Source organism: Thermodesulfobacteriota bacterium (assembly GCA_026415035.1).
GTDB lineage: Bacteria > Desulfobacterota > BSN033 > BSN033 > UBA1163 > RBG-16-49-23.
This window is the reverse complement of the sequence record JAOAHX010000001.1, coordinates 1-57671: the sequence shown is the minus strand read 5'-3', so window position 1 is coordinate 57671 and position 57671 is coordinate 1. Positions and strand designations below refer to the sequence as shown.

The window sequence follows — 57671 nt, the reverse complement described above, 5'->3', positions numbered from 1 at the left end:
CGGCGATCCGTATGTGGAGAGGGAGTTCGGGACCGGGTGCCTCAAGATCACCCCTGCCCATGACTTCAACGATTTCGAGATCGGGTTGAAACATGGACTGGAGCAGATCAAGGTGATCGATGAGACCGGCAGGATGACCGAGCAGGCGGGCCCCTACCGAGGGCTGGAGCGGTTCGAATGTCGGGAAAAGATCTTGGAGGATCTGGCCCGGGAGGGCATCCTCCTCAAGACCGAGGATTACAGGCACAAGGTTGGCCACTGTTACCGGTGCAAGACCATCGTTGAGCCCAACCTCTCCCTCCAGTGGTTCGTCCGCACCAAGCCCTTGGCCCAGCCTGCCATCGAGGCCGTCAGGAGTGGGCGGACCCGGATCATCCCCGATCTCTGGGAGAAGACCTACTACGAATGGATGGAGAATATCAAAGACTGGTGCATCTCCCGACAGATCTGGTGGGGCCACCGAATTCCCGCTTGGTACTGCGAGGAGTGCGGGGAGGTGATGGTGGCCAAGACCGCCCCCCCGGCCTGCTCCAAGTGTCGATCTTCTCGGCTCAGGCAGGAGACCGATGTCCTCGATACCTGGTTCAGCTCCGCCCTCTGGCCCTTCTCGACGATGGGATGGCCCGAAGAGACGAAGGAGCTGAAAGTCTTCTATCCCACCTCGGTGCTGGTCACGGGGTTCGATATCCTCTTCTTCTGGGTGGCCCGGATGATGATGATGGGCCTCAAGTTCATGTCCGACGTCCCCTTTCGGGACGTCTATATCCACGGCCTGGTCAGGGACGAAAAAGGGGAGAAGTATTCGAAGACCCGGGGAAACGTCGTCGATCCTCTCGAGTTGATCGATCGATACGGCGCCGATGCCCTCCGCTTTACCCTGGCCGCCTTGACCATGCCCGGAAGCGATTTGAAGCTTTCGGAATCGCGGACCGAAGGGTACCGCCATTTCGCCAACAAGATCTGGAACGCCTCGAGGTTCGTTTTAATGAATCTCGAGCCCCACGGCCCGGATGGGGCGGTCGAACCCGCCCCTGTGGAGCACTACAGCCTGCCCGATCGGTGGATCCGGCGGCGGTTGAACGAAACGATCCGTTCGGTCAGGGAGAGTCTGGAGGAATACAAATTCCACGAGGCCTGTCATCTCCTCTACCAATTCGTCTGGCACGAGTTCTGCGACTGGTATCTCGAGATGAGCAAGATCTACCTTTACCGGGAGGTCGAACCCAACCGGCAGGCCCTCACGAGGCAGACCCTCCTGGAGGTCCTCGAAACTCTCCTGCGGCTCCTTCACCCCTTCATGCCCTTCCTCACCGAGGAGATCTGGCAGCAGCTGCCATTGCGAAGGGAGCAGGATTCAATCATGATCTCTCCCTATCCTCAAGCCGACCCCCGTTTCGACGATCCCGGCGCCGAGGAGATCGACCTCGTGATCGAGGCCGTGAGCAGCCTACGAAGGATCCGGGGAGAGATGAACCTCTTTCCTTCCGAGCAGATCACCGTTCTGGTCCGGACGAAAGACGAAGCCTCCGGGGAGCGGTGGCGAGAGCTGGAGCCCTTCCTCCGCTTCCTCGCGCTGGTCAAGGAGTTGAAGGTCGGTCCCCAGGTAGAGAAACCCCTTTACAGCGCGTATGCCCTCGTCCAGGGGGCAGAACTTTTCGTCCCGATGGATCGGGATCGCATGGAAGAGGAGGCCAGAAGGCTGCAAAAAGAGATCGGAAAGATCGAGAAGGAGAGCGCCTTTATTCTGAAGAAGCTTTCGAACGAACAGTTTCTCTCGAAGGCCCCTCCAGAAGTGGTTCAGGAGGTCCGGTTGAAGGCGGAGTCCTTTCGCACTCAGCGAGAAAAACTGGAGGAGAGCCTTCGACGCATTCAAACCCTCCTCGGGTGAGAAGGCGAGGGGAGATCGGATGAAGATCGATATCGAGAAGGTGGCGAGGTTGGCCCGGCTGGAGTTGACCGAGGAAGAGAGGGAGAGGTTCGGCCAACAATTAGACCAGATCCTCGTCTACATGGATCAGCTCAACCGCCTCGATACCTCTGGCGTTGAGCCGACCTCCCATGCCATCCCCCTGGTCAACGTCTTCCGGGAAGATGAGGTCTCGGGGTCATTTCCGGGGCAGGAGATATTGAGCAATGCCCCGGACCAGGAGGAGGGCTATTTCAAGGTCCCCCGGATCATCGAGTAGGGCGACGATGGAACTTCATCGGCTTACGATCCACGAGCTTCATGACCTTTTGGTGAAGAAGGAGGTGACCTCGAGGGAGATCACCGAGGACCTCTACCGGCGGATCGAAAAGGTGGAGGAGAAAATCCAGGCCTATCTCCGGTTGACGAAGGAGGAGGCCTTCGAGCAAGCTGACGAGGCGGACCGGGCGATTCGAAGGGGGGAGCCGGTCGGGGAGCTTGCCGGGATCCCGATCGGGCTGAAGGACATCCTCTGTACCAAAGGGGTCCCGACCACCTGCGCCTCGAAAATTTTACAACATTACATCCCTTTTTATGACGGCACCGTCATCCAGAGGCTGAGGGAGAGGCATGCGGTCTTTCTCGGAAAGTTGAACATGGATGAATTTGCCATGGGATCCTCCACGGAGAATTCGGGGTTCCAGATCACCCGCAACCCTTGGGACCTGAGTCGGATTCCGGGGGGGTCGAGCGGTGGTTCAGCGGCAGCGGTGGCCGCCGATGAGTGTATCGCTGCACTCGGAACGGACACGGGAGGGTCGATCCGCCAACCCGCCTCCTGTTGCGGAATCGTAGGCCTGAAACCGACCTATGGCCGGGTTTCGCGATACGGCCTCGTCGCCTTCGCCTCCTCGCTCGATCAGATCGGTCCGATGACGAAGGACGTCGAAGATTGTGCCATCCTGCTCGGCGCGATCAGCGGATACGATCCCCGCGACTCCACCTCGGTCAACGTGGAAGTGCCGGATTATCGCACCTTCTTGGTGAAGGAGGTGAGGGGCCTTCGAATCGGAATCCCCGAGGAGTATTTCGTCGAGGGGATGGATCCGGATGTGGAGCGGGCGGTCCGCGAGGCGATCGATCTCTTTCGACGGATGGGGGCCGAGGTGAAGGGGATCTCGCTTCCCCATACGCCTTACGCTGTGGCCATCTATTATATCCTCTGTACGGCGGAGGCCAGTTCCAATCTGGCCCGCTACGATGGGGTCAAGTACGGATTTCGTTCGAGCCGCTTCAGCGACCTCCTCGAGATGTATGAGCGGACGAGGGCCGAGGGGTTTGGCAGTGAAGTGAAACGGAGGATCATCCTCGGGACCTATGTCCTCTCTGCGGGATATTACGACGCCTACTACCGGAAGGCCTCACAGGCCAGGACCTTGATCCGGAGGGATTTTGAAAAAGCCTTTGAAGAAGTGGAAGTGTTGGTGGCCCCGACGGCTCCTACACCCGCCTTTAAGATCGGAGAGAAGGTCGGAGATCCCCTTCAGATGTACCTTTCAGACATCCTGACCATCCCGGTCAACCTCGCCGGGATTCCCGCCATCACCATTCCATGCGGTTTCAGCCGAGAGGGACTTCCGATCGGTCTTCAGATCATGGGAAGACATTTCGACGAGGGAACCCTCCTGAGGGTGGCCTACACCTTCGAGCAGAATACTGACTATCATTTGAAGAAACCTTCCCTCCCTTAGCCCCCCTCTTGCCCTGGCTCCGTCATGTCCGCAAGCCAATTCAAATAAGACGGGTTTCCCTCGGTGAGGGAAAGGCCGATGATCTCCGGCACGGAGTAAGAATGGAGGGATTTCACCTTCGATTCCACCTCGGCAAACCTCTTTCTCTGGGTTTTCATCAGGAGGAGCCATTCCCTCTCATCCCAAACCCTTCCCTCCCATCGGTAGATGGACCGAACAGGGGCGAGGAGGTTGACGCAGGCGACCAACCGATCTTCCACCAAAGCGCGGGCGATCTTGAGGGCTTCCTCCTCTGAACCGCACGTGACGAAGATGAGGATGGGTTCCATTGCTCTCTTCCGAACTTTCGAACGAATGGGGTTCAGACCCTTTCAGGAGCAGACCTTCCTGAAGGCCCGAAGGGCCGTCTCGATGTCTTCTGAAGTCACATCGAGATGGGTCACGAGGCGGATCTGCGTCTTTCCCAGGACATGGATGAGGACGCCCAGGTCTCTCATCTCCCCGGCGATCTGGTGGGCTGTCTTGCCCGTTCCGGCCACATCAAAGATCACCATGTTCGTCTCCACCTGGTCTGGGTCGAGGCCGATCCCGGCGATCTCCCTCAGACCCAGGGCCAGCTGTTTCGCATGTTGATGATCCTCGCTGAGCCGTTCGAAATGGTGATCCAGGGCGTAAAGGCCTGCCGCGGCAATGATGCCGACCTGGCGCATCCCTCCTCCGAACATCTTCCGGAAGCGGTGGACGCGGTCGATGAACCCTTTGGAGCCCGCCACCAGCGATCCAATAGGGGCGCCCAATCCCTTCGAGAGACATACCGAGACGGAGTCGGCGTACTGGGCATACGCTTTGGGGGGGATCCCCGTGGCCACCGAGGCATTCCACAGGCGGGCCCCGTCGAGATGGACAGAAAGGCCTCTCGATTTGGCAAGGCGATGGATCTCGGCCATCTTTTCGATGGGGTAGATAGACCCCCCTCCCCGATTGTGGGTGTTTTCGAGGCAGATGAGCCGGGTCACGGGGTAGTGAGCATCTGCGGGCCGGATGGCCTCTTCAATCTGCTCCGCTTCGAGGATTCCTCGAATCCCTTTGAGGCAATGGAACTGGATGCCCGAAAGGGCTGCCCCGGCCCCGCCTTCAAAATTGTATGGATGGGAGGTTGCCTCAAGGATCACCTCGTCGCCCGGCTGGGTATGGGATTTGATCGCCAGTTGATTGGCCATCGTCCCGGACGGGTCGAAGAGGGCGGCCTCTTTGCCGAGGATTCGGGCCACCTTCTCCTGCAGCGCATTCACCGTGGGGTCTTCGCCGTATACGTCGTCGCCCACCTCGGCTTCGGCCATGGCCCGTCTCATGGCGGGTGTCGGCCGTGTCACGGTGTCGCTTCGAAGATCGATCCATCTCCTCATCCTGATCCTCCCGTGGGTTAGAAATTACAACGTCCCCAACGCCGTGTCAAGGTTCGCTTTTGAAGGCGATCCTCCCTTGCGTTTATGGGGGCGATGAGATATCTTATGACCCAGAGGTTCCAAAAGAGGCGATGATCAAAGGTTTAATCCTCTGCCTTGTTTCTCTCCTCTCTCTATGGGGATGTTCTGCAAAAGGGGCCCTTCAGCCTTCCCAAAACCCACCTTCGGTTGAACGTCCCCAATCCCCCGATTCACCTCTTTCTATGAGGTTTGAACTGGAGAAGGGAGGGGCGGCGGATGAGCAGGAAGGGAAACTCCGGAGGGAGGGTGAGGAGACGTCCCTTCCAATGGATGGTCCGAAGGAGGATCAGGCTCGGAAGGAGGAAGAAAAGGGAGAAGAGGGAAAACTTCAGGAGGGGGAGCGTGACCTCCGTCTTCTTACCCTTTCAACCACAGCGCCTGCTACGAAGGAGTCCTCTCTTCCAGACCTCGCCCTAACGGAGATCTTCCTAAAGAAGAAGAGAAGGTTGTTTGCCACCCTCGTGAATGTTGGAAATGCCCCCTTTCCGATGGATCAGGGAGGCCTGAGTCTCTTTTTGGATGGCCGGTTGGAAGGCCGTTATGCCTTGAAGAGCTTGACCGACCATCTCTGGCTTCAACCCAATGGGAAGCTCACCCTCCCCATTCCCATTTCAATCTTTGGCCGCAAGGAAGTGGAGGTGAGGGTCGAAACCTCAACGGAGCAGGGGGAGAAGAACCCGGAAAACAATGCATTGAGAAAGGTCCTCGAAGGGGCTCCAAAAGGCCCGGATCTCATCGTCCAGGATTTCGATCTCAACGAGGACCTGGAGTTGATGATCTACCTTTCCAATTCAGGGGAACTGGACCTTCGGAGGGGAGGGACCTTTAAGGTCAGAATCTATTTGAATGACCGGAAGATCTCGGAGTTCGAACATTTCGTTTCCGATGAGTTGAAAGCCAATTCGAGGAATCCCTATCTCCTCATGCCCCCCTTCCGCGTCCCCATCCGTGGGGTGGCCAGGGTAAAGGTTTCGGTCAGCCCGAAGTCCCGGATGGACGATGTCCGCCACGAGAATAACGTGTTGGAGCGGAGGTTCATCATCTTTCCTTTTCAAATCGAGGGAAAAGAGAGGGAACAGTTCTCCTTCTTCATCCCTCAGGCCTCCTCCAAAGAGGACGACGATGGAGGCAAGATCAAAGTGGAGGTGCGATGGGAGGGGCCCCCAACTCCTTTAAAGGTCTCTCTTGAAAATTTAGAAAGGGGTGGGGTTCGTTTCGATCTTTCAGGGACGAGCCCGGTCAAGATCGAATGGCCCATCCCTTCTGGTCCGGGGGGGAGCGAGAGCCGGTGGCGGGCCTCCCTCCACAATCTCCACGAGGGAAGGGTGGAGGGATATTTCATCGTGCAGCATCCCTGAACCCCTCTCGAGGGAGGATGAGGACATGGAGGGGATTTACCTGTTGATCGGCGCGATCGTGACCCTCGCCATCCTCCTCTTTACCTTTTTCCTCATGGAGCAGCGGTTGAGGAAGTTGGTCGAAGGCGTAAAAGCGGAGGTCTCCTCTCAAGCGGTGTGGTCCCTGATCCAGCAACAGATCGACCACCTGAGAGAACAGATCAACGAAGGTCTTTCGAGGAATATCGCCCAGCTCACCCAGCAGCAAGAGGTCATCAATGCTCAGCTGCGTGGGATCACAGAGCAGGTGAACCGTCAGCTCCAGTCGTCGAGTGGAGAGATCAACCGCCGCCTGGACAATGCGGCCAGGGTGATCGGAGACGTCCAGAGAAATATCGGCGAATTGTCCGAGGCGAGCCGACGCATCTTCGAGGTGGGAAAGGATATCGCCACCCTTCAGGAGATCCTCCAGCCTCCCAAGCTGAGGGGGGGCTTGGGAGAACTCTTCCTGGGAGAGTTGTTATCCCAGATCCTTCCGGCCGAATTCTTCACCCTCCAGCACTCCTTCTCGACCGGGGAGCGGGTGGACGCGGTCATCCGGTTGGGGGAGAGGCTCGTTCCCATCGATTCGAAGTTCCCCCTGGACAATTTCAGGCGGATGATCGAATCCAAAACCGAGGAAGAGAGGAAGGGGGCCCAGAAGATGTTCGTCCGGGACGTGAAGAAACATATCGATGACGTCGCCAGCAAGTACATCCTCCCCCAAGAGGGCACTTATGATTTTGCCCTGCTCTATATCCCCGCGGAGAACGTCTATTATGAGACCATTACCAAAGACGAAACCTTTGGCGAGGATAGGGGGATCTTGAGTTACGCCCTGAAGAAGAGGGTCATCCCGGTCTCTCCGAATTCCTTCTTCGCCTATCTCCAGGTGATCGTCCTGGGGCTTCGGGGGTTGAAGATCGAGAAAGACGCCCACCGAATCCTGAAGTCCCTTTCGGGGTTGAACAGGGAATTGAATGCCTTTCAAGGAGAGTTTCAGCTGCTGGGAAAGCATCTCGCCAATGCTGCGAATAAATACGAGGAGGCACGGAGGCGGCTGGAGAGATTTGGCCTCAAACTCGAACAGATCGAAACCGGGCCCGCGCCTCCGGTCACGCAGGGGAAGCATGAACCGAATCAAGATGGATGATCATCCCGTGCTCGCCGCCATCCGTCATCGGCGATCCGTCCGCCACTTCACCCAGGAACCGATATCGGACGAGGTGGTCGACCAGATCCTCGAAGCGGGGAGATGGGCCCCATCGGGAAAGAATAACCAACCCTGGAGGTTTGCCGTCATCCGGGAGCCATCGGTGAGGGCCTCCCTCGCCTCGCTCACCCATTATGGTTCTGTCCTGCGGGCGGCGCCGATCTTGATCGCCGTCTTTCTGGATCATGGGCAGGTTTATGACCGGACCAAAGACGTTCTGGCCGTCGGCGCGTGCATCCAGAACATGCTATTGGCCATTCATGCCCTCGGCCTGGGAGGGGTCTGGCTCGGCGAGATCCTGAAAAATAAAGAGCGGGTCGGGGAGGTCCTCGGGGCGTGCAACGATTGGGAACTGATGGCCGTCATCGCCCTGGGACACCCTTCGAGCAAGAAGGGAGGGAAAGGAGAAAGGGCACCCCTTCAGGAGAAGGTCTTTTGGAGGAGATAGGATGATCCCGACCAGAGAGGACTGCCTGAGATTAATGGTCGAGAGGGGGATGCTGGGAAACATCTTCGATCACAGCCTTGTCGTGGCCCGGGTCGCCCTTTTCCTTTCCGTCCGGCTGAATCGCAAGGGGCAGAGGCTCGACCTCTCCTTGGTGGAGGCCGCGGCCCTGCTCCATGACCTCACCAAGACGGAGTGTCTTCGGACGAAAGAGGATCATGCCCTGACGGGTTCAAGGGTCCTGAAGGAGATGGGATACCATCGGTTGGGGGAGGTGGTGGCCGCGCACATCCACCTCTCCAAACCCATGGATCCCTACCGGGTCTCGGAGGAGGAGGTGGTCAATTATGCCGACAAAAGGGTCCGGCACGATCAGATCGTCTCCCTTGAAGAGAGGTTCGAGGATCTGAAGGGTCGCTATGGGATGAACGAAAGGGCCATTGAGCTCCTGGATGCCCTGAAAGAGGCCACCTTTGCGGTCGAGCGAAAGATCTTCTCCTTTCTGGAGATGGACCCGGATCGCCTCGAAGCCTATCTCTGCGAGGAGCAATGACCCAGGGAAGTCGGGGCAGTTCGCTTGACTTTTTGAAAAGAGATGGTTTATGTTGAGGGCGTTTTGGTTGAAACCAGAGCCCTACCATTTTAAGAGGAGGAGGTGATCGAGTTGACCAAGGCAGATTTCATCGCTGCAGTCGGGAAAGAGGCAAACGTTTCGAAGGCAACCGCTGAAAAGGTGATCAACGCCTCGACCGCGGTCCTGACCAAACTTCTCAAAAAAGGAGACCGGCTTTCCCTGCCCGGATTCGGGACCTTTTCAGTGACCAAAAGGAAGGCGAGACTGGGGAGGAACCCACAGACCGGGAAGGAGATCAAAATCCCCGCGGTAAAGGTTCCAAAGTTTAAACCCGGAAACATCCTTAGAAAAGCGGTCAAATGATGAGTTGGAGCGCTCGGGAAATATGAAAGGGGAGTCTCACCTCCCCTTTTTTATTGACATGGACGGGAATGGGACCCAAAGGTTTTTAACATGTTATTAACATTGGGAAAAGGAGGTGGGGAGCCGTTTTGCCCATGGTCCATAAAACCTCTTCGGGGACAGGGTAATTTATAACTTATTGAAAATTAAAGCAATATAATTAGACCCCAAACTTTATCCCATTTTTACCCTTAAAAAATCGGGAGAAAATTTTGCCATGGGCCAAACTTATCCACAGGAATTAAACAATTTAAAGGGCCTCCTCTCCGAGGCTTGATTTTACTGGTCGAGCTAAGGGGACCGACTCCGGTGCCCAGATTTTCAAGCGGTCGAACGCCCCTCGCCTCAGAAAGGCTCTCTTTACCGTGATGAAATGGAACCCTCCCCTTGAGATGCTAAAAAGACCGAGGCCCTATTATGATGTTTAAGGGGGTGGGATCGGCAGGGTCGAAGAAGACCAGGGTTGAAAGACGGATGGAGTTTTTGTTATCGTGACAAGAGGGGTGAGACCGTATCGAGAAGATCATGAAGCACGTCATCCTCGGAACGGCAGGACACATAGACCATGGTAAGACCTCGCTGGTGAAGGCCCTCACCGGTGTGGATACCGACCGGCTGAAGGAAGAAAAGGAGAGGGGGATCACCATTGAATTGGGGTTCACCTTCCTCGACCTGCCCAGCGGGATTCGTCTCGGGATCATCGATGTCCCTGGGCACGAGCGATTCGTCAAGCATATGGTGGCAGGGGCCTGGGGAATCGATCTGGTGGCGTTGGTCATCGCCGCAGACGAAGGGGTGATGCCCCAGACCCGAGAACACCTCGACATCTGTCGGCTCTTAAGGGTTAAAAAGGGCCTGATCGTTCTCTCGAAGATCGATCTGGTCGACCCTGAGTTGATGGAGATCGTGAGGGAGGAGATTTCGGATGTGGTAAAAGGGACCTTCCTGGAAGGCGCGCCCATCCTTCCCGTATCCTCCGTCACAGGGGAGGGGCTTCCCCTCCTCATCTCCGTTCTCGATGAGCTGGCCAAGGGGGTTGAAGAACGGCCCGCGGATGGACTTTTTAGGCTGCCGGTCGATCGGGTCTTCGTCATGAAGGGGTTCGGGACCGTTGTCACAGGCACCGTCGTATCAGGCAATATTCTCCTTGGGGAGACGGTCGAAATCCTCCCTTTGGGCAAGGAGGCCAAGGTCAGGACGATCCAGGTCCATAACCAACCCACCGAGAAAGCAGAAGCGGGGCAGAGGGCGGCCATCAATCTCCAAGGGCTTGAGGCTTCCGAGATCAACCGCGGAGACGTCCTGGTGAGGCCCAAAACCCTCGATACCACCCGGACGGTTGATGTCTACTTGGAGCACCTCCCGAACGCCACCAAACCTTTGAAGCACCGGACCACCCTGCGATTCCATATCGGCACGAATTTGGCGACCGCTACGATCTACCTGATGGACCGGGAGGAACTGCCCCCGGGCGAGGCGACCTTCGCCCAGTTGAGGTTGGACCGGCCGATCGTGGCCCTCCCTCAGGACCGGTTTGTCATACGGGGCTCCTCTGCCATTCAGACCTGCGGAGGAGGGGTCATCCTCGACAACCATCCCGAAAAGCACAAACGTTTTTCTGGAAGCGTGATCGCCGATTTCACCCTCCTCAAGGATGGCCAGCCGGAAGAGGTCCTCCGATTCTACCTCGAACGGGCGGGCGAAGGGGGGATTGCTCTGGAGGACCTTCAGAAGCGGGTCTCCCTACCTCCAAGAAAGGTTCAGGAGCTCCTGAAGACCCTGGTGGACAGGGGAGAACTCCTGCTGATCGATCCCGAGAAGTTCAAGGTCATCGATCTTCGACACTATCAGGGGCTTCAGAAGATGGTTTTGGATCAGTTGAAGGACTTTCACCAGCGATTTCCGATGAAGATCGGATTGGCGAAGGAAGAGTTGAGGACGAAACTTCCGCCGACCGTGGATGTCAGGCTCTTCCAGATCCTTCTGAATGAACTGATCCGGACCCAAAGGATCACCCTCGAAAAGGATAAGATTCGACTGGCCGGGCATCGGGTCTCTGCTGTAGACGACCGAGGGCTGGTCCAGAGGGTGGAGGGAGCGGTTCTGAAAGGGGGGCTACAGCCCCCATCGCCCAGGGAATTGGCCGAGCTTTGGTCCTTGGAGGAGAAGGAGGTCCTCGAGGTCTTCGAGCGCCTCTCTCATGAAGGGACCCTGGTCAAGATCAGGAGTGGGATCTACTTTCACCGCCAGCCCTTCGAAAATTTGAAAGAGAACCTGGTCCAATTTCTAAAAGAGCATAAGGAGATTACGACCCCCCAATTTAAAGAGATGGCGGGCGCCTCGAGGAAGTTCGTGATCCCCCTCATCGAATATTTCGATCAGACCAAATTGACGCTCCGCCTGGGGGATAAGAGGGTGTTGAGGGCGTCCAGAGAGCCTTAGAAGGAATCGAGGAGTATGCGATGAAGGTGAAAAAGAGGATCGTCAAGAAGAAATTGAAAGAACCCGATGAGCTCAGGACGTTTGCAACGGACGTTTATCTCTTTTTGAATCAGCACCTCAAGAAGCTGCTTCTCAGCGGAGGCGTCCTTCTCTTGATAATCCTCATGGTTGTTTTTTACCGTATCTGGCAGGAGAGGAAGGAGGACGAGGCGAATCAGAAATATCATGTAGCCCTCGATTCTTACCAAACGGCGAGTCTCTCCTACGGTGAGGAGAACCCGGAAGATTATAAAAAACCCCTTTCCCTTTTCGACGATTTGGTCCGGTCCTATCCCGGGACTACGGCAGGAAGGTACTCCCTGCTCTATAAGGGCACGATCCACCTCCGAATGGGGGATTATGATCAGGCCATTTCAGCCTATCAGAATTTCCTAAAAAAGGCTAAAAAAGATAAAATTTATCGTATGTTAGCCTTAGAGGGGATAGGGTACGCCTACGAAGGCAAGAAGGATTACGAGAAGGCCGTAAATGCCTACTCAGAGATTGTCAAATCAGGAGAAACCCCCCTTTGGTCAACTGCCCACCTCCATCTCGCAAGGTGTTATGAAAAGATGGGTAAAAAGCAGGAATCTATAGAAAGTTATAAAGCTTTTTTAGGAGCCCTCCCCAAATCTCAAGCCGCCAATTTAGCCCTCAAAAAGGTTTCGATGGCCGGGCAATAAAACTTTGTTAATTTTTTCACTAAATCCTTGACAAAGAATCCTTGATTCGTTAATTTGAGAAAAGAATCACATTTAAGGAGGGGGTCATGGAAAAAGTTTTACAGGGTAACCATGCCATTGCAAGGGGAGCATGGGAGGCAGGGGTTAAGGTAGCTTGTGCTTATCCTGGCACACCGAGCAGCGAAATCATCTTCGTGATCGGAACCCAATATAAGGACGACATCCGGGCAGAGTGGTCGGTCAACGAGAAGGTCTCCCTCGAAGTGGCAAGTGGGGCATCTATTGCCGGCGCGAGGGCCATGGCCTCCATGAAGCATGTGGGTTTGAACGTGGCTTCAGACCCCCTCATGACCCTCTCCTATACGGGGGTCAAGGGCGGGTTGCTCGTCGTCGTCGCCGACGATCCCTACTCTCACAGCTCCCAAAACGAGCAGGATAGCCGCCACTGGGCAAGATTTGGGAAGATGCCCATGCTCGAGCCGGCCGATTCTCAGGAATGCAAAGACTTTACGAAACTTGCCTTCGACCTAAGCGAGCAGTTCGACACGCCGGTTCTGTTGCGAAGCGAGACAAGGGTCTCCCACTCCTTCTCGATCGTCAAGCTGGGAGACCGCAAGGAATCGACCATCCCGATTGAGCTGAACAAGAAGGATGCGCCCAAGTATACGATGGTGCCCATCTATGTTCGGCAGAGAAGGCCGCTCGTCGAGGAACGGATGAAGAAGCTCGAGGCCTTTGCCGACACCTTCCCCTATAATGTGATGGAGATCAACGATCCGAAGATCGGGGTGATCACGAGCGGGGTCTGCTACAATTACACCAAAGAAGTCTTTCCGGAGTATTCCTATTTGAAATTGGGCATGGTTTGGCCCCTCCCTAAGAAGCTGATCGCTGATTTCTTCAAAAAGGTGAAGAAGGTGATCATTGTGGAGGAGCTCGACCCCTTCCTCGAAACGGAGATCCGGGCCATGGGGTTCAAAATCTTCCACGGCAAGGATGTGATCCCGAGCATCTTTGAGCTCTCCCCGGATATCATCGAAAGGGCCTTGAAGGGGAAGCGGTATAAAGCCCCCAAAGAGCGCATCAAGGTCGAGGAGCTTCCTGGACGGCCCCCGAATCTATGCTCGGGCTGCTCCCATCGCCCCCTCTTCTATGCCTTAAAGAAACTCGACCTCTTCGTCTTCGGGGATATCGGGTGCTATACCCTCGCGGCTGCACCCCCCCTCAACGCGATTCACACGACCATCTGCATGGGGGCCGGGGTCGGAGAGGCCTTCGGCGCAGGAAAGGTCTTGGGGAAAGAGGGTCTCGGGAAGGCCGTTGCGGTATTGGGCGATTCCACGTTTTTGCATGCGGGCATCACGCCCTTATTGGATATCGTTTATAATAAAGGCAATTCGACGACCATCATCCTCGATAACCGGGCCACCGGCATGACGGGGCTTCAGGAACACCCGGGCACGGGCTATACGATCACAGGAGAGCCCGCCCCAATGGTCGACTATGAAGCCCTCTGCAGGGCCCTCGGGGTCGAACACGTCAGAAAGGTCGATCCTTATAACATCAAAGAGACCATGGAGATCATCAAAGAGGAGGTCGAAAGGGATGCCCCCTCGGTGATCATTACGGTCAATGGGCCCTGCATGCTCCATCGTAGGGAGAAGAGGACCTTTGAACATCCCTTCTATACCATCGATGTGGAGAAGTGCAGGGGATGCAAGATGTGCCTTGAGATCGGCTGCCCCGCCATCAGCTGGCACGAGGTCTCGGAGGAGCAGGCGTTCACGAAGGATGGTCATAAACGGAAGGGGATTGTCCAAATCAACAGGCTTCAGTGTCCAGGCTGCGGGGTCTGCCATCAGATCTGCAAATTCGAAGCGATCGTTCCGGGGCAGGCATAGGAGGGGAGTATGGAAGGGAAAGTGACGAACGTTTTGCTGTCGGGTGTGGGAGGGCAGGGGACCATCCTGGCCAGCGATATCCTCTGCGCGGTCTTTCAAGAAGCGGGCTACGATGTGAAGAAGGCCGAGGTCCATGGAATGGCTCAGAGGGGGGGAGATGTCACGACCCATTTCCGTTTCGGGAAGAAGGTCTACTCGCCCCTGATCAAGTATGGGGATGTGGACTTCCTGGTCGCCTTCGAACTTCTCGAGGGCCTGCGGTATATCAACTGGCTTAAGGACGAGGGCAAGGTCTTGCTCAACAACCAAGAGACCTATCCACCGGCCGTCACCCGGGGGACGATGAAGTATCCCGAGGATGTGGTCGGGACCTTTCGAAAATTCTTCGACGGAAATGTCTTCGTCGTCGACGGTCTGAGCTTAGCCATCCAGTGCGGGGATTCGAGGGCCGTCAATATCGTCACCCTCGGAGCCTTCTCGACCTTTTTCGACATTCCCTTGGAGGTATGGGAAAAGAAGCTTCTCGAACATCTTCCCCCGAAAGTTCACGGGCTCAACCTCAAAGCCTTCCAGGAGGGGAGAAAGGCCCTGGGGGGTTGAGAGGAGATAAGACCATTTCACCCGAAAAGGGCGATGCGCGGGGCGCTTCGCCCTTTTCTTTTCCAATTTGACTCGTTTATAATTTTGGAGAGGTGGGATTTCCATGAGGCCCAAACGTTTTCTCCTTTCCGTTGCGATCACGGTTTTCGTCCTCCTTCAACTTCTCCCTGCGGTCCACGCCCAGGAGCTACCCCGCCAGTTCTTTCTTGAAAATGGGCTGAAGGTGATCCTTCAAGAGAACCGGACCGTCCCAGTCGTCTCCCTTCAACTCTGGGTGAGGGTGGGCAGTGCCGATGAGCGGGAGGAAGAGGCGGGCATGTGCCACTTCATCGAGCACATGATCTTCAAGGGCACGAAACGCCGGGGGGTCGGAGAGATGGCGAGGGAGATCGAATCTCTGGGCGGCTCGATCAATGCCTATACCTCCTATGACCACACGGTCTATTACATCACCATCGCTAGTCGCTATGCCGGGACCGCCCTCGATGTGTTAGCCGATGCGATTCAGCATTCCGTCTTCGATCCCTCGGAACTCGAAAAAGAGAGGGAGGTTATCCTCGAGGAGATTCGGATGGGAGAAGACGACCCCGGCAGGCGGCTCTTCCGACAGACGATGGCCCTTGTCTTCGAACATCACCCCTATGGAAGGCCGATCATCGGATACGAAAAGACCATCAGGGCGATCACCCGGGAACAGATGGTAGCCTTTTTCAACCGATTTTATACCCCCGACCGGATCTTTCTGGTCGCGGTGGGCGATTTCGACCCTGCCGAGATGGAACGGTGGGTCCGGAAGGCCTTCGGGACCTTCCGCCGCCCCTCGGCCCCCCTCCCATCCAGATCGAGGGAGCCTGAGCAGAAGGCGGTCCGGGTGAAGCTGACGCACGGTAGATTTCAGGAGGTCTATCTCCAGATGGCCGTGCCCATCCCCTCCTTCACCCACGAGGATATGGCTGGATTGGAGCTGATCGAACAGCTCCTCGGAGGCGGGGAGACCTCCCGGTTGGTCCAGAAGGTGAAGCTTGAATTGGGACTGGTCCACTCCATTTCGGCCTCGGCCTATGCCCCTAAGGATCCTGGCCTCTTTCTCATCGGGGCGACCCTTCAGGCCGAGAAGGTGGAGAAGGCGGTCGATGCGATCCTGAAGGAGATCGAGCGATTCCTCCAAGAAGGGGCGACGGCTGAAGAGCTCTACCGGATAAAAGTCAACTTGGAGAGCGGCCTCATCTACGATCGCCAGACCGTCCAGGGCCAGGCGAGGAAATTGGGCTATTACGAGGCCCACACCGGCAATCTCGCCTTCGAAAGGGAGTACCTGAGCCGCCTCCGTTTTCTCCAGAGCGAAGACCTTCAGAGGATCGCGAAGAGATATTTCGTCCCCTCGCGATGGAGCCTCAGTCTCTTGGTGCCGGAAGAAAAGGCCGAGGCCTTGAAGGGGGTGGACCTCCCCGGCCTGGTCGAAAGAAGAAAAGAACCTTTGGCCTCGATCCAGGAGAAGAAACCCGGCCAGCCGACCAAGGTCGTCCTCCAAAACGGGATCCGCCTCGTCCTCATGGAGAACCGACATCTTCCGATCGTCTCGGTTTACCTGACGTTTCTGGCCGGCGTCCGGTTCGAGGAAGAGTCGAACAACGGGATAAACCACTTTCTCTCGGTGATGCTCACCAAGGGGACGGAGAGACGGGGAAGCCTCGAAATCGCAAAGACGGTCGAGAGGATGGCGGGGAGCCTGAGCGGATTCTCCGGGTATAACAGTTTTGGGCTCCAGTTCACCTTTTTAAGTCAACATCTCGAGGAGGCCCTTTCCCTCCTCGGAGAGGTGATCCGCCAGCCAAGCTTCGACGCCGGCGAGATGGAGAAGAGAAGGCGCTCCCTCCTCGCCTCCATCCGCATGGAGGAGGACGATCTCGATCGGATGGCCTTTAAGCTCTTCCGAAAGGTCCTCTACCAGAAACATCCTTATCGCCTGGACAAGATGGGGACGATCGAATCGGTTCAGAGGATCACCCGGGATGATATGATGGCCTATTACCGGAGGATGGCCCTCCCCGGGAATATGGTCATCACCGTGGTGGGCGATATCGATGTCGACCGGACCGTGGCCCTTCTTGAGAGGGAGTTTGGGGGGCTTGCGAAGATCCCCTTTGTGCCCCCTGAGGTGCCCCAGGAACCCCCGCTCGTCGGGGTCAGGAGGTCCGAGATGGTGAGGGAATCGAAACAGGCCCATCTGATCCTCGGCTTTCACGGCGGCACCCTCCTGGGCAAGGAACGTTATGCCCTCGACGTCTTGGATGCAGCGCTTTCGGGGATGGGGGGGAGGCTCTTTTACCAGCTGAGGGATAAGGAGAGCCTCGCTTACTCCTTATCGTTTGTCAGCCATGTCAACCTCGACCCTGGTTATCTCTGCGTCTATCTGGGAACCCATCCCGATAAGGTCGAGACGGCCATCTCCAGCATCCTCCGGGAGTTGAGGAAGATCAAAGAGGAGGGCCTGAGCGAAGAGGAAGTGGAGCGGGCCAAGCGATACCTCATCGGCAATTTTGAGATCGGGCTCCAGACCAATGGCGCCTTTGCAAGCCGGATGGGTCTCGATGAACTCTTAGGCCTTGGGTACGAACATCACCTGCGCTATCCTGCGGAGATCCAGAGAGTGACCCGGGATGAGGTCCACCGGGTCGCCCAAAAGTACTTCAATCTCGATGCCTATGCCCTCGCTCTCATCCGGCCTCCCCATTCAAGACGGCCATGACCTCAAGGCTCAGGGTCGAGGATTTTTCCCTGAAAGATAGCCTGGAGTGCGGCCAATTCTTCCGTTTTGTCAAGAACGGGGAGGCCTACTTGATCCAGGCTTCGGACCAGATCTTTTCGATCCGGCAGAAGGGGGATCTCCTTTATTACGAGGGCGTCGAGGAGTCCTTTCTCGTCCATTTTTTTAGGCTTGATGAAGACCGGCCATCCCTTCTGAAAGAGATCGACGTAGATCCCCTGATCCGTGGGGCGATCAAAAGATATCCAGGGTTGAGGCTGATCCGGCAGGACCCTTGGGAATGTCTGGTCTCTTTCCTACTCTCTTCGGCAAAACGGATCGGCCACATCCGTTGCCTGATCGAGTCCCTGTGCAGGGCCTGCGGAGAGAAAGGCTCCTATGGGTCCTTCGTCGGGTATGGGTTTCCAGACCCCGAGAGGCTCCGGGCCTCCCTCTCCCTTGATGAGGTCAGGGCCGGGTTCCGCAAGGCCTATCTCTTTAAGATCGGTCAAACCGTTGAACGGGCCGATCTCTTTCGACTGAAAGGGCTTCCCTACGAGGAGGCGAGGCAGAGGCTTCTGGGCCTCGCCGGGGTGGGAAAGAAGATCGCCGACTGCGTCCTCCTCTACTCCCTCGACTTCCTCCAAGCCTTTCCCATCGATACGTGGATCAGAAAAGGTCTTCAGAGGTTCTATTTTAAGGGGAGGGAGGTCGGCCCGAGGGAGCTGGAGGTCTTCGTCCGGGAACATTTCGGTCCCTATGCGGGTTACGCCCAGCTCTTTCTCTATTACGATTGGCGAAGCCGGTTCAGGTCCGATTAGGCCTTGACGATCTTGTGCTGCCACCGTTTGAAACCTCCGGTGACGTTTCGGGTATCGATCGTCAGAGGCGCGTGGGCGACGACCCACTCATAGTCGATCGAGGTGTGATCCGTGATGACGACGACCGCATCGACGCGCTGGAGAAGGGAGCGGGTCAGCGGGGCCGAACGGAGGTTGAAGGAATACCTCCGGAAGGGGGGCAAGACAGGGATGTAGGGATCGTGGTAGAGGAGCGATGCCCCCTTTTTCCTCAGAAGATCCATGATGGCCAGCGCGGGCGACTCCCTGGCATCGTCGACGTCCCTCTTGTAGGCCACCCCGAGGATGAGGATCTTGGACCCCTTCAGACTCTTCTTCCGCTGGTTGAGGGCATCCTGGATCTTATTGACGACGAAATAGGGCACGCTGACGTTGACCTCTCCCGCCAGCAGGATAAATCGAGTGGCGAAATCGTACTCCTGGGCCTTCCAGGAGAGATAGAAAGGATCGATCGGGATGCAATGGCCTCCCATCCCAGGTCCGGGGTAGAAGGGGGTGAACCCGAAGGGTTTGGTGCTGGCGGCCTCGATCACCTCCCAAATGTCGATGCCCATCCGGTCGGTGAGCATCTTCAGCTCGTTCACCAAAGCAATGTTCACGCTTCGGTAGATATTTTCGAGGAGCTTGGTCAATTCCGCTACACGGGGGGAGGAGACCGGAACGATCTTCTCGATGACCTGACCATATAAAGTTTCCACCGCCTTTCTGCAGGAGGGGGTGACCCCCGAGACGACTTTAGGGATCTTGGAGGTGGTGAAGCTTTTGTTCCCGGGATCTTCTCTCTCCGGGGAGTATCCGAGGAAGTAGTCATTTCCGACCCTGAGCCCGGTCGACTCCAGCCTCGGAAGGAGCAGCTCTTCGGTCGTCCCGGGATAGGTGGTGCTCTCCAGGACGATAAGCTGCCCTTTTCGCAGACAGGCTCGAATGGCCTCCGTGGTCTTTTCGATGTATTGAAGGTCGGGTTCCCGCTTCTCCGTGAGGGGGGTCGGGACGCAGATCAGGAGACAATCGGGATCCGAAAGGCGGCCGAAATCTCCGGTGGCGTTGAACAGGCCCTCCTTCCGGTAGGAGGCGATCTGGGTCGATGGGACCGATCGGATATAGCTCTGCCCCTTTTTTAAGGCCGAGACCTTTTGGGGGTCGGTGTCGAACCCCATGACATGGAACCCCACCTCACAGAACTCGACGGCCAGCGGCAGGCCCACGTAGCCGAGGCCGATGACACCGACGAGCGCTCTTTTTTCGAGGATCTTCTCGATGAGGCCTTCCAAGTTGGCATCGGAGCGTCTTCTCATCCCGTCCACATCCCCTTCTTCCTGTAGAAAGTGACGATTCCCTCCACCACCCTCTCCTGCTGCGCCTCGGTGAGTTCCGGAAAGATGGGGAGGGCCAACGTCTCTTCGGAGGCCCTCTCCGAGACAGGAAAGTCTCCCTTTCGATGGTTTAAAGAAGCATAACATTCTTGGAGATGGAGCGGAAGGGGATAGTAGATGTCCGTTCCGATCCCCTGCTCCCAAAGGAACTTTTTGAGCTCATCCCTCAAGGGGGCTCGAATCACATATTGGTGAAAGATGTGCCGGTTCTTAAATTGAATGGCGGGTAGCCTAAACCCCTCCACGCGGGAGGCCACCTCCTGAAGCCCGGCTCGATAACGTTCCGCCCTCTTCTGACGCTCTTCGGTCCATTGTTCAAGGTAATGGAACTTCACCAGTAGAATGGCGGCTTGGATCGTGTCGAGACGACTGTTGATTCCGATCCACCGATGATAATATTTGGGGTGGCTTCCATGAACCCTCAGGATTTTCACCTTCTCCGCCAGACCTGGATCGTCCGTGACGACCATCCCGGCATCGCCGAAGGCCCCGAGGTTCTTCGTGGGGTAGAAGGAGAAACAGCCCAGATGTCCCATGGAACCCGCCCTTCGGGGAGGGAGATCGGGCCTGGGGAGATATTCCGCGCCGAGGGCCTGGGCCGCGTCTTCGATCACAAAGAGACCCTTCTTCCGGGCCAGTTCGAGGATCGGGTCCATATCCGCACACTGGCCGTAGAGATGGACCGGAAGGATGGCCTTGGTCCTCGGGGTGATCTTTTCGGAGATCTTCGATGGGTCGATGTTGAAGGTCTCTGGATCGATGTCGACGAAGACCGGGGTGGCCCCGAGCCGGGAGACCGAACCTGCGGTGGCAAAGAAGGTGTAGGGAGGAAGGATCACCTCGTCCCCCGGCCCAACGCCCACCGCCATGAGCGAGAGCAGAAGGGCATCCGACCCGGAGGCCACGCCCACTGCATATGGGACGTGACAGTAGCTTGCGATCGCCTTTTCGAAGGCCTCGACCTGGGGGCCCAGGATGAATTGCTGCGTTTTGAAGAGTTCGTCAAGGACCGATCGAATCTCCTTTTCGATCTTCGGGTACTGTCGGGTCAAATCGAAAAAGGGAACCTCCATGGATCGAAAGCCCTCTCTTCAATGAGATGAAGATCAGGGCTTGAAATTAAGATAAAAAAGGGGGATAGTCAAGACCATCCGGACCCTCGGGTGTTGAAGGATGGGGCAGCGAATCGTGCTTGACCAAATCACCCTCGTCCTGGTGAGGCCAAGATTTCCTGAGAACATCGGCTCCGTGGCCAGGGCGATGAAGAATATGGGGCTCAGCCGGCTGGCCATTGTCAACGGGGCCTCCCCCCTCCATCGGAATGCCTTTAAATTGGCCTCGGGTGCCGAGGAGATCTTAGAGAGGGCCGAGGAATTTCCCGACTTGGGGGAGGCGATCTCAGGGATGGCTTGTGTGGTGGGGACCACCTGCCGGGAGGGGAAAGAGAGGACGCCCCTTTTAAGTCCCGGACAGCTGGCCAAGCGTCTGGCTCCGCTTTCCCAGAGGAACTTGATCGGAATTGTATTCGGCTCTGAACGGGAGGGGCTGACCAACGAAGAGCTCTCCCTCTGCCATCTCTTCGCCAGGATCCCTTCCTCTGAATCGTTTCCCTCCCTCAACCTCTCCCATGCCGTGGCGATCTTTTGTTACGAACTCTTTCAATGGTCGGGGACGTTTCGGAGACCCCCTCCCTCTCTGGCCACCTCGGAGCAATTGGAACGACTCTTTTCCCACATGGAGCACACCCTGATTCGGATCGGCTTCTTGGATCCGAAGCATCCAAAACGGATGATGAGGACCCTGAGACGCCTCTTCGGCAGGAGCAAGCTGGACGAACGGGAGGTCCGGATCCTCCACGGGATCTGGAGCAAGGTGGACTGGGCATTGGAAAATAGAAGAGGCGGGGGCGATCCTTGAATCGCCCCCCTTTCTACTTCTTTTCAAGGAAGGGTTTCAGAAGGTCAATGGGGACCGGAAAGATGGTGGTGGAGTTTTTCTCGGTGGCCACCTCGGTCAGGGTCTGGAGAAACCTCAATTGGAGCGCGGCGGGGTTGGCGCCGATCACATTGGCTGCCTGGGCCAATTTTTCAGCGGCTTGGTACTCGCCATCGGCATGGATGATCTTCGCCCTTCTCTCCCTCTCCGCCTCCGCCTGACGGGCAATGGCCCTTCGCATCTCCTCGGGGAGGTCTACCCCCTTGGTTTCCACCAAGGAGACCTTGATGCCCCAGGGATCGGTATGGGAATCCAGGATCTCCTGAAGTTGGATGTTGATCTTGTCCCGTCGCGAGAGGAGGTCGTCCAGTTCGAACTGTCCCACGATGCTCCTAAGTGTGGTCTGGGCCAGCTGGGAGGTGGCATAGAGGTAGTTTTCGACCTCGGTGACCGCCCGGTTGGGATCGATCACCCGGAAGTAGACCACGGCATTGACCTTGATGGAGATGTTGTCCCGGGTGATGACGTCCTGAGGTGGGATGTCGAGCGTCACCGTTCGGAGGCTTACCTTGATCATTTTATCGATCCCGGGAATGATGAAGATCAACCCCGGCCCCTTGGCGCCGATCAGCCGACCGAGACGGAAGACGACGCCCCGTTCATACTCCCTGAGGATCTTGATGGCCGAGGCCGCTAAGATCACCAGAAAGACGATGAGAAAGAACAATCCCGACGGCAATCCTGGCACGCTCCCCATGGACTCTCCTCCTTTTAGAGTTTTTTGACCTTCAGCACGAGATTGTCGATGCCGACGACCTGAACCTTTTCACCCGCCTCGATGGGCTCCTCCGATTCGGCCTTCCAGAACTCCCCGTGGATGGCCACTTTTCCCTCAGGGGTGAGAGGGGTGACCGTAACCCCTGTCTCCCCGATGATCCCTTCTTTCCCCGTGGTCGGTTTGGTCAGGCGGGCTTTGATCGCTTTGGTGACGGCGAAGATGAAAAACCCTCCGCTGACCGCCACGGCAGGGATGATGACGCTCAGCGAGATCCTCATGTAATCGGTGGGCGATTCGATCAACATCAGGGAGCCCAGAAAGAGCGAGATGATCCCCGCTACCGACAACAGGCCGTGGCTCACCACTTTGATCTCCGCGATGAAAAGGATGATGGCGAAGAGGATGAGGGCCAGGCCCGCATAGCTGATCGGCAGCATCTGGAGGGCATAGAAGGCCAGGATGAGAAAGATGCCCCCGACCACCCCCGGAAGGATCGATCCGGGGTTGGACAGTTCGAAGAAGATGCCATAGATCCCGAGCATCAGAAGGATGTAGGCGATGGAAGGGTTGGAGATGATATCGAGGAATCGATACCGCCAGCTCATCTGGAGAGGTCTGGGTCTGATCCCCTTGGTCATGAGGGTCCGGGTCACGCCATCGAATCGGATGACCTTTCCGTCGATCTTGGCCAGGAGGTCTTGGAGATCGGGGCTGATGAGGTCGATCACATTCAGCTTGAGGGCCTCCTCCTCGGTGATGGAGACGCTTTTTCGGACCGCCTTTTCCCCCCAATCCGCATTCCTGTTCCTGGTCTTGGCGATCGTCTTGATATAGGAAACCGTATCGTTGACGATCTTTTCGCTCATGGCCTTGCTCTCCTTCCCTTCCCCTAACGAGACGGGATGGGCGGCCCCGATGTGGGTGCCGGGGGCCATGACCGCGATATGGGCAGCCATCGTGATGAAGACGCCTGCGGAGGCCGCCCTCCCTCCGCTCGGCGAGACGTAGACGATGACCGGGATGGGCGAGGTCATGATCTTTTTGACGATGAGGCGCATCGACTCCATCAGTCCGCCCGGGGTATCGAGCTGGATGATGAGGCATTGTCCCCCTTTTTCGACGGCCTGGTCGATCGACTCGACAATGAACTTGGACGTCGCGGGGTTGATGATCCCGTCGACCTCGATGACAAAGACAGGGGCCTTCTCCTGAGCCTCGACCCCGAGGTCCTTGAAGGCCCCGAAGAGGAGCAATAAAACGGGAATCATCACCCGAAGAAGTCGTTTCAATCTCATCACGCCCTCTGTTGAGAGAATACCTTAAACCCCCTTGCCTTGTCAAATGGTTGGTCAATCCCTACAGGGTGAACCTCTGGAGGTCTTCCGCAAGAAAGACCTCGCCCGGAAATTCCCTTCGGCATGGGGTCAAGATATCGTGCTGGTCGCAGATGGGATAGAGATGGGTGAGGAGGAGCCGCCTGGAGCCGGACTCCCTGGCGATCCTGCCAGCGAGGGAGGGGGTGAGGTGGCCGTTGACCTTCTTCTCGTCGGGGAAGGAACATTCGAGGACGAGCAGATCGGCCTTCGAGGCCAGGCGGATGAGGCTTTCGCAGTAGTCCGTGTCGCCGGAGATGACGAGCGCCTTTCCATCGTCCCATTCGAATCGATAGCCGAGGCTCCCCGGAAGATGGGCCATGGGCGCCGAAAGGATCTTCATCCCTCCGATGGAAAAGGGTTGGGAGGAGGCCTCTTTGATCTTCAGACGGTAGGTCTGAGGAGAGATCCAAGGATGGTAGAGCTCCTCTAATTTCTCGAAGAACGTCTTGAGGCCTGGACCGCCGAAGAGGGTCAAGTCTTTCACACGGGGGGACTCCCCGTATTTGCAGGCGAAGAGGATCGGAACCAGGTCGGCTGTGTGATCGGGATGGAGGTGGGTGTAAAGGAGGAGGTCGATGTCCTGGTAGGTGACCCCAACCTCGAGCAACCGCCTGAGCGAGCCCGGGCCGGTGTCGATCAGGATCCTGAGCGTTTTTGAGAGCAAGAGGAGGCAAGGCGAGGCCCTCCTCAAGGAAGGGATTCCCGTACCCGAGCCTACGATGACCAATTCCGCCATGTCTCTTCTCCGTCAGGGCAGGAAGACGTGGGATGAAATTTTATTAACACAAAATTTGAAATTTGGGAAAAGGTCTTTAAAATGTTTTCGGACGGGAGGGGAAGCCTGTCCTAACCATTGCAGTGGGGGAAAGCGATGCGTCCTGAGGGGATGGTCGAGATCGATGGCGCATATGGGGAAGGGGGAGGTCAGATCCTGAGAACGGCCCTGGCCTGTTCTGCGATCTTGAACCGACCGGTGACCGTTTTCAGGATTCGAGCCGGCCGGAAGAACCCGGGTCTTCAAGCCCAACACCTCAAGGGCATCGAGGCCTTGGCGGAGATCACCCGCGGAAAGACCGAAGGGGTCAAGATCGGCTCCGACCGGATCGTTTTCATCCCCGGCGAGATCACCCCGGGCCATTATCAGTTCGATATCGGGACAGCGGGATCGGTGACCCTTCTGCTCCAATCGCTCCTCCTTCCCCTCTGCCTTTGCCAAGGAGATTCCTTCTTAAAGCTAAGGGGCGGGACGCATGTTGCCTGGAGCCCTCCCTTTCACTATCTGACGGAGATCCTTTTCCCCCTGCTCAGGAAGATGGGGATCGGGGTTGATGCGAGGATCGAACGTTGGGGCTGGTATCCAAAAGGGGGAGGAGAGGTCGATGTGAAGGTCCATCCGGCCTCCTCCTTAACCCCCCTCTCTTTGACGGATCGGGGTTCGCTGAGGAGGATTTATGGGCTTTCAGCCTCCTCCCACCTACCCGCCCATGTGGCTGAACGCCAAAGAGGAAGGGCCCTTGCCCGGTTAGCGGAAGAATTGGGTTTTAAGGCCGAAATCGAGGTCCGATCGGACGTGCCGTCCCCTGGCCAGGGCTCTTTTCTGTTTCTCGTTTGCGAATTCGAGGGGATCAAGGCCGGCTTTTCGGGTCTTGGAAGAAAGGGGAAGAGGGCAGAGGAGGTGGCCGACGAGGCGGTCGGGGAGTTGAAAGATTATTTAGGCTCCGAGGGAACCGCCGATCCCCACCTGGCCGATCAGATCGTCCCTTTTATGGCCTTCTGTTCCGAAAGATCGACCCTGATTACCACCCGGGTGACCGATCACCTGAGGACGAACCTCTGGGTTCTTGAACAGTTCCTCGACCTCTCTGTGTCGATCACCGAGGTGGGAGGCGGTGGGGGAAAGATTGACTTGATTCCGAAGGCATATTAAAATTGGAAACGGAGGAAGCGCCTATTCCCAAGGTCTTCGGGAACACGGTCGGTTTAAAACCCAGCCAGATCCGAAGGATCGAACATATCTACCGGAGAAGGATCCCGCCGCAAAGGGTCGTGACCCTTGAAACGGCCCGCCTCCTGCTCGACCTCTCGAACGAAATCCGACGACAGATCGGCATTCTCGTAAGCCGAAAGGGGATCGTCGAGATGGTGATGATCGGAGACCATCGAGGCATCACCATCCCAGACCTTTCGCGATATCGCATCGGAATCCCGAGGTTGAGGGGCTTGAGGCTCATCCATACCCATCTGCAAGGGGAGCCTCTCAGCGAGGAGGATTTCACCGACCTGGCCCTTCTCAGGCTCGATATGATGGTCGCCCTTTCAACCGATCTCCGAAAGGGGGAGGAGAGGGTTCATTTGGCCCATCTGCTTCCGGACAATCCCGAGAAGAAGGCCTTCGAGGTTCCCCCCCCTTCTCCCCTAAGGCAGCTGGATCTCGACTTCCTGAAATGGATTCAGTCTCTCGAGGATCAATTTCAGAAGGGCCAGAGGGCCTTTTCGACCCGGGAGACGAAGGACAAGGCCATTCTCGTTTCGGTGAGCCGAGCCAGAAGGGAAGCGATCGAACAGTCCCTGGAGGAGTTAAAGGCCCTTGCTGAATCGAGTGGCCTTCAGGTGATCGATGCGATCATCCAGAGGCCCCAGACGTTTTCGACCTCCACGCTGATGGGCGAGGGCAAGCTGAGGGAGCTTGTCCTGAAATGCATGCAAACCGGTGTCGATTTGATCATCTTCGACCAGAACCTCACCCCCGGCCAGATGGTTACGATCTCGGACCTGACGGAGCTGAGGGTGATCGACCGCACCCAGCTCATCCTCGATATCTTTGCCCAAAGGGCCAAGACCCGGGAGGGAAAGACGCAGGTGGAGCTGGCCCAGCTCAAATACCTCCTCCCCAGGCTCGGCCGAAAGACCTTGGCCCTTTCGCGATTGACCGGAGGGATCGGCGGCCGAGGCCCTGGAGAGACCAAGCTCGAGATCGACCGGCGGAGGGCAAGGGATCGGATCCATCTCCTGGAGAAGGAGCTGGAGGCCCTGAGCCGGCAGCGTGCCCAGAGGCGGGCGCTTCGAAGGCGTAGCGGCGTTCCCATCTTCTCCATCGTGGGATATACCAATGTAGGCAAATCGACCCTTTTCAATCTCCTCACCGAAAGCCAGTTCGACATGGAGGATAAACTCTTCGCCACCCTCGACACGGCAACGAGAAGGATTCGAAGGAAGAAAGCCGTTCTGTTCGAGGACGGAGAGACCGAGGTGGTGATCACGGATACGGTCGGCTTCATCAAGGACCTGCCGAAGGACCTGATGGGTGCCTTCCGACCCACCTTCGATGAGCTTCGGGAGTCGGATCTTTTGATCCACCTGGCCGATATCAGCAGCCCGAGGCTCGAAGAGCAGATCGAGGCGGTCGAGAGGATCCTCGAAGACCTGGGGCTGGGTGGGATTCCAAGGCTCCTCGTGTTGAACAAAGAGGACAAACTCGACCCGGAAGAGGTGAAGGCCCTCTGCAGGCGCTACGACGCCGTCTCGATCTCGGCGTTGAAGCCGGAGAGCCTCGAACCGTTTTATCGGGCCCTCTCTAACAAATTAAGGGAGATCCGATCCTCCTGGTGGAGCGACCCCCTCGCAAAGCCAACCTCCTCTTGCTCATGGGAAGATGAAGGAGGAGTCCCTGCGCCCCCATTTTCGGATCGGTGGCCTCTGGTTGACAAAGCGGATGGCGTCTGATATATGAGAGTACGTCTTCGAAAAGGAGAAGAGCGCAGATGGAACCCCATCGGAAGGAATTTCCGGAGTACCTCACGTTCGACGACGTCCTTCTGGTTCCCAACTATTCCGAGGTCCTGCCCAAAGATGTGGATGTGAGCACCCAATTGACGAGGGAGATCCGACTCAACATCCCCCTTGTGAGCGCGGCCATGGATACGGTGACCGAGGCCAGGACGGCCATCGCCATGGCCCAGGAGGGCGGCATCGGGATCATCCACCGGAATCTCTCCATCGCCGATCAGGCCAGAGAGGTCGACAAGGTGAAGAAGTCGGAGAGCGGGATGATCCTCAACCCCATCACCATGCATCCCGATCAAAAGATCTACGAGGCCCTCGAGGTGATGAAGACCTACCGGATCTCGGGCGTTCCCATCACCAAGGAGGGAAAGCTCGTGGGGATTCTGACCAACCGCGACCTCCGGTTCGAAAAGAGGCTGGACGAGAAGATCTCCACGGTGATGACCCGTGACCGGCTCATCACCGCACCCGTGGGGACGACGCTCGAACAGGCCAAGGAGATCCTCCACAAGAACAGGATCGAGAAGCTTCTGGTGGTGGACGAGCATAATAATCTGAGGGGCCTCATCACCATCAAGGACATCGAAAAGATGCGAAAATACCCCAACTCCTGTAAAGATGCCCATGGTCGGCTACGGGTCGGGGCCGCCATCGGCACGGGAAAGGATCGAGAGAAGAGGACGGAGGCCCTTCTCCAGGCAGGGCTCGACGTCCTGGTCATCGATACGGCCCACGGCCACACGAAAGATGTCCTGGAGGCCATCCGGGACACGAAGAAGAACTTCCCCCGTTGCCAGCTGATCGGCGGCAATATCGCGACCAAAGAGGCCATGATCGACCTGATCAAGGCGGGCGTGGACGGGGTGAAGGTGGGGGTCGGACCCGGGTCGATCTGCACCACTCGGATCGTGGCTGGTGTGGGGGTCCCGCAGCTTTCGGCCATCCTGGAGGTGAGCGAGATTTCCAAAAAGTATGGCGTTCCGATCATCGCCGATGGAGGGATCAAATATTCCGGGGATATCACGAAGGCCCTGGCCGCCGGCGCTCATTCGGTGATGATCGGGAACCTCTTCGCCGGGACTGATGAAAGCCCCGGAGAGATCGTGCTCTATCAAGGGCGAAGTTACAAGGTCTACCGGGGCATGGGATCGCTGGAGGCGATGAAGGAGGGGAGCAAGGATCGGTACATGCAGGAGGAAGTGGAGAGCGAGACCAAGCTGGTCCCGGAAGGGATCGAGGGCCGGGTGCCCTATCGCGGGGCCCTCTCCTTCTGCATCCATCAACTCGTCGGAGGGCTCAAGGCGGGCATGGGATATCTCGGGGCGAGGAACATCGAGGAGCTTCAGCAGAAGGGCAGATTCATCCGGATCACGTCTTCGGGGTTGAGAGAGAGTCACGTCCATGATGTCATCATCACCAAAGAGGCCCCGAATTATCGGCTGGAATAGCTCTGGGGAGATGATCGGGTTGAGGAAGGAAAGGACAGGAGATTGAAAAGGATCCTTCTGCTTCTCTTCATCCTATTGGCCACGCTCTTCTATGCCCTCGGCCCTTTTTTCAAAGAAGAGACCATCCCCTTGTCCCGAGCCTTCTTTGCGGCCGAGAGTTCCACATCGGCCGAGCCCATCCTCAATCTGAAAGAGATGGGATGGGGGCCTTCGAAGACAGGGGCCTCGAAAGGCGGCTCCCTGGGCAAAAGGGAGTTGGACCAGGTTTATCAATGGAAACTGGATCGAGGGGTTCGAAATCTGACGACGTTTTCCCTCTACCTCACGAGGCTGGCCGGCCAGGAGCGAAGGCAGGGCAATCTGTCCAAGGCGGTCGAATTGGCCACTTATGCCAGCAAACTCTCACCGGACCTCCCCCAACCTTATTTCGAGCTGGCCCGGGCCCGGTTTAAACACCGGCCCTTTGCTATCCACGAGGCCCTTCTGGAAGCCTGGAGGGGCCTCCGGGCAAAGACGAGGAATTTCCCGGCCTCCTTCCAGTTCGCCTATCATGCCTTCTCCCTCATCGCCCATGCCATCCTCATGGCCTTCCTCCTCTTCGGCATCGTCCTCCTCTGGAAGTATTTCCCTCTCTATGCCGCCGATATCCGGAGGAACCTTTCCCAAGAGCTTTCCAATCTCGTCCTCAACGGCCTGAAGATCATCGTCCTCTTCATCCCCTTCTTTCTCAGGATGGAAGTGAGCTGGGCCCTCCTCTACTGGTCGATCCTTCTGTGGGGATATCTTTCCGCGCGAGAAAGGCCCTTTCTCGTCCTTTTCCTCATCTTTCTCGTCTACCTCCCTTTCTTCCTCCGCACCTCCTCTTCCTATCTGAACGGGCCGGCCATGGACCTCCTCTTGGAGGTCAACGAGGGAAACCATGAAAACTGGGATCGGGGGACCGAAGAGAAGTTGAGGGCCTGGCAGTCCTCCAACTCCGAAGACCCAAAGGTCCTCTTTACCCTCGGCCTGATCGAGAAGAGGATGGGAAGGTACCCGCAGGCGGAACAATTCTACCGGAGGGCCATCGAACGGGACCCTGAAATGAGCGAGGCCCATTCCAACCTCGGCAATGTCTACCTGGCCCAGAAGCAAGTTCAGCAAGCGATCGCGGCCTACCAGCGGGCCATCGAACTCGATCCCAAAAAGGGGTCCTATTACTACAATCTTTATCGGGCTTACTCGATGGAGACGTTTCTCTCCGGGAGATCGGATAAGGCCTTCCAGAAGGCCAGACAATTGGATCCCGACTTGGTCCAGTTTTATTCTACCATAGAACCCACGAATATGAATCGGTTCGTGGTCGACGAGGTCCTCGGCCCTTCCCATTTATGGGCCAAGTTCTGGGAAGAGTATGTGGGGAAAGAGGGTTTTCTCTACCGTCTCTTCAAGGCATGGTTCGAGAAGGTCCCTTCCGTCCTCCCCTTTCTGGCCCCCATCCTTTTTCTGGCCTTTCTCATCGCCATGACGAGGTACACCCGGGCGAAGCGTTTTCTCACCCGGTGTCCAATGTGCGGGGTTGCCACCCATCGATTCTACCTGGGAAACTGGGAGAGCAAAGAGCAGTCCTTCGTCTGCTTCAACTGCTATCGCCTCTTCGTCCAGAAGGAGAAGCTTCACCCCAAAATGATGGAGAAGAAGAGGCTCCAGGCCATGGCCTTCCAAAAACAGAATCGATTGGCCGCGAGGGTTCTCTCTTTCGTCTTTGTCGGGTTCGGTGACCTCTGGAGGGGTTATCCCCTGCCGGCCCTCCTCCTGCTCTCCCTCCATTTTATCTTCCTCTTAAAATTTCTCCAGTGGATCGGGTTGGTTCCGGGGGTTGGCCTTGGGTCGCCGCTCTCCTGGAGCGGCCTCCTCTGGGGAGGACTCTTCGTGATCTTCTATCTGCTCTCCTACCGGCGGGAGGCCAGGCAACAACCGGAATTCGAGATCCCCGAATCGTAGGAGGGAGGCCCTCATGGCCCTTCAAGGAACGCTAAAAGATTTCAGCATCACCGAAGTCATCCAGCTGATCGGTCAACAGTTGAAGACGGGCGTTCTCAAGATCCGCCGGGGGAACAACCTGGTGGAGATTTCCTTCGTCGACGGGATGATCGTCCATGTCTATTCGAACTACCGGGGAAAGAAGGACCTCATCGGAGAGATCCTGGTCAAGGCCCAGCTGATCACGGAGGAGCAGTTGGAGAGGGTCCTGAGAATTCAGAAGGAGACCCTCAAATATCTCGGGGAGATCCTGGTGGAGCTCGGCCTCCTGTCCAAGGAGGATATCCTGAAGGTGATCACCACGCAAATTTACGAGACGATCTATGACCTCTTCTGGTGGGAGGACGGGACGTTCAACTTTGATCTCAAATTGGTCGAAAGTTACAAGAAGATCCCCTTTGCCCTGAGCACGGAGCAGGTTCTCCTGAACATCCTCCGGATGGTGGACGAATGGTCGGAAATCGAAAAGAAGATCTACTCGCCCTATCTCGTCTTCCGGAAAGTTCCGAGGGCGGAGGAGAAGATGATGGAGGTCCTCCCTCCTCAAGGCTTGATGAAACAGAAACTGACCTCGGAGCAGGAGTTGATCCTCAATCTGGTGGACGGCCAGAGGACGGTCCAGGAGATCATCGACCGCTCCCTTTTGGGGCGGTTTAATGCCAGCGAGATTCTGGTTGGGCTCAAGGAGATGGGATTTATCGAAGAGGTGGGGGTCCGAGCGCCGAGCCTCCTCAAAAAGGTGGGACAGATCCCCTTCCGGCAGGCCCTGGCCTTCGTCTATTATGGCGTCTTCTTCGGATCGGTCTTCTTGGTCCTATTCTATTTTAAACCCGATTTTCTGGACTTCCTATGGCATTCCAAGATCGAGCGGCTGAACTTCGGAGCCCCGGCCCTCTATGTCCATCGAGCCCAGGTCGAACGGATCAAGATGGCCCTGGAGATCTTTTACCTGGAAAAGGGCTCGTACCCTCAGAAACTGGAAGAGCTGGTGGCGGCCGATCTCCTTCGACCCGGCGATCTCTTCTACCGAAAGGGAGTGGCCTACCAGTACGAGGTGAAGGAGGGAAGATATCAGCTGAAACCCTGATCTTGTTCGATGGGGGGATCTTTTTCCGAGAGGGACGTTCCGAGGGGGAAGTCCCTTTCGGCATTTCAATGCCTCTGAAGGGCCTCCAAAGGGCCAATCAGAGATGCCTTTGAGGGAGCGATCTTCGAGATGGATTCCATTCTCATCCTCGACTTCGGTTCTCAATATACCCAGCTGATCGCCAGACGCGTGCGAGAATGTCGAATCTATTGCGAGGTTCACCCTTACCATCTCCCTCTGATAAAAATCAAGCAGCTCTCTCCCAAAGGCATCGTTCTTTCGGGTGGCCCCTCCAGCGTCTACGAGCCCGGGGCACCCGTCTGTTCCCCTGACCTTTTCCAATTGGGCATCCCGGTCCTCGGGATCTGCTATGGGATGCAGTTGATCGCTCAGCTCTTCGGGGGAGAGGTCGAACCCTCGGAAAAAAGAGAGTATGGAAACGTGAGGGTGGTCATCGATCAACCCGGAAGCCTCTTGAAAGGGGTGGGAAAGAAGGGGGATATCCTCCAGGTCTGGATGAGCCACGGAGACCAGATCCGAAAGCTTCCTCCAGGCTTCCATGCCCTTGCCCATTCTCGCAACACCCCTTTCGTGGCCATCGAAGATCCCCGCCGGGGGATCTACGGCATCCAATTCCACCCGGAGGTGGTCCATACCCGAAGGGGCATGGAGGTGCTCCGCCATTTCTTCTTCGATATCTGCCGTTGCCAGCCCCTCTGGGACATGCGTTCATTCCTGGAACGCACCACGGAGACCTTGAAGAAGAGGCTCCGCTCCGGAAAGGTGATCTGTGCCGTCAGCGGTGGGGTCGATTCGACGGTGGTGGCCGTCCTCCTCCACCGGGTGATCGGAGACCGGTTGAAATGTATCTTCATCAACAACGGGCTCCTCCGGCGAAATGAACCGGAGGAGATTCTCCATCTCTTCCACCACCGGCTCCAGATCCCCCTCCAATACGTCGATGCGGAGGGGCGATTTCTGAGGCAGCTCCGGGGGGTCACCGACCCGGAAGAGAAGCGGAAGAGGATCGGAAGGGAGTTCATCGCCCTCTTCGAGAAAGAGGCCCGGAAGATCGGGGGAGTGCGATACCTGGCCCAGGGCACCCTCTATCCGGATGTGATCGAAAGCCTTTCGTGGAAGGGACCCTCCGCGACCATCAAAAGCCACCACAATGTCGGGGGGCTTCCGGAGAGGATGAGCCTGAGGCTGGTGGAGCCCTTGCGAGAATTGTTCAAGGATGAGGTCCGGGCCCTCGGGAAGGAGTTGGGTCTGCCCGAAACGGTGATTCGAAGACAGCCCTTTCCCGGGCCGGGCCTGGCCATTCGGGTCATTGGCGAGGTGAACAAGGAGAGGTTGGAGACCTTGAGGGATGCCGACGAGATCGTGATGGAGGAGATGGGCCGAAGCCATTGGTTGAATCGGGTCTGGCAGTGCTTTGCGGTCCTCCTTCCGGTCAAGACGGTGGGCGTCATGGGCGATTTCCGGACTTATGACCATGTGATCGCCCTGAGGATCGTCGACAGTCAGGACGGGATGACCGCCGACTGGGTGAGGCTTCCCCATCGCCTCTTGGGCCTGATGGCCAACCGGATCATCAATGAGGTCAAAGGGGTCAATCGGGTGGTCTACGATATCAGCTCGAAACCACCGAGCACCATCGAATGGGAATGAGCCTCGGCCCTTCGCGAGCCCTTCGAGGGATAGTGTTTAGGTTCGATGTCCACCGCCGATTTTATCCATCTCCATCTTCATAGCCAGTACAGTCTGCTGGACGGAGCGATCCGATTCGAGGAGGTCTTCGAACTGGCCAGGGCCTATGGGATGGATGCCCTGGCCCTCACCGATCATGGGAACCTCTTCGGGGCGATCGAGTTCTACCAGATGGCGTTGAGGTACGGAATCAAGCCGATCATCGGGTGCGAGGTCTACGTCGCCCCTGGAAGTCGATTTGAAAAGAAGAGCGGGGTCAATGGAGGAGAGAGCGCCTATCATCTGACCCTCCTGGTCAAGAACCGAACCGGCTACTTTAACCTCATCCGCCTGGTCAGCCTCGCCCATCTCGAAGGGTTCTATTACAAACCCAGGGTAGACAAAGAGCTTCTGCGTCGGTATCAGGAGGGGTTGATCTGCCTCAGCGGATGCCTCAAAGGGGAGATCCCCCTCCTCTTGAAACGAGGCGAGATGGACCGGGCCCTCCAGGTCGCGGAAGAGTACCGGACGATCTTCGAGGGCCGCCGCTTCTTCCTCGAGATCATGAGAAACGGCGTGGAGGGTCAGGCCAAGGTCAACGAACGGCTCCTCGAGGTCGGACGGGAGCTCTTCATTCCGGTCGTCGCCACCAACGATTGTCACTACCTCCGGCGCGAAGACGCCCGGGCCCACGAGGTCCTGCTCTGCATCCAGACCGGCAAGACCTTGGACGACCGGGACCGGATGCGGTTCGCCTCGGATGAGTTCTATTTCCGTTCGGGCCAAGAGATGACGGAGCTTTTCAGGGATATTCCGGAGGCGATCGCCCATACCTTGGAGATCGCCGAGGCCTGCAACCTCGAGTTAAAATTCGAGGAGAGGCACATCCCGCAAATCTCGATCCCCAGTGGTGAATCGCCCGACCAACACCTCGAGAGGATGGCCCGGGAAGGCCTGGAGAGACGTCTTCAAGGCTTCCGCCACTTAGAGAATTTCGACCAACGGGCCGCACGATACCGGAGTCGTCTGGAGGAGGAGCTGAAGATCATCCAATCCATGGGATATACGGGATACTTCTTGATCGTGGCCGATTTCATCCATTATGCCAAACAGAGGGGCATACCGGTCGGGCCGGGCCGGGGCTCGGTGGCCGGAAGCCTGGTGGCCTACGCCCTTCAGATCACCGACCTGGATCCACTCGAGTATGACCTCATCTTCGAAAGGTTCCTGAACCCGGGTCGTAAGACGAGCATGCCCGACGTGGATGTCGATTTCTGCATGGAACGAAGGGACGAGGTGATCCGCTACGTCGCGGAAAAATATGGGAAGGAGAATGTCGCTCAGATCATCACCTTCGGGAAGATGCAGGCCAGGGCGGTGATCCGGGATGTGGGCCGGGTCCTGGGAATCCCCTATGCGGAGGTGGATCGGATCGCCAAACTGATTCCGCCGGGGCCGAATATCACCCTTGAGGAGGCCCTTCAGAGGGAACCCCAATTGAACGAGCTGATGGAGCAAGATCCCCGGATCTCCAACCTGTTTCAGATCGCCCGATCCCTCGAAGGGTTGACCCGCCATGCCTCTACCCATGCCGCGGGCGTGGTCATCGCCAACCGGCCGTTAATGGAGTACCTCCCCCTCTATCGAGACCAGGACGGTGAGGTCGTCACCCAATATGCGATGAAGGAGGTGGAGGCCATCGGCCTGGTCAAATTCGATTTCTTGGGGCTCAAGACCTTGACGATGCTCCACCATACCCTCGAACTCATCCGGGCCAACCGGGGGATCACGATCGACCTCTCCCAGATCCCCCTCGACGACCCGGACGTCTACGCTGCGTTGAGCTCGGGGTCCAATCTCGGGATCTTCCAACTCGAAAGCTCGGGGATGAGAGATTTGTTGATGAAGCTGAAACCCGAAAGTTTCAAAGACATCATCGCCCTGTTGGCCCTTTACCGGCCGGGCCCCCTCGACAGCGGCATGGTCGAGGAGTTCGTCAAGCGGAAACAGGGCAAGGTGGGGATCACCTATGAGGTCCCCGAGCTCGAAGGGATTCTTAAAGAGACCTATGGCGTCATCGTCTATCAGGAACAGGTGATGCGCATCGCCAGCCGGCTGGCCAACTATTCCCTGGACGATGCGGACGATCTCAGACGGGCCATGGCCAAGAAGGATCCGGCCGAGATGGAAAGGCAGAGGAAGAAATTCCTGGAAGGGGCCAAAAAGAACCGGATCTCCCAGAAGAAGGCCGAGAAGATCTTCGAGCAGATGGAGACCTTCGGTCGCTATGGCTTCAACAAATCGCACAGCGCGGCCTACGCCCTGATCGCCTATCAGACGGCCTATCTGAAGACCCACTTTCCGATCGAATTTATGGCCGCCCTGCTGACCAGCGAGGCCCAGAACACCGACAAGATTGTCCGCTACATCGCCGAATGCCGGGAGATGTCCATCCCGGTCCTCCCCCCGGATATCAACGAGAGCCAGAAACACTTCTCGGTAGTGGGGAACCAGATCCGGTTCGGTCTGGCCGCGGTGAAAAATGTCGGAGAAGCCGCCATCGAGGTCATCCTGCGGGAGAGAGCGGAGAGGGGAAGGTTCCAGTCCCTCCAGGACTTCTGTGAAAGGGTAGACCTGAGGAAGGTCAATCGCCGGGTGATCGAGAGCCTGATCAAATGCGGGGCCTTCGATTTTTCGAAGGCCTATCGCTCCCAGATGTTGAGCGTCCTCGATGCCTTGTTGGAACGGGTCCAAGGATTTCAAAAGCGTTCGGAAACCCATCAGTTGAGCATGTGGGATGTCTCCCGTCCGAAAGGGGACTTCTCCTATCCCGACATCGACGAGTTTCCTCCCTCCCAACTCATCCTCTTTGAAAAAGAGACGATCGGTTTTTACGTCACCCGCCATCCCCTCGAAAGCTATCAGGAGGAGATCAGGCGGTGGAGCGGGGAGGACACCTCTACCCTGCCACGGCTTCAAAATGGCCAGGAGGTGAAGCTCTGTGGGTTGGTCAGCGCCGTCAAAGAGATCATGACCCGAAAGGGAGATCGCATGGCCTTTCTGACCCTTGAGGACATGAAGGGGACGGTCGAAGTCATCCTTTTTCCCGAGACTTATAAAACGGCGTTGAGCTCTATCAAAGGGGGGGAGCCCATCATGGTCCGGGGGACGCTCGATCTTGCCGAGGAAAGGATCAAGATCAAGGCCCTCGAAATCTTTCCTCTCCAACAGGGGATGGCCTTTCCGAAGTCGGTCCACGTAAAGGTCCCTTATCCCTCCCTCTCGCCCCAACGGTTGACCCAGCTCAAGGAGACCCTTCTGATCCATCGAGGGCCTGCCCGTTTCTTTCTTCACGTGGTCGATGGGGACGAGCAGGAGACGGTGATCGAATTTTCGGAAGAATACGGGGTAAACCCTTCGACCCCGTTCCAAGACCGTATGGGAGAGATTTTCCCCTCCTGTACTGTCTCGCTTGAGGGAAATTGAACGATGGTGAGGCATTACCTCGACTTTGAAAAACCCCTCCTCGATCTCGAAAACGAGATCGAACAGCTGAAGCGGGTCGCCAGGGGAAAACATCTCAACCTCGAAGGTCAGATCCGGGCCCTCGAGGAGAAACTCCAGCGCCTGAGGAAGGAGACTTTCTCCAATTTAACGGGCTGGCAGATCACCCAGCTGGCCAGACACATCGATCGTCCCAAGGCCTCTTATTATATTGAAACCCTGTTCAAGGACTTCATCGAATTGCATGGGGATCGCGTTTTCGGCGATGATCCGGCCATCGTTGGGGGATTGGCGGAATTTCAGGGGAGGCCGGTCGTGGTGATCGCCCATCAAAAAGGAAAAGACGTCAAAGAAATGGCAAGTCGGAACTTCGGAATGCCCCATCCCGAAGGGTATCGAAAGGCCTTGAGGTTGATGAAGATGGCAGAGACCTTTAAAAAACCGTTGATCACCATGATCGACACCCCCGGGGCCTTTCCAGGGGTAGGGGCTGAAGAGCGGGGCCAGGCAGAGGCCATCGCCCGAAATCTCAAGGCCATGGCCACGCTTCGAACTCCCATCCTGACCCTAGTCATCGGAGAGGGCGGCAGTGGCGGGGCCCTCGCCATTGGCGTGGGAGATCGGATCTTGATGCTGGAGTATGCCATTTATTCCGTCATCTCTCCGGAGGGGTGTGCGGCCATTCTCTATAAAGATGGGGAGAGGGGGAAAGCCGCCGCCGCAGAATCCCTCAAGATGACTGCCCGAGACCTCTTTCAGTTCGGCGTGGTAGACGAGGTGATCGAGGAGCCCTTGGGAGGGGCACACCGGGATCCTCAGACGATGGCCGGAAGGATCCGGGAGGCCTTGGCCAGACACCTGAAGGAACTGGAGGGGCAACCGATCGAACATCTTCTCGAGGCCCGATATGAGAAGTTCAGGAGGATCGGGGCCTTCGTCGAGTTAGGGGAAGGTTAGAGGGGGAGGGGCAGGGCCTCCAATGGGAACGGCCAAGATTCGAATACTGCCGGACCCTGTGGCTCAGAAGATCGCGGCCGGAGAGGTCGTTGAAAGGCCGGCCTCGGTGGTCAAAGAGCTGATCGAGAACGCGATCGATGCGGGAGCCTCGGAGATCGTCGTCGAACTCCAGGGGGGTGGGCTTCAACGGATTCGCGTATGTGACGACGGGGAAGGGATGGTTCCTGAGGATGTCCCCTTGGCCCTCCAGCGGTTCGCCACGAGCAAGATTCAGAATGCCGAGGATCTCTCTTCCATCCAGACCCTTGGATTCAGGGGAGAGGCCTTGCCGAGCATCGCCTCGGTCTCCAAGATGATCATCCGAAGCCGGCCCCCTGGCTTGCTCTATGGGACCCAGGCGATCTCTGAAGGGGGGGAGCTTCAGGGCCTCTCGGAGGTCGGCTGCCCCGTGGGGACGGAGGTGGAGGTCCTCGACCTTTTTTACAATCTTCCGGCCCGGAGAAAGTTTCTGAGGTCGATCCGCACAGAACTGCGCTATATCCTGAACCAGTTTCACCGGATCGGCCTGGCCTTTCCCTCCATCACCTTCAAGCTGATCCACGAAGGCCGTCTGCTCGAAGAGCTGATCAGGACGGACTCCCTTCTGGTTCGGGCCGAAGCCGTTCTCGGAAGGGAGGTGATCGACCACCTCTGCCCCTTCGATTATGAAGAGGGAGGCGTGGAGGTGAGGGGATTGACAAGCCTTCCCCCCTTTTCTAAGGTGAATCGGGAGGGCTTTTTTACTTACGTTCAGCGCCGGTGGGTGAGAGACCGGATCCTGAACCGGGCGATCCTCAACGCCTATCAGACCTATCTCCCTTCGGACCGATATCCCGTCACGATTTTGATGCTCGATCTTCCTCCCTCCTGGGTCGATGTCAATGTCCACCCGGCCAAAGCGGAGGTAAGATTTCGAGACCCCGAGAGGATTTATCAGACGGTATGGGCCTCCCTCCGGGGCCTCTTGGAAGAAAGGTCCCTCGGGAAAAGTTCGGTGGGCAAGCCAAAGCTAAAAGAAGAAGAGGCCAGCCCCCCATCGTCCTCCCATCCCCTTCCCCTTGGCGATCCCCAAGGCGAGAGGGGGCTTTATGAGAACATAAGGGTAGGGGAACCTCACTCCTCCTGGGAAAGAAGGGGGTCCTTTCGGGTCGTGGGTCAACTTTGGGGGACCTATATCCTCATCGAAACGGACAGGAGGCTTATCTTTGTGGATCAACACGCGGCCCACGAAAGGATCCTCTATGAGAGGCTCAAGAGGGAGACCGAGGAGGAGGGCCTTGCGCCCGAGCCGTTGCTTCTTCCTCTCTTGATCGAGGTCTCCCTTGAAGAGTCGCTTCTGATCGATTCGTTCCAGGATGAGTTGAAAGCAGGGGGATTCGAAATCGAGGCCGTAGGAGAAAGGCTCTATGCGGTCCGCTCGATCCCATCCCTTCTCCAAATCGAGAGGGCCGAGGAGACCCTCCGGTTGGTTTTGAAAGACCTTGCCGCCTTCCAGAGGGGAGGAACTCCCGATCTTCAGGCCTTCCTTACGTCCCTGGCCTGTCACGCTTCGGTCCGGGCCAATTACAGCCTAAACCCGCAGGAGATCGAAAAACTCCTTGAGCCCCTCTATCCTTTCCCTCCCTCCCTGACCTGCCCCCATGGCCGGCCCATCTTCTATGTGGTCACCCTCGAGGAGATGAACCGGCAATTTAAACGGGAGTAGGCCGATCAGCGTTGCTCTGTGTTGTTGAGCCCATACTTCTCGAGGCGGTAGCGCATGGAGCGGAAGTTGATCCGGAGGAGCTCGGCCGCTTTCTTTTTGATCCCCTTGGTCCGGTCGAGGGCCTTGATCAGGAGGGTCCGCTCCACCTCCTCGACGATCTTTTCGAGATCGATCCCCTCGTTCGGGATCTCGAGATCGAAGAGGTTCTTCTTGAAGAGCATCTGGCCCTGCATATAGGAGTTGAGGTTTTCGGGGGTCAACTCGGAGGCGGTTTCGAGGGCCACCGCCCGCTCGATGATGTTCTGGAGTTCTCTGACGTTTCCGGGGTAGTCGTATTGCATCAGGAGGCGGAGCGCTTCGGGCGAGATTCGGGTGATCTCCTTTCCCAGCTCCTCCGAATATTTTTTCAAAAAATGGGCGGCCAGAAGGGGGATGTCTTCCTTCCGTTCCCGGAGGGGAGGGAGCTTGATCTGGATCACGTTGAGACGGTAGAAGAGGTCCTCCCGAAACCGTTTTTCCCGGACCGCCTCCTCGAGGTCCTTGTTGGTGGCCGAGATGATGCGGACATCCACCCGAATGTCCTCGGTCCCCCCGACCCGTTTGAACTCCCTGTCCTGAAGCACCCGCAGCAGCTTCACCTGCATCATCAGGGGGAGTTCGCTGATCTCGTCGAGAAAGAGCGTGCCCTCGTCGGCGACTTCGAACAGCCCCTTCTTGGTCGTGATGGCATCGGTAAAGGCCCCTTTCATATGGCCGAAGAGCTCGCTTTCGATGAGGGTTTCAGGGATGGCGCCGCAGTTCAAGGTCACGAAGGGCTTCTCTTTCCGGGGGCTGTTGTAGTGGATCGCCTTGGCCACCAGTTCCTTCCCCGTCCCGCTTTCTCCGGTGATCAGGATATTGGTCTTGGTTGGGGCCACTTTGGCCAAGAGATCGTAGAGTTCGAGCATCTTCGGGCTCTGGCCGATGATCTTTTCGAAGTGGTAGCGTTCTTTCACCACCTCTTTAAGGAGCCGGTTCTCTTTCTGGAGGTGTTTCTTCTCGAGGGCGTTTTGGATGACGAGCTTGATCTCTTCGATCTTGAAGGGTTTCGTGATATAGTCGTAGGCTCCCTCCTTCATGGCCCGGATGGCCGTGTCCGCCGACGCATAGGCGGTGATCATGATCACCTCGGTCTCGGGGGAGACCATCTTGATCTGTTTCAGGGCGGCAAGCCCGTCCTGCTTGGGCATGCGGATATCGAGGAGGGCCAAGTCGTAAATATCCTTCTCGAGCAGCCGCATCACCTCTTCTCCATTGGAGGCGAGGGTGACCTGGTAGCCCTCTTTTTTTAACATCATCTCGAGGAGGGTCCTCATGCTTTTCTCGTCATCGGCCACTAAGATCTTCTCTTTCAGCATTCTCTCCTTTCTCCTGGAGGGAGGGATGGGGTTCCCTCGACATTTGCCGGGAGATAGAGGATCACGGCGGTCCCCCTGCCCGGCTCGCTCTCAACCCGGATGATCCCTTGATGGTTTTCGATGATTTTGTGGACGATCGAGAGGCCCAGACCCGTTCCCCCCTCTTTCGTGGTGTAGAAGGGATCGAAGATCTTTTCCTTTTCCTGGGGTGAGATCCCGACCCCCGTATCCGCGATGGTGATTTTAACCCATTCATCGGCTCGATCGACGGGAAAGGCATAGCCGACCCGAGGGGCTCCGCAGAGCTTCTCGATCCCGATTCGGATCGTGCCTTGCTCGGGGATCGCCTGGGCTGCATTGATCAGGAGGTTCCAGAAGACCTGACGGATTTGGCCAGGGTCGATCATGGCCTCGATCTCCTCCCCCTCGCCATTGGCCCTGGTCAGTTGGATTCCTGGGTGGAAGTAGGGAGAATGTCTGAATAATTCGATGGTTTCGTCGAGGATCGGGGCGATCCTCCAAGGAGATGGCTGTAGCTGCGGCGGGTGGGCAAAGAGGAGGAAGTCGTTGATCAAGGCATTGAGCCTCTCAGTCTCCCGCAGGGTGATGTCCATCAGGTATTCTTTAGGGGCGTCGAGCTCCAGCTCGGATTTCAGCATCTGGATCGCCCCGCTCAAGGAGGCCAAAGGATTCCGGATCTCATGGGCCATCCCCGCGGCCAGGGCGCCAATGGCGGCCATCCGATCGCACCGTTTCATCTGTTCTTCCATCTCCTTGAACCGGGTGATGTCCTGAAAAATGAGGATATGGCCGATCACCGCCCCTTCAGGATCGGTCAGGGGGGAGATGGAGAAACCGAGATGGGTTCTTCGCCCATCCGGCTCGTCGAGGAGGGTCTCGTATCGTTGATAGTCCAGGAGAGGGTTCGAGGAGGGTTTGAAATTCCTCAGGACCTTGGCGATTTCCGGAAAGAGTTCTCCGATCGGACGAGACTTCAACGCCTCGGCCTTCCGGTTTAGGATCTTTTCGGCGGTCCGGTTGAGGAAGTTGATCCGGCCTTCCAGATCGATGGTGAGCAGGCCGCTGTCCAGGCTTTGCACAATATTCCGGTTGAAGGCCTCCAGTTGCTCGTAGTCGACCTGCTTCTGAATCAGTTCCCGCTTCTTCTTTTTCAGCTCCTCCGCCACCAGACTGCTCAAGAAGGCGATGATGTAGAAGGCCGCCAGATAGGTGATGAGAGGATAGAAGACCTGGCTGGCCTCGGGAGGGGCCGTCTGGTGGGGGAGCCGGATCCAACCGTAATGTTGGAGCAAAAGGGTGAGGCCGTAGAGCAGAGTGGCGAAGGAGGCGGAGTAGAAGGCCCCCTTCTTAAAGAAGAGGATGCTGCTTCCGAGGATGGTGAAGAAATAGGCGATGGGGAAATAGCTTTCGTTTCCTCCAGTGAAGAGGATCAATCCGGCGATGAAGAGATGGTCGAGGAAGAGTTGGACCAGGGCAAATGTCCCCAAATCCTTGAGCCGTTTGAGGAGGAAGGCATAGATCGCGGTGGTCAGGTAAAAGAGGCTGATAAAGTAGTAGAAGGGAGGGGTCATGGGGATGAAGAAGTACTTCTTCTCGTAGATCTGGAAGAGGTAGGCGATCCCCAGGAGGAGGGTGAGGATGAGGACCCGACAGAGCATCAGCCCTTTGATGCTCTTTTCCATCTTCGGATCGCTGAAGGATGGGGTCGGATGGGATTCCATCGTTCGGTTCTTTTGCCACCTCCATAGGACCTTTAATGTAAGGCAGAGGCCATCTGGAAGATGGGGAGGTACATCGAGATGACCACCCCTCCGATGACCACGCCGAGAAAGACCATGAGGAAGGGCTCGAGCAAGGAGGTCAGGTTGCTGACCGCCACGTCGACCTCATCGTCATAGAAATCGGCGATCTTGGCCAACATCGCATCGAGGGCCCCTGTCGATTCCCCGACGGAGATCATCTGGATGACCATGGGAGGGAAGATGCCGCTTCGGCCCAAGGGTTCGGCGATGGTTTCGCCCTCTCGGATGCTGGCCCTGGCATTCAGGATGGCGGTTTCGATCGTTCGGTTCCCGGCGGTCCTCGAAACGATCTGAAGGCCATCGAGGATTGGCACCCCGCTGCTCACCAAGGTGCCGAGGGTCCGGGCAAATCGGGCCACGGCCACCTTTTTGAGGAGCATCCCGAAGACCGGGACTTTCAGGGTGAGCCGGTCCACCAAGGTCCGGCCGGCTTCGGTCCGGTAAAACTTCCTGAACAGAAAGACGAGCAGGATGAGAAAGGGGATGAAGACCAAGATGTACTTTTTAATAAATTTGCTGATGGCGAGGACGACGAGGGTGGGGAGGGGTAAGGATTGCCCTGCGGATTTGAACATGGTCTCAAAGACAGGGATGACGAAGATCATCAAGATGATGACGACCAGGACGGCCACCGTGACGATGATGGCGGGGTAGATCATCGCCGATTTCACCTTCTTCTTCAGGGCCTCGGCCTTTTCGATATAGTTGGAGAGTCGGGTCAGGATATTGTCAAGGATCCCCCCCTCCTCACCAGCCACGACCAGGTTGGTGTAGAGCTCATCGAAGACCGAGGGATGCTTCTTCAGGGCCCCGGCGAAGGTCGATCCTCCCTCCACATCCTCCCGGATCTCCCGGATGATGTTCTTGAAGGTCTTGTTCTCCTGTTGGGAGGCGAGGATGTCCAGCGATTGGACAAGGGGCAGTCCGGCATCGATCATCGTGGCCAGCTGGCGGGTGAAGATGGCGATGCTTCGCCTGGGGACCTTCTTCCCCACGGGGAACGAGAGCTTGATCTCCTTCCCCTTGGGCACGATCTTGGTTGGGATGATGTTCTGCTGGCGAAGGTGGATCCGAATGGCCGCCTCGCTCGGGGCTTCGAGCTCTCCCTTCTTGATCGTCCCTTTCAGTGTCTTTCCTTCCCATTTGTAGATTGGCATCGTTGATCCTCTCGGAGAACCTCGTTTGATTTCCCATTCGACGAAGAATGGAAGGGGCCCCCTCTCTTAGGTGGATTTCATCTGCCTCTCCCTCCTGCCTCCCAACACGCCCGCGTTGGATAACATCTGCCGGAACTCGTCGAGGTTGTGGCTCCGTTCCATGGCATCCTCCACGGAGATGAGGTGACGTTCGACAAGGGAGAGGAGGGCTTGGTTCATCGTCTGCATCCCGAAACGGGCCTGTCCCACCTGCATCAAGGAGTAGATTTGCTGGATCTTGTCTTCCCGGATGAGGTTTCGAATCGCCGGATTGGGGATCAGCACCTCCATGGCCAGGACCCGACCCTTGCCCCCCAATTTGGGGATGAGTTGCTGGGCGAGGATCCCTTCCAGGACGAAGGAGAGCTGGGTCCGGACCTGTTGTTGCTGATGGGGCGGAAAGACATCGATGATCCGGTTGATCGTCTCCACGCAGGAGTTCGTATGAAGGGTGGCAAAGGTGAGGTGTCCGGTTTCGGCGGTGAGCAGGGCGGCCTGAATCGTCTCGAGATCCCTCATCTCACCGATCAGGATGATGTCCGGGTCCTGGCGGAGGACATGGCGGAGGGCATTGGCGAACCCTTTGGTGTCGGAGTTGACCTCTCTTTGGTTGACAATGCAGTTTTTGTGGCGATGGAGGTATTCAATGGGGTCTTCGATGGTGATGATGTGGGCGTTCCGTTCCGTATTGATCTTGTCGATCATCGCGGCGAGGGTGGTCGATTTCCCTGTGCCGGTGGGGCCGGTGACCAGGACCAGGCCCTTGGGTTTCTTGATGAGCTCATTGACGATGGGCGGGATCCCCAGTTCCGAGAAGTTGAGGATGTCAAAGGAGATGGCCCGGAAGGCGCCCGCCACCGCTCCCCGTTGCATGAAGATGTTGCCCCGGAATCGGCTCAGCCCTTTGATGCCAAAGGAGAAATCGAGTTCCCATTCCTCTTCAAACTTATGGCGCTGGGCGTCGGTGAGCACGCTATAACAGAGTCGTTTGGTGTCCTGGGCGGTCAGGACCGTCGAATCGATGCTCACCAGCCTCCCATCGATGCGGCACTGGGGTGGGCTTCCCGTCGTGATGTGAAGGTCGGAAGCCCCCTTTTCGATCATGACTTCAAGCAATTTTTGTAATTCGACCATGTGGACTCCTTCCCTTGATTCGGAGGCGCCTCAGCGATCGTCCATCGTAGAACGGAGCACCTCCTCGATCGTGGTCAAACCTTCTCGAATCTTAATGATCCCGCTCTGACGGAGGGTCTTCATGCCCAAGCGGATGGCCTCTTTTTTGATTTCCGAAGAGGAGGCCCTGGCAAGGATCAGCTCCTTGATCTCATCCTTGATGGGCATGACTTCATAGAGACCGATCCTCCCCTTATAACCTGTCTGGTTGCAGATGGGACACCCTCTCCCTTTAAAGACGGGAAACGTCTTGACCTCGTCGGGCGAGACCCCGAGATCGATTAACAATTGGGGATGGACCTTGATGGGCTCTCGACATTCGACACAGATCTTACGGACCAGCCTCTGGGCCAGAATCAGGATGACGGAGGAGGCGATCAGGAAGGGTTCGATCCCCATGTCGATCAAACGGGTGATGGTCCCAGGGGCGTCGTTGGTGTGCAGCGTGCTCAGGACGAGGTGCCCCGTCAGGGCGGCCTGGACCGCTATCTGGGCGGTTTCAAAATCCCTGATCTCCCCGACCATGATGATGTCAGGGTCCTGACGGAGGAACGACCGAAGGGCCGACGCAAAGGTGAGGCCGATCTCCTCGTGCATCTGAACTTGGTTGATCCCCATGAAATTGTATTCCACGGGGTCTTCGGCGGTCATGATGTTTTCCGTCTCCTTGTTCAGTTCTGAGAGGGCCGAATAGAGGGTCGTCGTCTTTCCGCTTCCCGTGGGACCCGTCACCAGGATCATCCCGACGGGTTTTTTCAGGGCATTTTTAAAGTCCTCGAGAGAGGACTCCTCGAACCCCAGTTTGGTCATATCCAGTTGGAGGGCCGATTTATCGAGGAGCCGGAGGACCACTTTCTCTCCGAAAAGGACGGGGACGGTGGAGACCCTGAAGTCCATCTCCCTCCCTTTCCCGAGGCGCAACTTGATCCGGCCATCCTGGGGAAGCCTTCTTTCGGCGATATCCAGCTTCGCCATGATCTTGAGACGGGAAACGATGGCGTTCTTGATCTGGATGGGGAGGGTCATTTCTCGCCTCATGACCCCATCCACACGGTACCGAACCCGGAAGCTCCTTTCATAAGGTTCAAAATGGATATCGCTGGCGCCCACCTTGATGGCCTTGATGAGGATCCCGTTGACGATCTTGATGATGGGCCCCCCGATCTCCTCTGTCTCCTCAGCGGTCTGGTTCTCGACCACCTCCACCGAATCGACGGCACCATGGACCAGCTTGTCAAATTCGTCCACATCCACGAGGTCATGGTCGAGGAGGTCCAGATCGGCATTGGAGGATTTTTCCTCTTCCAAGGTATAGTCGAGGGGCTGGAAGCTGTTCGAACCCGATCCCGAGATGCTTCCCCCCCCACCATAATACTTCTTGATGGCATCCACGATCTCCGTTTCCGAGGCTACGACCGGTTCGACGTTGAATCCGGTCATAAACTTGATCTCGTCGATGACGACGATGTTGCTCGGATCGGCCATCGCAAGGGTCAATTTCGGCCCCACACGGTTGATCGGGATGATGAAATATTTCTTGGAGATGCTGGGGGGGATCAATTTGGTGACGTTGGGATTGATCTCGATCTTCGATAATTTTACCGACGGGACACGGTACTGGGCACTCAAGAAGGCCAGCAGCTCGTCCTCCTTAAGATAGCCCAATTTCACCAGGATGGATTCTAACCTTCCCCCCTTTAACTTCTGTTCTTCTTGGGCTTTTTTGAGCTGTTCGGGGGTGATGAAGTTTCTCTTGACCAGCAGCTCTCCGAGACGCTCAGACAAATTTAACTCCTTATCCCTTTTTAAACCAGATTATTTTTTGGTGGCTTTTTATTTTTGTGCAAGGTTGGTGCCAAAATTTGACCATTTTGTAATTCTTTGGAATCTTTCAATGAATTTAATTCTACCGCAAGCCCCACACACTAATAGTTAATGAAAACGTGCCAATTGGTCAATATTTGTCCACGGAGGGCCCGGGCGAGAGGAGTGGGAGCCTGACGATGAAGGTGCTTCCTTTGCCCAGTTCGCTTTGGACCGAGATTTCTCCCTGGTGGGCTTCGACGATCCATTTACAGATGCTGAGGCCCAACCCGCTTCCCCCCTGTTCCCTTGAACGGGCCTTATCCACCCGATAAAATCGGTTGAAAATCTTCTTCTGGTCTTCCTGGGATATGCCGATCCCGGTATCCGTGATGGTAATTTTTGCAAAGTTAACTTTCGGTTGAGGGTCATGGGGGTTGGAAGGGAGAACGTCGTTCTTCTCTTTGGTGAGGGAGATCGAAACGGTTCCACCGGGTTCAGTATACTTTATGCCGTTATCGATGAGGTTTATAAAAAGTTCCCTCATCCGGAGCGGATCGCCCAGGATATGAACCTCCTCTGCTCCGTTCGGTTCTTCCGAGACCATTCTAATTTCAATATTCTTAGGCCGGGCCAGGATCTTCATCTGCTCGGTCAATTCACAGAGGAGCTGCTTGAGATGGATCTCCTCTCGGCTCAGTCGAATCTCTCCGATATCGGCCTTGGAGAGCAACAGGAGATCTTCAACGATTTTGGACATACGATCGATCTCCTCGAGGTTGCTTTGAAGGATCTGTTCGTATTCGTAAGGCTCGCGCCTCTTCCGGAGGGCGACCTCCACCTCTCCCTTGAGAATCGTCAGAGGCGTCTTGAGCTCGTGGGAGGCGTCGGTGGTGAATTGTTTGATCTGGCGGAAGGAGTGATCGAGGCGGGAGATCATCTCGTTGAAGGTGTCGATCAGCCTCGATATCTCATCTTTCACCTTGGAGGTTTGGATCCTCTGGTTCAGGTTTTGAGAGGTGATCATCCGGGCGGTCTGGGTGATTTGGTCAACGGGCTTCAAGGCCTTGTTGGCAAGAAATAGCCCCCCGAGGCTTGCGATAAGGAGAATCGAGGGGACGGTCACACATAGGATGAGCAGAAGGGTATCCAGGGCTTCTTCGACGTCCTCCAAAGAAGAAGCCACCTGGATCATCTTGGTGACCTGGTTCTGTTCCATGACGGGATAGGTGATGATCCTCAAGGGGGTATTGTGGATCGATCGATTCGTTTCGTAAGTGATCAGCCCTTTGGCCCCATTCCTCAAGGCTTTTAAGGTGATGGGAAGCTGGGTGTTTTTCAGGTTTTCGGAAGTTCTTCCGATCCTTCCCGATTCGTCGAGGACCTGGATGAACTTTCCGATGGGCCTGAGATTCATGGAGGCCTCAAGGGCCTGATCGATCGTTCCGAAAGTAAATTTCGACAGGGGGGAGGTCGACTCCGAAGCGATCGCCTCGGCGAGGATCCTCAATTTCCGGTCGACTTCCTGATAGAGGCTCCGGGAGAGGGTAAGGTATAAAAGGGCGCTGAAGGAGATGAGGAGGATGCCCAAAATGAGGACATACCAAAGGGTGAGTTTGAATCGCAGGCTTCGGAAATCCATCGCTCCTTTTCAATACCCCTCGACCCCGGGAAGATCCCTGGGGTTGTCCTTTTAGCCCTTGTCTGGCGAGAGGATGTAACCCACACCCCGGATGGTATGAATCAATTTGGGTTCGAACCCCTTGTCGATCTTTTTCCTCAGATAATTGACGTAGACATCGATCACATTCGTCATCGAATCAAAATGGTAATCCCAGACATGTTCCGAAATCATGGTCCGCGTCAACACCTTGTTCGGATTCCTCATGAAATATTCTAAAAGGGCATACTCTTTGGCTGTGAGTTCGATCTCTTTGTCTCCCCTTTTCACCTTGTGGGTGACTGGCGAGAGGGTTAGGTCAGCGACCTTGAGAACCGGTTCCACCTCCGCTCGGTCACGACGCAGGAGGGCCCGGATTCTGGCCAAGAAGACTTTAAATTCAAAGGGCTTTGTCAAATAATCGTCACATCCCGAATCCAAGCCCCTGACAATATCTTCGGCCGTGTCCTTCGCGGTAACAACCAGTATAGGAACCCTATTTTTACGATTCCGTATCCTTCTTAAGACCTCCAGGCCGTCGATTTTCGGAATCATCAAATCGAGGACGATCAGGTCGTAATCGTTGACCTCGGAGAGGTGGAGACCGGCCTCTCCATCCAGAGCGACATCCACGGCGTAACGTTCCTCTTCGAGGCCCTTCTTAATAAAATTGGCCACCTTGACTTCGTCTTCGATGACGAGAATCCTCATGAGAAATTTTGGTCCTTCAATCTCGTCCCCTTTTTATCGGGGCATGCAAAAGGGGCGGTTGAGAAAGCCCCGCCTTTCAGGCGGGGACCCGGCCCTGTCTATTCCATTTAAGTCCTCTACCTCGAAGCCCGGACCAGTGTAAGGCGAGCTTCCTGATTCAATGGGAGAGGTGTTTTCAAGGTCATGGCCAGAACATCTAGACCTTCAAACATTATAAATTCCTTACAAAAAAATGCAATAAAGATTTAGGGAGCCTTCCGTCCTCATTTTACGGGAGAAGAGCGCCCCTTCTTCCGCCTTTTTTACTTTCCGCAGGGTTGACACTCTCCCTCTCACTCTGTTAGCATTTTGGAAATTTCGGATTGGGGGCAGGAGGTCTTGATTAAACTCGCGGGGATTCAGTTTTCCTGTTCCGAAGAGAAGGAGGCCAACATCGCTAAGGCCATCCGGTTTGCAGAGATTGCCATTGAACGGGGGGCCCAAATCCTCTGCTTCCCGGAATTGTTTAGCACTCACTGGTTTCCCAAGGAGATGGCTTCCGACCATTTCGCCCTGGCTGAGACAGCGGACGGTCCGATGGTCCAGCAGATGCAGGCTCTGGCCAAAAGGAATGGCGTGGTCCTGGTCTGTCCTTTTTTCGAGAAGGAGGGGCAGTCGTATTTCAATTCCGCCGTTGTGATCGACGCGGATGGGAGTCTCTCCGGGATCTATCGGAAGATCCATGTCCCCCAGATTCCCCTCTGGGAGGAACGATACTACTTTTCCACCGGAAATCTGGGATTTCCGATATTTCGAACCCGATTTGCAATCCTCGGCGTCCAAATCTGCTGGGATAATTTCTTTCCGGAGGGGTCGAGGATCTTGGCGTTGAAAGGAGCCCAGATCATCTTCGCCCCAACGGCAGCGGCCTTTGCCTCTCAGGAGAAGTGGCGGACGGTGATCGCCAGCAATGCGATGACCAACGGCGTATTTATCTTTCGGGTGAACCGGGTAGGAAGCGAGGAGAAGCAGGACTTTTACGGAAAGTCCTTCTGCGTCTCCCCCGAAGGGGAACTGATGGACAAACCGAGCGGGATGAAGGAGGGCATTGCCTTCATCGAGATCGATCTCAGGCAGATCGACCAGGTGAGGAGGGAGTGGCCTTTTCTGAAAGACCGAAAATCCCAGCTCTATAAAGAGTTGATCGAATAACCGAAATAACCTATGACCTTCCGAAAGATTCTCAAAGAGTATGTCGAGCCGATCGCCATCGCGGTCTTGATCGCCCTCTTCATCCGGACCTTTATCGTTCAGGCCTTCAAAATCCCTTCGAGTTCCATGGAGCCCACCCTCCAGGTCGGTGACCATATCCTGGTGAGCAAATTCATCTATGGGGTGAAGATCCCTTTTACCCAGAAGAAGCTCTTCCAGTATCAGAGGCCGCAACGAGGAGACGTGATCGTCTTTGTCTTCCCGAAGGACCGATCGAAGGATTTCATCAAACGGGTGATCGGGGTGGAGGGAGACCGGATCGATATTGAAGGCGACCAGGTCTTTATCAACGGGAAACGGATGGAAGACCCGTGGGGATATTACCAAACCCGAAATTCGTTGAGGAAGTCGCTCGGCCCTATCGGTCCTTTCGAGCATGTCGTCGTCCCGAAAGACCATCTCTTCGTCCTTGGAGACAACCGGGATAACAGCCAGGACAGTCGGGTCTGGGGGTTTGTCCACCTTAACGAGGTCAAGGGCAAGGCCTTTCTCATCTATTTTTCGGGGCCGAGTTTTCTCCACATCCTGTTTCCCTGGATCTGGGACGAAATCAAATGGGAGAGGTTCGGGAGATTGATCCATTGATCCCGAACACATTTCGTTCGGCCCATGCGATGTCGTTTTTGATCTGCGTGATTAAGGCTTCGGTCGAAGGAAAGCGGATTTCGTCTCGGATCCGCTCTACAAAAGAAACCTGCAGTTCCTCGCCGTAGAGATCTCCTTGGAAATTTAAAAGGTGGATTTCGAGACTCAGGGCATTGGCCTCGAAGGTCGGATTGAAACCCATGTTGGCCACCCCTTTGAACTCTTTGCCCTGCCAGGCCACCCGGACGGCATAGACTCCCGGCTTGGGATAGAGTTCTTCTCCCATCTCGAGATTTGCGGTGGGGAAACCGAGGAGGTGTCCCCGTTTCGCCCCCTCGATCACTCGTCCGAAGACAGGATAGGGCCTGCCGAGGAGGCTTGCAGCCCTTTTGACATCCCCTTCTTTGATGAGCTCTCGGATTTTGGAACTGCTGACGACGATTTCCCCCACGGTGAGGGCCTCCACCACCTCTACTTCAACCCCGAATTGACCGCATATCTCTTTGAGGGCGGTTGCATCCCCGGCCTTCCCTTTTCCGAAACGGTAATTATATCCGATATAGACCTTTTGAGCCCCGACCTGGTCCACCAGAATATTTTTGACAAATTCGAAGGGAGAGAGTTCGGAAAAGGCCTGGGTGAAATGGATACAGAGGACCTTCTCCACCCCTGTTTTTTCGAGAAGCCACATCTTTTTCCGGAAGGGGGTGAGAAGGGGAGGGCACTGGTTAGGTGAGAGGATTTTTAAGGGATGGGGCTCGAAAGTGATCACCATCGATTCCCCACCCACCCTTCGGGCTTCGGCTTTGACTTTTTCAAAAATCCTCTGGTGACCGAGATGGACACCATCGAAATTCCCCAGGGTGACCACAGGGTTTTTCAAAGGTTTTCGTAAGTTATCGATCCCTCGTATGATTTCCATAAGGCGCTTTGGAATTGGGATGGTGGGCGGTCTTTTTTTTTACCCTTTTTTCCCTTTTTAGGTCGCCTTGACAATATTTTAAAAAAATATAAAATAGAATTTGGGCTGTTTTCAATTTACACCGGGCCGAAGTGGCGGAATTGGTAGACGCGCTAGATTCAGGGTCTAGTGGACAATCGGGTCCGTGGGGGTTCAAATCCCCCCTTCGGCACCAAAGTTACCCTCCTTACCCCATCCCGCCTTCCCTCATTTTTTAGATCCAGAGTGGTTCAGGTCTAATTTGAAGAAATCGATGGATGGCCTCAAGGAGACTTGAATATCTTTTTTATAGGGTCCGGTCCCTTCTCTGAAGCATTCTAAAATCGCTTCCTTCCGCTGGCTTATCTGACCGGATTTGGGATCGATCTTCATGAATTCGATGCCATCCGGTCTCGAAAAGTTCCTGACCTCTTTATTTTTAAGAATTCTTGACATAAAGTCGACCCAGATGGGAGAGGCTGCCCTTGCTCCGGTCTCTCCTTCGCCCAGAGATCTGTCCTCGTCAAACCCCACCCAAACGCCCGTGACAAACTCGGGAGTATATCCGATAAACCAGGCATCGAAAAATTGGTCAGTTGTCCCTGTTTTGGCGGCGACAGGCCTTCCCAGGGCCTTGGCCCTCCAACCCGTTCCTTGCTGGACCACGCTTTCGAGAAGATTCGTCATGAGAAAGGCAGTCTGCGGACTGATGAGTTGGACAGAAGGGGTAAAGTCTTCCGGGTAGTTTAATGGGTGATTCTCCTCGAGGAGATTTCCGTGTCGGTCCAGAATTTTCTTAATGAAGATCGGGGTAAACCTCTTCCCTTGATTTCCGAAAACGGCATAGGCCTTGGTCAATTCAAAGAGGGAGAGGCTCGATGACCCAAGGGCCATGGCAAGATGGTCATGAAGCGGGGAGGTGATGCCGAGGGTCCTGGCGTAGTCTCGGATATAATCGATTCCGATGTCGCGAGCGATCTTGACCGTTACCACGTTGATCGAACGGGAGAGGGCATTTCTCAGAGTGGTGGGTCCAGAAAACTTCTCATCATAATTTTTGGGTGTCCAGCGTTGGCCCCCGAATTCAAAAACAATCGGAGAATCCACAACGATGGAGGCAGGGGTATAGCCCCTGTCGAGAGCTGAGGCGAAGACGATCGGTTTGAAAGCCGACCCAGTCTGCCGTAAGGCTTGGGTCGCTCTGTTAAACTGGCTTTTTTTATAATTTCTTCCGCCCACCATGGCCTTCACATAACCTGTGTCGAGTTCAAAACAGATCAAGGCCCCTTCTACATTTAGACCCTCCCTGCCGGAAGGGTATTTTTGCCTTTTTTCGATCTCTCTCAAACCCGATTCGACCGCCTCTTGGGCAGCCCTTTGCGCATACAGGTCAAGGGTTGTGAAAACCTGTAACCCACCCGTATAGAGGGCCTCCTTTCCATATCTTTCTTCAACATACTTCCTCACGTGGTCCACGAAATGGGGCGCCTTCTCTGCGGGAGAAGGCCTTCTTTCTTTAAGCTCCAATTTCGCATGAAGCGCCTTATGTGCTTCGGCCTCGGTGATGAACCCCTCTTCGACCATCCGATTCAAAATATAACCCTGCCTCCTCTTCGCCTGTTCGGGATGGTGAAATGGGGAGTATTTTGACGGGGCTTGCGGTAGTCCTGCGAGCAAGGCCGATTCAGGAAGACTCAGCTCTTCCACGGGTTTTCCAAAGTAGACCTCCGCGGCCGATGCTACCCCATAGGCTCCGTGTCCAAGGTAGATCTGGTTGAGATAGAGGTAAAGAATCTCTTCCTTGGTCAAATATCTTTCGATTTTAAATGACAGGATGGCCTCCCGTATCTTTCTCGATACGCTCTTTTCAGGGGTCAGGAGGAGTGATTTGACCACCTGCTGGGTGATCGTGCTTCCGCCCTGAACGATTTCCCCAGAAAAGATGTTTTTAAAAAGGGCCCTTAAGATGGCGAGATAATCGACCCCTTTGTGTTGAAAAAATCTTGCATCTTCCCCGGCAATGAAGGCATGGATCAAATGATCCGGCATGCGCTCGAGGGAGACGACCTCTCTTTTCTCGACGAAGAATTCACCGATAATCTCTCCCTGGTCTGAAAAGAACCGGGTGATGGTGGGAGGGTCATAATTTTTAAGATTTTCGATACTCGGCAAATCGTGGCCGAAATAATAGTAAGTCGAGATTCCAAAAACAAAAAGGGAGGTCAAAATGACCATCACCAGGGTGATAGAAATTTTAACTACCTTTTCCATCTCTCATTTTGAAAAAAACAAGAAATTTCAATGAGTAACAACGACAAGCTTAGATTTTTCTTGACTTCTCGCATCTTACTATAGAATAATGGCAAAAAAATTGCAATAATCACCCTGAAAGGCGGACCCATGGGATCAAAAGGACTCGAAACCATTTCGATCATCGTCCCTGTGTTTAACGAAGTGGACAACATTTCTCCGCTGGTGGATCGGTTGGTCGAAACAATGAAGAGGTTGAACAGACCCTATGAGGTGATCTTTATTGACGATGGAAGCATCGACGGCACCCTCGAGGCATTGATAGAGGCCCACCGTAAAGACCCCCACATAAAAATCATCAGTTTTACTCGAAATTTTGGGCAGACGGCTGCATTAAGCGCAGGGATTGACTCCTGCTTCGGGGATATCATTATTCCGATGGATGGTGATCTGCAGAACGACCCAGAAGATATCCCTCATCTTTTGAAGAAGATGGATGAAGGATATGACGTGGTAAGTGGGTGGCGGAAAGATCGAAAAGACCCCTTTTTTACTCGAAGGCTTCCCTCGCTCATCGCCAATAAATTGATCTCTATTATCAGCGGCGTGCCCCTTCATGACTATGGCTGCACCCTAAAGGCCTACAAAAAGGATATCTTAAAAAATATCAGACTTTACGGTGAAATGCATCGTTTCATTCCCATCTATGCAAAATGGGTTGGGGCCAAAGTCACCGAGATACCCGTCCGGCATTCCGAGAGAAGATCGGGTTCTTCAAAATATGGTTTGATCAGGGTATTCAAGGTCCTCCTGGATCTCATGGTGGTCAAGTTTCTCATGTCCTATTCTCAGAAACCGATCTATGTTTTTGGAGGGATGGGGTTGTTCATGATCCTCGGGGCCTTTCTTTCAGGGTTCTTTGCCCTTTATTTAAAATATGTTGAAGGGACTTCCTTTATCCAGACTCCTTTACCTCTCCTTTTTGTCCTCCTCATGATTCTGGGCTTTTTCTCGATCCTTATGGGATTTCTCGCCGAGATCATGACCCGAACGTATTACGAGTCTCAGGGAAAACCGACCTATCACATCAAAGAGACCATTCCGTAAGAGCGGGGGATAGAGAAAGGTTAGATATGTGCGGGATTGTGGGGTTTCTGACTTCCAACGCATCTGAGATCCCCACCCCTGACGTCTTGGTTAAGATGAGGGATATCCTCTCCCATCGTGGCCCGGACGACCAGGGTGAGTATATCCGGCCCATCGATGACGCTGGTCCTTTTCTCTTTTTCGGACACAGGCGGTTGAGCATCATCGATCTTACCATGGGCCACCAGCCCCTTACGAACGAAGATGGATCCGTCTGGGTTATCTTCAACGGGGAGATCTACAATTTCCTTGAGTTGAGGGAGAGATTGGAAGGGTTCGGCCATCGGTTTAGGACCCGATCCGACACAGAGGTCATCGTTCATGGTTACGAGGAGTACGGCGAAGATTGTTTCAGATATTTCAACGGGATGTTTGCCATCGCCATTTGGGATGAAACGGAGAAACAGTTGCTCCTCGCGAGAGACCGGCTCGGAAAGAAACCGCTCTACTATAGTCAACTCCCAGAGACCTTTTTATTCGGATCGGAGCTGAAAGCCCTCATGGCTTACCCGGCCTTCCCCCGAAGGGTTTCTTCTCTCTCGTTCATGAAGTACCTCTTTTATGAATTTATCCCATCCCCTCATACGATCTTTGAAGATGCAAAGAAACTCCCTTCGGCTTCTTACTTAAAGTGGAAAAACGGGGAGATAGCCATCAAACCCTACTGGTCCCCTTTCTTAGGAGGAGAAATCAGGGACATCTCCGAGGAAGAGGCGGGAGAAAAAATCTTGGACCTCCTCAGAGCCTCGGTGAAACGGAGGCTTATCAGTGACGTCCCTCTGGGGATATTTTTAAGCGGGGGGATCGATTCGAGCGCCGTGGCAGCCTTGGCCCAGGAAGAGACGGGGAGGATCAAAACCTTTTCCATCGGCTTCGAAGACCCTTCCTTCGATGAATCGAGGTATGCTTCAAAAGTCTCCTCCTATCTCGGGACCGAACATCACGAAAAGATCATGACTCCCAAAGATTTGCTCGATGTCGTTTCAGTGTTGCCCGATATTTTAGATGAGCCGATGGCCGATGCCTCCATCCTGCCCACTTACCTTCTCTCCAAGTTCACAAGGCAATACGTTACCGTGGCACTGGGAGGGGATGGGGGAGATGAACTGTTCGCGGGATATCCCACCTACGTGGCTCATAAGCTGGCTTGGTTTTACGAGAAGTATCTGAAATTTTTTCATCCCTTTTTTCTCCTGGTGGGCAATTCCCTTCCGGTATCCGATGACAACATCAGTTTCGATTTCAAGGTGAAGCGATTCCTCTCCGGTATCGGATATCCCGATGGGGTGCGGAACTCGATCTGGCTGGGTTCCTTCGGATTTTCTGACATTGGAAAAGTGGTCACCGCAGAGATCCGCGGCCAATTCAACCGCGATCGGTTGGTCGAAGAAATACTCTCTTATCAAAAAGATTATCTTTGGGAAGACCGAGTCACTGCCCTTCAATATCTTGACCTCAGGCTCTATCTCCAGGAGGCGATCCTGACCAAAGTCGATCGAGCGAGCATGGCCTGTTCCCTGGAGGTGAGAGCTCCATTTTTGGATTATGAGCTGGTCGAATTTGTGATGCGACTTCCTTCGAAGTTCAAATTAAAAGGGTTTAAGACGAAATCCCT

General features: G+C 55.8%; 44 protein-coding genes and 1 tRNA gene (1 of these 45 running past the window's edge). 29 read left to right on the top strand and 16 right to left on the bottom strand.

All coding sequences use genetic code 11. The annotated features are described in order from the left end of the window. The 3 genes in view from N3G78_00225 to gatA are tightly spaced (at most 19 nt apart) and all read left to right on the top strand, a layout consistent with a single transcriptional unit that may run on beyond the window. Window positions 1-1888, top strand: partial view of a valine--tRNA ligase gene (locus tag N3G78_00225; protein MCX8116341.1) — the 3' portion only. The gene continues 779 nt to the left of window position 1, outside the view; only the last 1888 of its 2667 coding nucleotides appear in the window; the start codon falls outside the window, past its left edge; the stop codon is at window positions 1886-1888. A 19-nt stretch (window positions 1889-1907) separates the two neighbouring features. Further along, window positions 1908-2186 carry an Asp-tRNA(Asn)/Glu-tRNA(Gln) amidotransferase subunit GatC gene (gene gatC, locus N3G78_00220; protein ID MCX8116340.1) on the top strand — a complete coding sequence of 93 codons (279 nt, stop codon included), beginning with the start codon at window positions 1908-1910 and terminating at the stop codon, window positions 2184-2186. A gap of 7 nt (window positions 2187-2193) precedes the next feature. Then, complete coding sequence (gene gatA / locus N3G78_00215; GenBank protein ID MCX8116339.1) at window positions 2194-3657, top strand: Asp-tRNA(Asn)/Glu-tRNA(Gln) amidotransferase subunit GatA; 1464 nt, start codon at window positions 2194-2196, stop codon at window positions 3655-3657. Here gatA and N3G78_00210 read toward each other — a convergent pair. Continuing rightward, window positions 3654-3986 (bottom strand): divalent-cation tolerance protein CutA, encoded by a 333-nt coding sequence (locus N3G78_00210; GenBank protein MCX8116338.1) that lies wholly within the window; start codon window positions 3984-3986, stop codon window positions 3654-3656. The genes gatA and N3G78_00210 overlap by 4 nt on opposite strands. Window positions 3987-4028: 42 nt before the next feature. After that, on the bottom strand, window positions 4029-5063 hold the full coding sequence (ltaE, locus tag N3G78_00205; GenBank protein MCX8116337.1) for a low-specificity L-threonine aldolase: 1035 nt from the start codon (window positions 5061-5063) through the stop codon (window positions 4029-4031). Window positions 5064-5326: 263 nt separating this feature from the next. Between ltaE and N3G78_00200 the strand changes: the two genes are divergently transcribed. From N3G78_00200 to N3G78_00150, 11 genes are all read left to right on the top strand, one after another. Then, the gene (locus N3G78_00200; GenBank protein ID MCX8116336.1) at window positions 5327-6502 is read left to right on the top strand and encodes a hypothetical protein; all 1176 of its coding nucleotides are present in this window, start codon (window positions 5327-5329) and stop codon (window positions 6500-6502) included. Between the two features lie 25 nt (window positions 6503-6527). After that, the gene (locus tag N3G78_00195) at window positions 6528-7673 is read left to right on the top strand and encodes a DNA recombination protein RmuC (protein MCX8116335.1); all 1146 of its coding nucleotides are present in this window, start codon (window positions 6528-6530) and stop codon (window positions 7671-7673) included. After that, on the top strand, window positions 7651-8181 hold the full coding sequence (locus N3G78_00190; GenBank protein ID MCX8116334.1) for a nitroreductase family protein: 531 nt from the start codon (window positions 7651-7653) through the stop codon (window positions 8179-8181). The genes N3G78_00195 and N3G78_00190 overlap by 23 nt, the downstream gene beginning before the upstream one ends. 1 nt (window position 8182) lies before the next feature. Next, window positions 8183-8731 (top strand): HDIG domain-containing protein, encoded by a 549-nt coding sequence (locus N3G78_00185; protein MCX8116333.1) that lies wholly within the window; start codon window positions 8183-8185, stop codon window positions 8729-8731. A gap of 111 nt (window positions 8732-8842) precedes the next feature. Continuing rightward, the gene (locus N3G78_00180; GenBank protein ID MCX8116332.1) at window positions 8843-9115 is read left to right on the top strand and encodes an HU family DNA-binding protein; all 273 of its coding nucleotides are present in this window, start codon (window positions 8843-8845) and stop codon (window positions 9113-9115) included. Window positions 9116-9679: 564 nt separating this feature from the next. Then, window positions 9680-11596 carry a selenocysteine-specific translation elongation factor gene (selB, locus tag N3G78_00175; GenBank protein MCX8116331.1) on the top strand — a complete coding sequence of 639 codons (1917 nt, stop codon included), beginning with the start codon at window positions 9680-9682 and terminating at the stop codon, window positions 11594-11596. Window positions 11597-11616: 20 nt separating this feature from the next. After that, the gene (locus N3G78_00170) at window positions 11617-12318 is read left to right on the top strand and encodes a tetratricopeptide repeat protein (GenBank protein ID MCX8116330.1); all 702 of its coding nucleotides are present in this window, start codon (window positions 11617-11619) and stop codon (window positions 12316-12318) included. An 86-nt stretch (window positions 12319-12404) separates the two neighbouring features. Continuing rightward, complete coding sequence (gene iorA, locus N3G78_00165) at window positions 12405-14219, top strand: indolepyruvate ferredoxin oxidoreductase subunit alpha (protein ID MCX8116329.1); 1815 nt, start codon at window positions 12405-12407, stop codon at window positions 14217-14219. Between the two features lie 9 nt (window positions 14220-14228). After that, window positions 14229-14819: an indolepyruvate oxidoreductase subunit beta gene (locus tag N3G78_00160; GenBank protein ID MCX8116328.1), complete on the top strand. Its 591-nt coding sequence runs from the start codon at window positions 14229-14231 to the stop codon at window positions 14817-14819. A 103-nt stretch (window positions 14820-14922) separates the two neighbouring features. Further along, the gene (locus N3G78_00155) at window positions 14923-17568 is read left to right on the top strand and encodes an insulinase family protein (GenBank protein ID MCX8116327.1); all 2646 of its coding nucleotides are present in this window, start codon (window positions 14923-14925) and stop codon (window positions 17566-17568) included. After that, window positions 17565-18386, top strand: coding sequence for a DNA-3-methyladenine glycosylase 2 family protein (locus N3G78_00150; protein ID MCX8116326.1), 822 nt, complete (start codon window positions 17565-17567; stop codon window positions 18384-18386). The genes N3G78_00155 and N3G78_00150 overlap by 4 nt, the downstream gene beginning before the upstream one ends. Here the strand turns inward: N3G78_00150 and N3G78_00145 are convergent. Together N3G78_00145 and N3G78_00140 are read right to left on the bottom strand one after the other, a co-directional pair. After that, window positions 18383-19720 (bottom strand): nucleotide sugar dehydrogenase, encoded by a 1338-nt coding sequence (locus N3G78_00145; GenBank protein MCX8116325.1) that lies wholly within the window; start codon window positions 19718-19720, stop codon window positions 18383-18385. The two genes, N3G78_00150 and N3G78_00145, sit on opposite strands and share 4 nt — an antisense overlap. Then, entirely contained in the window at window positions 19717-20871 is a 1155-nt protein-coding gene (locus N3G78_00140) for a DegT/DnrJ/EryC1/StrS family aminotransferase (protein MCX8116324.1), read from the bottom strand. Before N3G78_00140 ends, N3G78_00145 begins: the two co-directional genes overlap by 4 nt. Before the next feature lie 100 nt (window positions 20872-20971). Between N3G78_00140 and N3G78_00135 the strand changes: the two genes are divergently transcribed. Then, the gene (locus N3G78_00135) at window positions 20972-21715 is read left to right on the top strand and encodes an RNA methyltransferase (GenBank protein MCX8116323.1); all 744 of its coding nucleotides are present in this window, start codon (window positions 20972-20974) and stop codon (window positions 21713-21715) included. Between the two features lie 13 nt (window positions 21716-21728). Here the strand turns inward: N3G78_00135 and N3G78_00130 are convergent, their stop codons facing one another. From N3G78_00130 to N3G78_00120, 3 genes are all read right to left on the bottom strand, one after another. Further along, entirely contained in the window at window positions 21729-22490 is a 762-nt protein-coding gene (locus tag N3G78_00130) for a slipin family protein (GenBank protein ID MCX8116322.1), read from the bottom strand. A gap of 14 nt (window positions 22491-22504) precedes the next feature. Further along, a complete protein-coding gene (locus N3G78_00125; protein MCX8116321.1) occupies window positions 22505-23806 on the bottom strand; it encodes a nodulation protein NfeD in 1302 nt (433 codons plus the stop codon). A gap of 61 nt (window positions 23807-23867) precedes the next feature. Then, window positions 23868-24623: an MBL fold metallo-hydrolase gene (locus N3G78_00120; protein ID MCX8116320.1), complete on the bottom strand. Its 756-nt coding sequence runs from the start codon at window positions 24621-24623 to the stop codon at window positions 23868-23870. Window positions 24624-24758: 135 nt separating this feature from the next. Here N3G78_00120 and rtcA point away from each other — a divergent pair, with 135 nt between their 5' ends. From rtcA to mutL, 9 genes are all read left to right on the top strand, one after another. Further along, window positions 24759-25814, top strand: coding sequence for an RNA 3'-terminal phosphate cyclase (gene rtcA / locus N3G78_00115; protein ID MCX8116319.1), 1056 nt, complete (start codon window positions 24759-24761; stop codon window positions 25812-25814). A 2-nt stretch (window positions 25815-25816) separates the two neighbouring features. Beyond that, complete coding sequence (gene hflX, locus N3G78_00110; GenBank protein MCX8116318.1) at window positions 25817-27610, top strand: GTPase HflX; 1794 nt, start codon at window positions 25817-25819, stop codon at window positions 27608-27610. Window positions 27611-27648: 38 nt separating this feature from the next. Then, window positions 27649-29118, top strand: coding sequence for an IMP dehydrogenase (gene guaB, locus N3G78_00105; GenBank protein MCX8116317.1), 1470 nt, complete (start codon window positions 27649-27651; stop codon window positions 29116-29118). Between the two features lie 42 nt (window positions 29119-29160). Next, window positions 29161-31101, top strand: a complete 1941-nt coding sequence (locus tag N3G78_00100; GenBank protein MCX8116316.1) for a tetratricopeptide repeat protein — start codon at window positions 29161-29163, stop codon at window positions 31099-31101. A gap of 13 nt (window positions 31102-31114) precedes the next feature. Continuing rightward, on the top strand, window positions 31115-32227 hold the full coding sequence (locus N3G78_00095; protein MCX8116315.1) for a DUF4388 domain-containing protein: 1113 nt from the start codon (window positions 31115-31117) through the stop codon (window positions 32225-32227). 129 nt (window positions 32228-32356) lie between these two features. Further along, window positions 32357-33898, top strand: a complete 1542-nt coding sequence (gene guaA, locus N3G78_00090) for a glutamine-hydrolyzing GMP synthase (protein MCX8116314.1) — start codon at window positions 32357-32359, stop codon at window positions 33896-33898. Window positions 33899-33943: 45 nt separating this feature from the next. Further along, window positions 33944-37402 (top strand): DNA polymerase III subunit alpha, encoded by a 3459-nt coding sequence (gene dnaE / locus N3G78_00085; GenBank protein MCX8116313.1) that lies wholly within the window; start codon window positions 33944-33946, stop codon window positions 37400-37402. A 3-nt stretch (window positions 37403-37405) separates the two neighbouring features. Further along, the gene (locus tag N3G78_00080) at window positions 37406-38377 is read left to right on the top strand and encodes an acetyl-CoA carboxylase carboxyltransferase subunit alpha (protein MCX8116312.1); all 972 of its coding nucleotides are present in this window, start codon (window positions 37406-37408) and stop codon (window positions 38375-38377) included. 22 nt (window positions 38378-38399) lie between these two features. Next, entirely contained in the window at window positions 38400-40121 is a 1722-nt protein-coding gene (gene mutL, locus N3G78_00075) for a DNA mismatch repair endonuclease MutL (protein MCX8116311.1), read from the top strand. A 5-nt stretch (window positions 40122-40126) separates the two neighbouring features. On the opposite strand, the gene N3G78_00070 is transcribed toward mutL, so the two are convergent. From N3G78_00070 to N3G78_00040, 7 genes are all read right to left on the bottom strand, one after another. Continuing rightward, window positions 40127-41515 (bottom strand): sigma-54 dependent transcriptional regulator, encoded by a 1389-nt coding sequence (locus tag N3G78_00070; protein MCX8116310.1) that lies wholly within the window; start codon window positions 41513-41515, stop codon window positions 40127-40129. Next, complete coding sequence (locus N3G78_00065; protein MCX8116309.1) at window positions 41512-43260, bottom strand: ATP-binding protein; 1749 nt, start codon at window positions 43258-43260, stop codon at window positions 41512-41514. Before N3G78_00065 ends, N3G78_00070 begins: the two co-directional genes overlap by 4 nt. A gap of 32 nt (window positions 43261-43292) precedes the next feature. Next, window positions 43293-44498, bottom strand: coding sequence for a type II secretion system inner membrane protein GspF (gspF, locus tag N3G78_00060; GenBank protein ID MCX8116308.1), 1206 nt, complete (start codon window positions 44496-44498; stop codon window positions 43293-43295). 66 nt (window positions 44499-44564) lie between these two features. Next, window positions 44565-45671: a type IV pilus twitching motility protein PilT gene (locus N3G78_00055; protein ID MCX8116307.1), complete on the bottom strand. Its 1107-nt coding sequence runs from the start codon at window positions 45669-45671 to the stop codon at window positions 44565-44567. A gap of 30 nt (window positions 45672-45701) precedes the next feature. Further along, a complete protein-coding gene (pilB, locus tag N3G78_00050; GenBank protein MCX8116306.1) occupies window positions 45702-47495 on the bottom strand; it encodes a type IV-A pilus assembly ATPase PilB in 1794 nt (597 codons plus the stop codon). A 169-nt stretch (window positions 47496-47664) separates the two neighbouring features. Next, window positions 47665-49155 (bottom strand): HAMP domain-containing histidine kinase, encoded by a 1491-nt coding sequence (locus tag N3G78_00045; GenBank protein MCX8116305.1) that lies wholly within the window; start codon window positions 49153-49155, stop codon window positions 47665-47667. A gap of 51 nt (window positions 49156-49206) precedes the next feature. Further along, window positions 49207-49884, bottom strand: coding sequence for a response regulator transcription factor (locus tag N3G78_00040; protein ID MCX8116304.1), 678 nt, complete (start codon window positions 49882-49884; stop codon window positions 49207-49209). Window positions 49885-50262: 378 nt separating this feature from the next. Here N3G78_00040 and N3G78_00035 point away from each other — a divergent pair, with 378 nt between their 5' ends. Both N3G78_00035 and lepB read left to right on the top strand, forming a co-directional pair. Continuing rightward, the gene (locus N3G78_00035; GenBank protein MCX8116303.1) at window positions 50263-51075 is read left to right on the top strand and encodes an acyltransferase; all 813 of its coding nucleotides are present in this window, start codon (window positions 50263-50265) and stop codon (window positions 51073-51075) included. 12 nt (window positions 51076-51087) lie between these two features. After that, window positions 51088-51720: a signal peptidase I gene (gene lepB, locus N3G78_00030; GenBank protein ID MCX8116302.1), complete on the top strand. Its 633-nt coding sequence runs from the start codon at window positions 51088-51090 to the stop codon at window positions 51718-51720. Here the strand turns inward: lepB and N3G78_00025 are convergent. Next, window positions 51686-52642, bottom strand: coding sequence for a bifunctional riboflavin kinase/FAD synthetase (locus N3G78_00025; protein MCX8116301.1), 957 nt, complete (start codon window positions 52640-52642; stop codon window positions 51686-51688). The two genes, lepB and N3G78_00025, sit on opposite strands and share 35 nt — an antisense overlap. A gap of 125 nt (window positions 52643-52767) precedes the next feature. On the opposite strand from N3G78_00025, the gene N3G78_00020 reads away from it, so the two are divergent. Next, window positions 52768-52856 (top strand) — tRNA-Leu (locus N3G78_00020). A 32-nt stretch (window positions 52857-52888) separates the two neighbouring features. Here N3G78_00020 and N3G78_00015 read toward each other — a convergent pair. Then, window positions 52889-54931, bottom strand: a complete 2043-nt coding sequence (locus N3G78_00015) for a PBP1A family penicillin-binding protein (GenBank protein ID MCX8116300.1) — start codon at window positions 54929-54931, stop codon at window positions 52889-52891. A gap of 129 nt (window positions 54932-55060) precedes the next feature. Here N3G78_00015 and N3G78_00010 point away from each other — a divergent pair, with 129 nt between their 5' ends. Then, window positions 55061-56017 carry a glycosyltransferase family 2 protein gene (locus N3G78_00010; protein ID MCX8116299.1) on the top strand — a complete coding sequence of 319 codons (957 nt, stop codon included), beginning with the start codon at window positions 55061-55063 and terminating at the stop codon, window positions 56015-56017. A 26-nt stretch (window positions 56018-56043) separates the two neighbouring features. Further along, a partial coding sequence (gene asnB / locus N3G78_00005; GenBank protein MCX8116298.1) for an asparagine synthase (glutamine-hydrolyzing) occupies window positions 56044-57671 on the top strand: 1628 nt, incomplete at its 3' end.

Bases quoted from the DNA above. Each gene is read 5' to 3' on its own strand.
- N3G78_00095 (MCX8116315.1), top strand. From the start codon at position 31,115: ATGGCCCTTCAAGGAACGCTAAAAGATTTCAGCATCACCGAAGTCATC.
- N3G78_00195 (MCX8116335.1), top strand. From the start codon at position 6,528: ATGGAGGGGATTTACCTGTTGATCGGCGCGATCGTGACCCTCGCCATC.
- N3G78_00170 (MCX8116330.1), top strand. From the start codon at position 11,617: ATGAAGGTGAAAAAGAGGATCGTCAAGAAGAAATTGAAAGAACCCGAT.
- ltaE (MCX8116337.1), bottom strand. From the start codon at position 5,063: ATGAGGAGATGGATCGATCTTCGAAGCGACACCGTGACACGGCCGACA.
- N3G78_00080 (MCX8116312.1), top strand. From the start codon at position 37,406: ATGGTGAGGCATTACCTCGACTTTGAAAAACCCCTCCTCGATCTCGAA.
- N3G78_00155 (MCX8116327.1), top strand. From the start codon at position 14,923: ATGAGGCCCAAACGTTTTCTCCTTTCCGTTGCGATCACGGTTTTCGTC.
- N3G78_00025 (MCX8116301.1), bottom strand. From the start codon at position 52,642: ATGGAAATCATACGAGGGATCGATAACTTACGAAAACCTTTGAAAAAC.
- N3G78_00150 (MCX8116326.1), top strand. From the start codon at position 17,565: ATGACCTCAAGGCTCAGGGTCGAGGATTTTTCCCTGAAAGATAGCCTG.
- gatA (MCX8116339.1), top strand. From the start codon at position 2,194: ATGGAACTTCATCGGCTTACGATCCACGAGCTTCATGACCTTTTGGTG.
- lepB (MCX8116302.1), top strand. From the start codon at position 51,088: ATGACCTTCCGAAAGATTCTCAAAGAGTATGTCGAGCCGATCGCCATC.
- gatC (MCX8116340.1), top strand. From the start codon at position 1,908: ATGAAGATCGATATCGAGAAGGTGGCGAGGTTGGCCCGGCTGGAGTTG.
- N3G78_00120 (MCX8116320.1), bottom strand. From the start codon at position 24,623: ATGGCGGAATTGGTCATCGTAGGCTCGGGTACGGGAATCCCTTCCTTG.
- iorA (MCX8116329.1), top strand. From the start codon at position 12,405: ATGGAAAAAGTTTTACAGGGTAACCATGCCATTGCAAGGGGAGCATGG.
- guaB (MCX8116317.1), top strand. From the start codon at position 27,649: ATGGAACCCCATCGGAAGGAATTTCCGGAGTACCTCACGTTCGACGAC.
- gspF (MCX8116308.1), bottom strand. From the start codon at position 44,498: ATGCCAATCTACAAATGGGAAGGAAAGACACTGAAAGGGACGATCAAG.
- N3G78_00190 (MCX8116334.1), top strand. From the start codon at position 7,651: ATGAACCGAATCAAGATGGATGATCATCCCGTGCTCGCCGCCATCCGT.
- N3G78_00135 (MCX8116323.1), top strand. From the start codon at position 20,972: ATGGGGCAGCGAATCGTGCTTGACCAAATCACCCTCGTCCTGGTGAGG.
- selB (MCX8116331.1), top strand. From the start codon at position 9,680: ATGAAGCACGTCATCCTCGGAACGGCAGGACACATAGACCATGGTAAG.
- N3G78_00145 (MCX8116325.1), bottom strand. From the start codon at position 19,720: ATGAGAAGACGCTCCGATGCCAACTTGGAAGGCCTCATCGAGAAGATC.
- N3G78_00140 (MCX8116324.1), bottom strand. From the start codon at position 20,871: ATGGAGGTTCCCTTTTTCGATTTGACCCGACAGTACCCGAAGATCGAA.
- N3G78_00040 (MCX8116304.1), bottom strand. From the start codon at position 49,884: ATGAGGATTCTCGTCATCGAAGACGAAGTCAAGGTGGCCAATTTTATT.
- N3G78_00045 (MCX8116305.1), bottom strand. From the start codon at position 49,155: ATGGATTTCCGAAGCCTGCGATTCAAACTCACCCTTTGGTATGTCCTC.
- dnaE (MCX8116313.1), top strand. From the start codon at position 33,944: ATGTCCACCGCCGATTTTATCCATCTCCATCTTCATAGCCAGTACAGT.
- N3G78_00210 (MCX8116338.1), bottom strand. From the start codon at position 3,986: ATGGAACCCATCCTCATCTTCGTCACGTGCGGTTCAGAGGAGGAAGCC.
- N3G78_00185 (MCX8116333.1), top strand. From the start codon at position 8,183: ATGATCCCGACCAGAGAGGACTGCCTGAGATTAATGGTCGAGAGGGGG.
- N3G78_00055 (MCX8116307.1), bottom strand. From the start codon at position 45,671: ATGGTCGAATTACAAAAATTGCTTGAAGTCATGATCGAAAAGGGGGCT.
- N3G78_00015 (MCX8116300.1), bottom strand. From the start codon at position 54,931: ATGGAAAAGGTAGTTAAAATTTCTATCACCCTGGTGATGGTCATTTTG.
- N3G78_00125 (MCX8116321.1), bottom strand. From the start codon at position 23,806: ATGAGATTGAAACGACTTCTTCGGGTGATGATTCCCGTTTTATTGCTC.
- mutL (MCX8116311.1), top strand. From the start codon at position 38,400: ATGGGAACGGCCAAGATTCGAATACTGCCGGACCCTGTGGCTCAGAAG.
- N3G78_00130 (MCX8116322.1), bottom strand. From the start codon at position 22,490: ATGGGGAGCGTGCCAGGATTGCCGTCGGGATTGTTCTTTCTCATCGTC.
- N3G78_00010 (MCX8116299.1), top strand. From the start codon at position 55,061: ATGGGATCAAAAGGACTCGAAACCATTTCGATCATCGTCCCTGTGTTT.
- N3G78_00200 (MCX8116336.1), top strand. From the start codon at position 5,327: ATGAGGTTTGAACTGGAGAAGGGAGGGGCGGCGGATGAGCAGGAAGGG.
- guaA (MCX8116314.1), top strand. From the start codon at position 32,357: ATGGATTCCATTCTCATCCTCGACTTCGGTTCTCAATATACCCAGCTG.
- N3G78_00065 (MCX8116309.1), bottom strand. From the start codon at position 43,260: ATGGAATCCCATCCGACCCCATCCTTCAGCGATCCGAAGATGGAAAAG.
- N3G78_00160 (MCX8116328.1), top strand. From the start codon at position 14,229: ATGGAAGGGAAAGTGACGAACGTTTTGCTGTCGGGTGTGGGAGGGCAG.
- rtcA (MCX8116319.1), top strand. From the start codon at position 24,759: ATGCGTCCTGAGGGGATGGTCGAGATCGATGGCGCATATGGGGAAGGG.